Origin of the sequence: Pseudomonas sp. LJDD11 (assembly GCF_024584215.1) — a bacterium.
Lineage (GTDB): Bacteria > Pseudomonadota > Gammaproteobacteria > Pseudomonadales > Pseudomonadaceae > Aquipseudomonas.
The window spans coordinates 57,205-113,469 of record NZ_JANJFL010000022.1; the positions used below are offsets into that span (position 1 = coordinate 57,205).

The 56,265-nt window shown below is 61.9% G+C and carries 48 protein-coding genes and 1 pseudogene (1 of these 49 only partly in view); 17 read left to right on the top strand and 32 right to left on the bottom strand.

All coding sequences use genetic code 11. The features are described from left to right. From NRB16_RS21675 to NRB16_RS21690, 4 genes and pseudogenes are all read right to left on the bottom strand, one after another. Positions 1–145, bottom strand: a pseudogene (locus NRB16_RS21675) (DHA2 family efflux MFS transporter permease subunit); its annotated part reaches 1,406 nt to the left of the window's first position; the annotation flags it as partial. 51 nt (positions 146–196) lie between these two features. Continuing rightward, positions 197–1,402, bottom strand: a complete 1,206-nt coding sequence (locus NRB16_RS21680; RefSeq protein ID WP_045493395.1) for an efflux RND transporter periplasmic adaptor subunit — start codon at positions 1,400–1,402, stop codon at positions 197–199. A gap of 72 nt (positions 1,403–1,474) precedes the next feature. Beyond that, on the bottom strand, positions 1,475–1,963 hold the full coding sequence (locus NRB16_RS21685) for a MarR family winged helix-turn-helix transcriptional regulator (protein ID WP_253141472.1): 489 nt from the start codon (positions 1,961–1,963) through the stop codon (positions 1,475–1,477). Between the two features lie 156 nt (positions 1,964–2,119). Further along, a complete protein-coding gene (locus NRB16_RS21690) occupies positions 2,120–2,731 on the bottom strand; it encodes a tRNA-(ms[2]io[6]A)-hydroxylase (RefSeq protein WP_045493401.1) in 612 nt (203 codons plus the stop codon). A 140-nt stretch (positions 2,732–2,871) separates the two neighbouring features. Between NRB16_RS21690 and NRB16_RS21695 the strand changes: the two genes are divergently transcribed. Then, positions 2,872–3,735, top strand: coding sequence for a universal stress protein (locus tag NRB16_RS21695; protein ID WP_253141475.1), 864 nt, complete (start codon positions 2,872–2,874; stop codon positions 3,733–3,735). A gap of 14 nt (positions 3,736–3,749) precedes the next feature. Here NRB16_RS21695 and NRB16_RS21700 read toward each other — a convergent pair whose 3' ends face one another. Beyond that, positions 3,750–4,220 (bottom strand): DUF1289 domain-containing protein, encoded by a 471-nt coding sequence (locus tag NRB16_RS21700; protein ID WP_045493407.1) that lies wholly within the window; start codon positions 4,218–4,220, stop codon positions 3,750–3,752. A 401-nt stretch (positions 4,221–4,621) separates the two neighbouring features. Here NRB16_RS21700 and acnB point away from each other — a divergent pair, with 401 nt between their 5' ends. After that, positions 4,622–7,231, top strand: coding sequence for a bifunctional aconitate hydratase 2/2-methylisocitrate dehydratase (acnB, locus tag NRB16_RS21705; protein ID WP_257106894.1), 2,610 nt, complete (start codon positions 4,622–4,624; stop codon positions 7,229–7,231). A gap of 341 nt (positions 7,232–7,572) precedes the next feature. Here the strand turns inward: acnB and NRB16_RS21710 are convergent, their stop codons facing one another. Next, entirely contained in the window at positions 7,573–12,429 is a 4,857-nt protein-coding gene (locus tag NRB16_RS21710) for an NAD-glutamate dehydrogenase (protein WP_045493413.1), read from the bottom strand. Between the two features lie 360 nt (positions 12,430–12,789). On the opposite strand from NRB16_RS21710, the gene NRB16_RS21715 reads away from it, so the two are divergent. The 10 genes from NRB16_RS21715 (at position 12,790) to NRB16_RS21760 (ending at position 25,914) form a co-directional block, all read left to right on the top strand. Continuing rightward, positions 12,790–13,152: a hypothetical protein gene (locus tag NRB16_RS21715; protein ID WP_045493416.1), complete on the top strand. Its 363-nt coding sequence runs from the start codon at positions 12,790–12,792 to the stop codon at positions 13,150–13,152. 42 nt (positions 13,153–13,194) lie between these two features. Continuing rightward, entirely contained in the window at positions 13,195–13,953 is a 759-nt protein-coding gene (locus tag NRB16_RS21720) for an amidohydrolase (protein ID WP_045493419.1), read from the top strand. Positions 13,954–14,150: 197 nt separating this feature from the next. Then, on the top strand, positions 14,151–15,110 hold the full coding sequence (locus NRB16_RS21725) for a MoxR family ATPase (RefSeq protein WP_045493422.1): 960 nt from the start codon (positions 14,151–14,153) through the stop codon (positions 15,108–15,110). 4 nt (positions 15,111–15,114) lie between these two features. After that, positions 15,115–16,059, top strand: coding sequence for a DUF58 domain-containing protein (locus tag NRB16_RS21730; RefSeq protein WP_045493425.1), 945 nt, complete (start codon positions 15,115–15,117; stop codon positions 16,057–16,059). Continuing rightward, positions 16,056–16,550: a DUF4381 domain-containing protein gene (locus NRB16_RS21735; protein ID WP_257106895.1), complete on the top strand. Its 495-nt coding sequence runs from the start codon at positions 16,056–16,058 to the stop codon at positions 16,548–16,550. The genes NRB16_RS21730 and NRB16_RS21735 overlap by 4 nt, the downstream gene beginning before the upstream one ends. Then, entirely contained in the window at positions 16,543–17,607 is a 1,065-nt protein-coding gene (locus NRB16_RS21740; RefSeq protein ID WP_253117269.1) for a VWA domain-containing protein, read from the top strand. Before NRB16_RS21735 ends, NRB16_RS21740 begins: the two co-directional genes overlap by 8 nt. Then, a complete protein-coding gene (locus tag NRB16_RS21745; protein WP_257106896.1) occupies positions 17,604–19,319 on the top strand; it encodes a VWA domain-containing protein in 1,716 nt (571 codons plus the stop codon). The genes NRB16_RS21740 and NRB16_RS21745 overlap by 4 nt, the downstream gene beginning before the upstream one ends. Further along, positions 19,316–20,968 carry a BatD family protein gene (locus NRB16_RS21750; protein WP_257106897.1) on the top strand — a complete coding sequence of 551 codons (1,653 nt, stop codon included), beginning with the start codon at positions 19,316–19,318 and terminating at the stop codon, positions 20,966–20,968. The genes NRB16_RS21745 and NRB16_RS21750 overlap by 4 nt, the downstream gene beginning before the upstream one ends. Before the next feature lie 63 nt (positions 20,969–21,031). Then, positions 21,032–22,273 carry an exonuclease SbcCD subunit D C-terminal domain-containing protein gene (locus NRB16_RS21755; protein WP_257106898.1) on the top strand — a complete coding sequence of 414 codons (1,242 nt, stop codon included), beginning with the start codon at positions 21,032–21,034 and terminating at the stop codon, positions 22,271–22,273. After that, the gene (locus tag NRB16_RS21760) at positions 22,270–25,914 is read left to right on the top strand and encodes an AAA family ATPase (protein WP_257106899.1); all 3,645 of its coding nucleotides are present in this window, start codon (positions 22,270–22,272) and stop codon (positions 25,912–25,914) included. Before NRB16_RS21755 ends, NRB16_RS21760 begins: the two co-directional genes overlap by 4 nt. Positions 25,915–25,920: 6 nt before the next feature. Here the strand turns inward: NRB16_RS21760 and NRB16_RS21765 are convergent, their stop codons facing one another. From NRB16_RS21765 to NRB16_RS21780, 4 genes are all read right to left on the bottom strand, one after another. Further along, positions 25,921–26,115, bottom strand: coding sequence for a hypothetical protein (locus tag NRB16_RS21765; protein ID WP_045493442.1), 195 nt, complete (start codon positions 26,113–26,115; stop codon positions 25,921–25,923). A gap of 300 nt (positions 26,116–26,415) precedes the next feature. After that, entirely contained in the window at positions 26,416–26,604 is a 189-nt protein-coding gene (locus NRB16_RS21770; RefSeq protein WP_045493444.1) for a hypothetical protein, read from the bottom strand. Positions 26,605–26,725: 121 nt separating this feature from the next. Beyond that, positions 26,726–27,901 (bottom strand): lactonase family protein, encoded by a 1,176-nt coding sequence (locus tag NRB16_RS21775; RefSeq protein ID WP_257106900.1) that lies wholly within the window; start codon positions 27,899–27,901, stop codon positions 26,726–26,728. Positions 27,902–27,974: 73 nt separating this feature from the next. Beyond that, the gene (locus NRB16_RS21780; RefSeq protein WP_257106901.1) at positions 27,975–28,520 is read right to left on the bottom strand and encodes a hypothetical protein; all 546 of its coding nucleotides are present in this window, start codon (positions 28,518–28,520) and stop codon (positions 27,975–27,977) included. Between NRB16_RS21780 and NRB16_RS21785 the strand changes: the two genes are divergently transcribed. Then, positions 28,519–28,641, top strand: a complete 123-nt coding sequence (locus tag NRB16_RS21785; RefSeq protein WP_257106902.1) for a hypothetical protein — start codon at positions 28,519–28,521, stop codon at positions 28,639–28,641. The genes NRB16_RS21780 and NRB16_RS21785 overlap by 2 nt on opposite strands. Before the next feature lie 114 nt (positions 28,642–28,755). On the opposite strand, the gene NRB16_RS21790 is transcribed toward NRB16_RS21785, so the two are convergent. From NRB16_RS21790 to NRB16_RS21870, 17 genes are all read right to left on the bottom strand, one after another. After that, complete coding sequence (locus NRB16_RS21790) at positions 28,756–29,034, bottom strand: DUF5629 family protein (RefSeq protein ID WP_045493451.1); 279 nt, start codon at positions 29,032–29,034, stop codon at positions 28,756–28,758. A gap of 67 nt (positions 29,035–29,101) precedes the next feature. Then, the gene (locus NRB16_RS21795) at positions 29,102–31,495 is read right to left on the bottom strand and encodes an RND family transporter (RefSeq protein WP_257106903.1); all 2,394 of its coding nucleotides are present in this window, start codon (positions 31,493–31,495) and stop codon (positions 29,102–29,104) included. Positions 31,496–31,512: 17 nt separating this feature from the next. After that, positions 31,513–32,505 carry a YCF48-related protein gene (locus tag NRB16_RS21800; protein ID WP_257106904.1) on the bottom strand — a complete coding sequence of 331 codons (993 nt, stop codon included), beginning with the start codon at positions 32,503–32,505 and terminating at the stop codon, positions 31,513–31,515. A gap of 366 nt (positions 32,506–32,871) precedes the next feature. Further along, positions 32,872–34,029 (bottom strand): glutathionylspermidine synthase family protein, encoded by a 1,158-nt coding sequence (locus tag NRB16_RS21805; RefSeq protein ID WP_253141500.1) that lies wholly within the window; start codon positions 34,027–34,029, stop codon positions 32,872–32,874. A 12-nt stretch (positions 34,030–34,041) separates the two neighbouring features. Continuing rightward, positions 34,042–34,767: a DUF1190 domain-containing protein gene (locus NRB16_RS21810; RefSeq protein ID WP_045493458.1), complete on the bottom strand. Its 726-nt coding sequence runs from the start codon at positions 34,765–34,767 to the stop codon at positions 34,042–34,044. A gap of 15 nt (positions 34,768–34,782) precedes the next feature. Then, positions 34,783–35,208, bottom strand: a complete 426-nt coding sequence (locus NRB16_RS21815) for a DUF350 domain-containing protein (RefSeq protein ID WP_045493460.1) — start codon at positions 35,206–35,208, stop codon at positions 34,783–34,785. 17 nt (positions 35,209–35,225) lie between these two features. Then, positions 35,226–35,879 (bottom strand): YjfK family protein, encoded by a 654-nt coding sequence (locus tag NRB16_RS21820; RefSeq protein WP_257106905.1) that lies wholly within the window; start codon positions 35,877–35,879, stop codon positions 35,226–35,228. After that, entirely contained in the window at positions 35,876–36,901 is a 1,026-nt protein-coding gene (locus NRB16_RS21825; protein WP_253117277.1) for an ion channel, read from the bottom strand. Before NRB16_RS21825 ends, NRB16_RS21820 begins: the two co-directional genes overlap by 4 nt. Before the next feature lie 64 nt (positions 36,902–36,965). Beyond that, entirely contained in the window at positions 36,966–37,514 is a 549-nt protein-coding gene (locus tag NRB16_RS21830) for a rhomboid family intramembrane serine protease (RefSeq protein ID WP_045493464.1), read from the bottom strand. A gap of 140 nt (positions 37,515–37,654) precedes the next feature. Beyond that, positions 37,655–38,356, bottom strand: a complete 702-nt coding sequence (locus tag NRB16_RS21835; protein WP_045493467.1) for a PspA/IM30 family protein — start codon at positions 38,354–38,356, stop codon at positions 37,655–37,657. Positions 38,357–38,382: 26 nt separating this feature from the next. Next, positions 38,383–39,036, bottom strand: a complete 654-nt coding sequence (locus NRB16_RS21840) for a YjfI family protein (protein WP_045493470.1) — start codon at positions 39,034–39,036, stop codon at positions 38,383–38,385. A 220-nt stretch (positions 39,037–39,256) separates the two neighbouring features. Further along, positions 39,257–41,911: an aminopeptidase N gene (gene pepN, locus NRB16_RS21845; RefSeq protein ID WP_257106906.1), complete on the bottom strand. Its 2,655-nt coding sequence runs from the start codon at positions 41,909–41,911 to the stop codon at positions 39,257–39,259. Between the two features lie 13 nt (positions 41,912–41,924). Beyond that, complete coding sequence (locus NRB16_RS21850) at positions 41,925–42,758, bottom strand: DUF2797 domain-containing protein (protein ID WP_045493479.1); 834 nt, start codon at positions 42,756–42,758, stop codon at positions 41,925–41,927. Continuing rightward, positions 42,755–43,015, bottom strand: coding sequence for a YeaC family protein (locus tag NRB16_RS21855; protein WP_045493480.1), 261 nt, complete (start codon positions 43,013–43,015; stop codon positions 42,755–42,757). Before NRB16_RS21855 ends, NRB16_RS21850 begins: the two co-directional genes overlap by 4 nt. Before the next feature lie 28 nt (positions 43,016–43,043). Further along, the gene (locus NRB16_RS21860; protein ID WP_045493481.1) at positions 43,044–43,916 is read right to left on the bottom strand and encodes a rhomboid family intramembrane serine protease; all 873 of its coding nucleotides are present in this window, start codon (positions 43,914–43,916) and stop codon (positions 43,044–43,046) included. After that, positions 43,913–44,884 (bottom strand): metallophosphoesterase, encoded by a 972-nt coding sequence (locus tag NRB16_RS21865; RefSeq protein WP_257106907.1) that lies wholly within the window; start codon positions 44,882–44,884, stop codon positions 43,913–43,915. Before NRB16_RS21865 ends, NRB16_RS21860 begins: the two co-directional genes overlap by 4 nt. Beyond that, positions 44,884–45,777 (bottom strand): NAD(+) kinase, encoded by an 894-nt coding sequence (locus tag NRB16_RS21870; protein WP_045493483.1) that lies wholly within the window; start codon positions 45,775–45,777, stop codon positions 44,884–44,886. The genes NRB16_RS21865 and NRB16_RS21870 overlap by 1 nt, the downstream gene beginning before the upstream one ends. A 257-nt stretch (positions 45,778–46,034) precedes the next feature. On the opposite strand from NRB16_RS21870, the gene NRB16_RS21875 reads away from it, so the two are divergent. Continuing rightward, on the top strand, positions 46,035–46,982 hold the full coding sequence (locus tag NRB16_RS21875) for a DUF1853 family protein (RefSeq protein WP_257106908.1): 948 nt from the start codon (positions 46,035–46,037) through the stop codon (positions 46,980–46,982). 10 nt (positions 46,983–46,992) lie between these two features. Here NRB16_RS21875 and NRB16_RS21880 read toward each other — a convergent pair whose 3' ends face one another. The 5 genes from NRB16_RS21880 to NRB16_RS21900 form a co-directional block, all read right to left on the bottom strand. Beyond that, positions 46,993–48,198 (bottom strand): MFS transporter, encoded by a 1,206-nt coding sequence (locus NRB16_RS21880; RefSeq protein WP_173426705.1) that lies wholly within the window; start codon positions 48,196–48,198, stop codon positions 46,993–46,995. Positions 48,199–48,337: 139 nt separating this feature from the next. Continuing rightward, positions 48,338–49,678, bottom strand: a complete 1,341-nt coding sequence (locus NRB16_RS21885) for an MFS transporter (protein WP_257106909.1) — start codon at positions 49,676–49,678, stop codon at positions 48,338–48,340. 77 nt (positions 49,679–49,755) lie between these two features. After that, positions 49,756–50,679 carry a 1-aminocyclopropane-1-carboxylate deaminase/D-cysteine desulfhydrase gene (locus NRB16_RS21890; RefSeq protein WP_257106910.1) on the bottom strand — a complete coding sequence of 308 codons (924 nt, stop codon included), beginning with the start codon at positions 50,677–50,679 and terminating at the stop codon, positions 49,756–49,758. A gap of 237 nt (positions 50,680–50,916) precedes the next feature. After that, the gene (locus tag NRB16_RS21895) at positions 50,917–51,180 is read right to left on the bottom strand and encodes a bacteriocin immunity protein (RefSeq protein WP_257106911.1); all 264 of its coding nucleotides are present in this window, start codon (positions 51,178–51,180) and stop codon (positions 50,917–50,919) included. A 19-nt stretch (positions 51,181–51,199) separates the two neighbouring features. Next, positions 51,200–53,236, bottom strand: coding sequence for an NADPH-dependent 2,4-dienoyl-CoA reductase (locus NRB16_RS21900; RefSeq protein WP_257106912.1), 2,037 nt, complete (start codon positions 53,234–53,236; stop codon positions 51,200–51,202). A 213-nt stretch (positions 53,237–53,449) separates the two neighbouring features. Here NRB16_RS21900 and NRB16_RS21905 point away from each other — a divergent pair, with 213 nt between their 5' ends. The 3 genes from NRB16_RS21905 to NRB16_RS21915 all read left to right on the top strand — a co-directional run. Further along, positions 53,450–54,565: a carbon-nitrogen hydrolase family protein gene (locus tag NRB16_RS21905; RefSeq protein ID WP_253117285.1), complete on the top strand. Its 1,116-nt coding sequence runs from the start codon at positions 53,450–53,452 to the stop codon at positions 54,563–54,565. Positions 54,566–54,567: 2 nt separating this feature from the next. Next, a complete protein-coding gene (locus tag NRB16_RS21910; RefSeq protein ID WP_253117286.1) occupies positions 54,568–55,611 on the top strand; it encodes an AraC family transcriptional regulator in 1,044 nt (347 codons plus the stop codon). Between the two features lie 562 nt (positions 55,612–56,173). After that, on the top strand, positions 56,174–56,265 hold a 92-nt coding region (locus NRB16_RS21915; protein ID WP_257106915.1), incomplete at its 3' end, for a hypothetical protein.

Genomic DNA, 56,265 nt, shown 5'->3' on the forward strand with positions numbered 1-56,265 from the left:
TGCCGGAAATGGTCGGCAGCGCGACGTTGGCGATGGTGGTGTCGAGCACCTGCATGAAGGTCGCCAGCGACAGACCGATGGTACTGAGCAACAGACTCGGCGGGGTGAATGAAGCGGGAGCGTTCTGACTCATCGCGAATCCCTTGACACATGAACGGTGCCCCGGCCGGCTGGCCGGGGCATGGGGATCTTTCGATCAGCGCTGCGCGGTGGCTTTGCTGGCCGCAGCGCTGTTGTCGTGGATCAGTTGGGCGATTCGCGCATCGGCATCGGCCAGTTGCCGGTCATACACCTGGGTGCTGAAGCTCGGCTGCTTGGGCGGCTGCTGGGCCAGGACCGGGCCGTTCTGGTCATGCAGGTTGACCTCAACGGTGGTCGACAGCCCAATGCGCAGCGGGTGTTCGGCCAGTTCCTGAGGATTGATATGAATGCGCACCGGCACCCGCTGGACGATCTTGATCCAGTTGCCGGTGGCGTTCTGCGCCGGCAGCAAGGCGAAGGCACTGCCGGTACCGGCGCCCAGGCTGTCGATGGTGCCGCTATAGGTCACGTCGCTGCCGTACAGGTCGGCGCGAATCTCCACCGGCTGGCCGATACGCATCTTGCCCAGTTGGGTTTCCTTGAAATTGGCATCAATCCATAGCTGGTCGAGGGGAATCACCGCCATCGTTGCGGTGCCGGGCTGAATACGCTGGCCCAATTGCACATTGCGCTTGGCCACATAACCGGTGACCGGCGCCACCAGCGTGGTACGTGCATTGGCCAGCCAGGCCTGGCGCAACTGCGCGGCGGCGGCCTTGACGTCAGGGTGCGAAGAAACGTGCGTATCGTCGACCAGCGCCACGCTGCTGGCCAGTTGTTGCTGCACGTTGTTCAGAGCACTTTGCGCGCTGATCAGATCATCCTTGGCATGCGACAGCTCTTCTTGAGAAATCGCCCCGCTGCTCGCCAAGCTGCGCCGCCGGTTGTAATTGTCCTGGGCCTTCTGCACCGCTGCACGCTGGGCTGCCAGTTGCGCCTTCATGCCATCGACATTGCTGTACAGTCCCCGCACCTGACGTACCACGCGGGCCAGATTGGCCTCGGCGCTCTGCAGGCCGACCTCGGCATCGCTGGGGTCGAAGCTGAGCAGAACCTGCCCTTCACGCACCAGGTCACCGTCATCGGCGCCGATGCTGATCACCGTGCCGGTGGTCTGCGGAGTAATGGACACCACATTGCCGTTGACGTAGGCATCGTCGGTGCTTTCCTGCCAACGACCATAGAGTTCATGCCAGGCCCAGACACCCAGGCCGCCGGCGACCACCAGGGCCGCCAGCCCCAGCAGCAACACTTTACGCTTGCCGGAAGCCTGATCCTTGGTGGTGGCAGTGGATGAAGATTCAGCAGCGGGAGTCGCCATGATGGTTACCTTGTCAGCAAAACAGTTAAAGGCCGGGGGCTCTGGCGCAAACCATGAGCGTTGCGCGGCAGGTCACGGTCCGGGGGCGGACTTGAAACTCAGGCGCGTCAGGGTGATGTGGTCATCGGCGGCCACCAGCAGCTTGGTGAGGATGCGCTGCAGGGTGTCGACTTCGTCCTTGTCCAGTGCCGCAAAGGTGTCATTCATCGCGTCGGCGGCGATGCTCGGCAGCAGGTCGGCCAATTGCTGGCCCTTGTCACTGAGCACCAGCCGTACCTGACGCCGGTCGCTGGCGCAGCGACTGCGCACCACCAGCCCCTTATGCTCCAGACGGTCGAGCATGCGGGTCATTGAGCCGCTGTCCAGCGACAGGTGCCGACATAACTCGACCGGTGTGTCAGAGCTGAACTGGGCAATGATGATCAACACCTTGTATTGCGCGAATGTCACGTCATGAGGCAGCAGGTACTTGTCGAGCATCCGGTCTTTGAGAGCGTTAGTACGCCCGACCAGCAAGCCGATAAGACTGGAATCGAAGTTGTCCGCCGAGAAATGTTTCAAAGGATCACCCTAAAAGCTGCCTAGGCAGTTATTTCAAAATATTACTGCCTGAGCAGCTAATGTCAAACTATTCGTTAGCTTGCTTATCAACGCCCGAAAAAAAACGACCGGTTGTCAGCCGGTCGTTCTGTGGGGGGGGGGGGGGCGCCTGACGAGTCAGGCCGCGACGGGCACGCCGCTGTGAAAACGGAAATCTTCGTCCGGGCTTTCAATCAGGTCTTTTTCGGCCAGGCGGACCTCTTCGATCTTGGCATCGACATCGTCCTTGTCGCCGTACAGGTAGGCCAACTTCAGATAGTCCTGAAAATGCCGCGCCTCGGATTTGAGCAGGCTGGCGTAGAACTTGCCGAGCTCCTCATCCAAATGCGGCACCAGCGCCGCAAAACGCTCGCAGGAGCGCGCCTCGACGATGCCGCCGACAATCAGCGCATCGGTCAGGCGATAGGGGTTGTGGTTACGCACCAGCTTGCGCAACGCGCCGGCATAGCGCGCCGAACTGACGTTAGCCATGGGGATGCCGCGTTTGCGGATCAGGCTGATGACCTGTTCGAAGTGACGCAGCTCTTCTCGGGCCAGGCGCGACATCTTGGCCTGCAGGTCAAACTTGTCGTTGTACTGGAACATGAACTGAAACGCAGCGCCCGCTGCCTTTTTCTCGTTGTTGGCGTGATCGATCAGCAGGATATCCAGATTGCGCGTGGCCGCCTGCACCCAGGCATCAGGGGTACGACACAACAGGAACGCTTCGATTTCAGGGATCGGGTACATAGGCTCACGAGGACGACGGGACAAAGCCGGGCATTATACGAGCGCCTGTTTCATGCACGCCAGCCCGCAGCCAGGTACAGGCGGACTATAGTCATGGCAGTGGTTGTGTTTGAACCGTCGTGATTGAGGAGCAAAACCTCATGCAATCGATCCGTAGCATTCTGGTGGTGATCGACCCCGAGCGTCCCGATAACCTGGCACTCAACCGTGCCCGCCAGATTTCCGGGGTCACCCAGGCTCATCTGCACGTGCTGATCTGCGACAGCAAGCACCCGCATACCCAGCAGCTCAACGAGCTGATGCGCGACCTGCACGCCGAAGGGTTCACCGCCAGCGCCCAGCAGGACTGGCAAGGGTCGACCTACAAGACCATCATCAAGGCGCAACAGGCTGAAGGCTGCGGACTGGTGATCAAACGCCACTGGCCCGACAACCCGCTGAAAAAGGCCCTGCTCACCCCCGATGACTGGAAACTGCTGCGTTATTGCCCAAGCCCGGTGCTGATGGTCAAGAGTGAGCGCCCCTGGAGCGGCGCGGTGGTGCTGGCCGCCGTGGATGTCGGCAACGCAGACGAGCCACACAAAGCCCTGCACGAGTCGATTGTCGACCACGGTTACGCCATCGCCAGCCTGGCCAAAGGCGAGCTGCACGTCATCAGCTCATACCCGGCGCCATCCTTGTCAGCAGCCGACCCGGCCAATCAGGGCGACGGCAGCCTGCAAGCGCGCTACCGCGAACAATGCGTCGACTTTGAGCAGCGCTTCGACATTGCCGACGAACGGCTGCACATTACCGAAGGCCCTGCCGATGTGCAGATTCCGCATCTGGCGCATCGGCTCGGCGCCGCCGTGACGGTGATCGGCACCGTAGCCCGCACCGGCATTGCCGGCGCGTTGATCGGCAACACCGCCGAGGTGGTGCTCGATGCGCTGGAAAGTGACGTGCTGGTGCTCAAGACCGAAGCCATCGTCGAGCACCTGGAGGCGTTGCTGGCCCAGACCTGAGAGCATCAGAATAATCAGGCGCCGAGCGCGTCGCGCAGAAAAGACGGGGCGATGTAGCGCTCGTAATGAGCATCGGACAACAGAAAGAACTCGCGGTCGATGGCATCGCGCAGGTCCGGCAGGGTCCAGCAGCGGAACTCCGGCAACAGCACGAAACCGTAGGCTTCAACGTTGGTGATGACCCGTGCACCGCGGGCAATCAGTTGATAGGCCCAGCAATATTCGGACTGATTGGCGACAAAGCGGATCTTGCGCTGGGTCAGTTGCCAGCGCAGCTTGTCAGCATCGAAGACTTCGAGCTTGGCGGTCATGACCTGGACCAGCAACTGCTCAAGACGCAGCCATACGGCGCGCTTCTCGGCTTCGCCGTAGCTGTTCCAATTGACGATCTCGTGATGAAAGCGCTTGCAGCCCCGGCATACCCGGTCACCGAACACGGTGGAGCAAAGGCCGACGCAGGGCGTCTTGATGATCTGATCGGGCATGACGGGCAACGACTGGTGGAACGAGCGGCCATGTTAGCCCTTTGTCTAACAGGGGTCACCCCTCAAGATGTAGGGCCTAACTTACACTGGGCGAAGTTTTGCCGTAGAATCACCGTGCCTTTTAAAGGCGCAATGTCCGTCGGAAGCTGTTTTCAAAGCGTCACGAGCACAGTCAAGTTTTCCCGCAGCCCGGTGTCGTCTGGCCATTCCCTCATCACGAATGGCCGCCCGACCGCCCCACCCAGCCGGTCTGCAGGCGTAAAACTTTGAAAACAGCTTCGTAAGGAATTGCCGTTACCCTTGGCCAAAGTGCTCAAAAAGCATCGGCGCGCAGGGTGCGGATGATTTCTGGATGAGCGTCCCGGACACCCCAAGATGGGACCACTGATGAGGGTAATACTGTGCTTGAAGCCTACCGTAAACACATCGAAGAGCGTGCCGCCCAAGGCATCGTGCCTCAGCCGCTTAACGCCGAACAAACCGCAGGCCTGGTCGAGCTGCTGAAGAATCCCCCGGCTGGCGAAGAAGAAGTCCTCGTTGACCTGCTCACCAACCGCGTTCCACCAGGCGTTGACGAAGCGGCCTACGTCAAAGCCGGTTTCCTGTCTGCCATCGTCAAGGGCGAAACCAGTTCCCCGCTGATCGACCGCAAGCGTGCCACCGAACTGCTGGGCACCATGCAGGGCGGCTACAACATTGCCACCCTGGTCGACCTGCTGGATGATGCCGAACTGGGCGCAGTGGCTGCCGAGCAGCTCAAGTTCACCCTGCTGATGTTCGACGCCTTCCACGACGTATCCGAGAAAGCCAAGGCTGGCAACGTCCACGCCAAGGCCGTTCTTGAGTCCTGGGCGGCCGGTGAGTGGTTCACCAACAAGCCTGCCATCGCCGAGAAGTACAGCCTGGCGGTGTTCAAGGTCCCGGGCGAAACCAACACCGACGACCTGTCCCCTGCCCCGGACGCCTGGTCACGCCCTGACATCCCGCTGCACGCCCTGGCCATGCTGAAAATGGCCCGTGACGGCATCGTGCCTGAGCAACAAGGCGCCATCGGCCCACTCAAGCAGATCGAAGAAGTCAAAGCCAAAGGCTTCCCTGTCGCCTACGTCGGTGACGTGGTCGGTACCGGTTCGTCGCGTAAGTCGGCAACCAACTCGGTGCTGTGGTTCTTCGGTGACGACATCCCTTACGTGCCGAACAAGCGCGCTGGCGGTTTCTGCTTCGGCACCAAGATCGCTCCGATCTTCTACAACACCATGGAAGACGCCGGCGCTCTGCCAATCGAATTCGATTGCACCGACCTGGCCATGGGCGACATCATCGACGTTTACCCATACAAAGGTGAAGTGCGCCGTCACGGCAGCGACGAGCTGGTGACCACCTTCGAACTGAAAACCCCTGTGCTGCTGGACGAAGTCCGCGCCGGTGGTCGTATTCCGCTGATCGTTGGCCGTGGCCTGACCGAAAAAGCCCGCGCCGAACTGGGTCTGGGTCCAACCGACCTGTTCAAGCTGCCGGAAGCGCCGGTCGACACTGGCAAGGGCTTCACCCTGGCGCAGAAAATGGTCGGCAAGGCCTGCGGTCTGCCAGAAGGCAAAGGCGTACGTCCTGGCACCTACTGCGAACCGAAGATGACCACCGTCGGTTCCCAGGACACCACTGGCCCGATGACCCGCGACGAGCTCAAAGACCTGGCGTGCCTGGGCTTCTCCGCCGACCTGGTCATGCAGTCGTTCTGCCACACCGCGGCTTATCCGAAGCCGATCGACGTCACCACCCACCACACCCTGCCGGATTTCATCCGCACCCGTGGCGGCGTGTCCCTGCGTCCTGGCGACGGCATCATCCACAGCTGGCTGAACCGCATGCTGCTGCCTGACACCGTCGGCACCGGCGGTGACTCGCACACCCGCTTCCCGATCGGCATCTCGTTCCCGGCCGGTTCCGGCCTGGTCGCCTTCGCCGCTGCCACCGGCGTCATGCCGCTGGACATGCCTGAGTCGGTTCTGGTGCGCTTCAAGGGCAAACTGCAACCGGGCATCACCCTGCGTGACCTGGTACACGCCATCCCTTACTACGCGATCCAGAAGGGCCTGCTGACCGTCGAGAAGAAAGGCAAGAAGAACATCTTCTCCGGCCGCATCCTCGAAATCGAAGGCCTGGACGAGCTGACTGTCGAGCAGGCATTCGAACTGTCCGACGCCTCGGCCGAACGTTCGGCTGCCGGTTGCTCGATCAAGCTGCCTGAGAAGCCGATCGCCGAATACCTGCAATCCAACGTCACCCTGCTGCGCTGGATGATCAGCGAAGGCTACGGTGACCCACGTACCCTGGAGCGCCGTGCCCAGGCGATGGAAGCGTGGATTGCCAATCCTGTGCTGCTGGCGGCTGACCCGGACGCCGAGTACGCCGAGATCATCGAAATCGACCTGGCCGACGTCAAAGAGCCTGTCCTCTGCGCGCCGAACGACCCGGACGATGCCCGCCTGCTGTCTTCGGTACAGGGCGAGAAGATCGACGAAGTGTTCATCGGTTCGTGCATGACCAACATCGGCCACTTCCGCGCTGCCGGCAAGCTGCTCGAGAAGGTCAAGGGTGGCATTCCTACCCGTCTGTGGCTGTCGCCGCCGACCAAGATGGACGCTCACCAACTGACCGAAGAAGGCTACTACGGCATCTACGGCAAGGCCGGTGCACGCATGGAAATGCCAGGCTGCTCGCTGTGCATGGGTAACCAGGCACGGGTACAGACCGGCTCGACCGTGGTTTCCACCTCGACCCGTAACTTCCCGAACCGTCTGGGCGATGCGACCAACGTGTATCTGTCCTCGGCCGAACTGGCTGCGGTCGCTTCGATTCTCGGCAAGCTGCCGACCGTCGAGGAGTACATGACCTACGCGAAAGACATCGACAGCATGTCTGCCGACGTTTACCGCTACCTGAGCTTCGACCAGATCGCCGAGTTCCGTGAAGCGGCGGCAAGCGCCAACATTCCGGTTGTTCAGGCTTGATGGTGTAAACCTGCGTTAAAAAGAAACCCCGCCTTGTGCGGGGTTTTTTTATGCTCTTTTATTGCGGACGACCGCGTAACTCTGTAGGAGCGGCTTTAGCCGCGAATTGGTTTTTAGACCCCTGGAAAATCCTTCATCGCGGTGACTGAGCTGCAGGTTTCGCCCTGCGGGCGAACTTCCCTCCGTCCGGCACCCAAGTCGCGATTGGCGTCGTCTGTGCCATCTCGGTTCGAAGAGCAAAAGTAACGGGCATAGCAAATCTCGCTTTCCGCTTGCAGCTGGCAGCTGGCAGCCAAAAAAAAACGCCTCTCACGAGGCGTTTTTTTCATCACATCAACTCATCAAACCGTACTGCCCTGCCCGCTCAGGGCCAGGTCCAGCAGCTCGCGGTTGGCAACCGCGTACATGGCGTAGTCGGTGCCGCTGGCGGCACGCAGTTCGACCAGCATGGCGCGCCAGCGCTCGACCATTGCCGCGTGCTGTTCCAGCCACAACGCCAGGCGTTCTTCGATATCCTCCGGCGCCTCCTGCATCTGCAGAACCGAGATAGTGATCGCCCGTTGCTGCCAGTCGATATCATCACGGAACGCTTCGCGAGCCAGTGCCTGCCAGTTGTTTTCCACTGGCAGGTTGCTGATTTGCTGCAAGTACCAGGTGATTTCCAGGGCGCTGCCCACGGCGAAGAAGGTCTTGGCGACGTCAGCGGCGTTGTGGCCGGTCACGTCAGAGGCTTCGATGATCGGCAGCAGGGTATACAGGTGGGTAGTACCTGCCACCATCCTCGCCAGCAGCTCAGGTACGCCTGACTCGACGTAAGCCTCGTAGCGTTCCTGCCAGACCGAACGGGTGCGACCTTCGAGCAGCTCGTCGAGCTTCAGGCCCAGGGCCGCGATGTGCGGACCGAAGTGCGCAACGTCACGACCGGCATCCAGTTCATTGCGACGGCTGCGCAGGAACCAGCGCGTGGCACGACGCCCCAGACGCATCAGTTCATCCATCAGGGTCAGCTGGATCTCGGCCGGAACCTTGTAGTCCAGCGCCTCGATCTGCCGGAACCAGTGCGGCAGGTGGAAGATGTCACGCACGATGACATAGGCACCGGCGACCGCCGCCGCGCTCATGCCGGTGGACTCCTTCAGACGCTGTACGAAGGTGATGCCCATGTGGTTGACCAGATCGTTGGCAATCTGGGTGCTGACGATCTCGCGCTTGAGCCGGTGGCCGCGCATCGCTGCCGAGTAATCAGCACCCAGCGACGACGGGAACGCAGTTTCCATATCCCGGGCCAGGTAGTCATCATCGGGCACACGGGACTCAAGCAGCGCTTCCTTGAGGTCGATCTTGCTGTAGGAGATCAGCACCGACAGCTCGGCACGGGTCAGGCCATGACCACTGGCAACCCGTTCGGCGATCTGCTCTTCGGATGGCAGGAACTCAATGACCCGGTCCAGCTTGCCGCGCGCTTCGAGATCGTTCATCAGGCGCTTGTATTCGGCAATCCGGTCGTAAGCCCGACGCGCCGCCAGCGACAGTGCCTGGGTCTGCTTGTAGTTGTTGCCCAACACCAGATGACCCACTTCGTCGGTCATGCTTTCGAGCAGCTGGTTGCGCTGCTTCTGGGTCATGTCGCCGGCCTGGACCACTTCGTTGATCAGGATCTTGATGTTCACTTCGTGGTCGGAACAGTCCACACCACCGGCGTTATCGATGAAGTCGGTGTTGGTGGCGCCGCCATGCAGGCCGAACTCGACCCGGCCGAGCTGGGTCATGCCCAGGTTGCCACCCTCGCCCACCACCTTGCAGCGCAGCTCATCACCATTGACCCGCAGCGCATCGTTGGCCTTGTCGCCAACATCGGCGTGGCTTTCTTCACTGGATTTGACGTAGGTGCCGATGCCGCCGTTCCACAGCAGGTCGACCGGCGCCTTGAGCAAAGCGTGCATCAGCTCGGTCGGCGTCAGCTTGTCAGCCTTGATATCGAAGCGTTCTTTCATCTGCTCGGAGATCGCAATGCTCTTGGCGCTGCGCGGGAAGATGCCGCCACCGGCAGAGATCAGGCTGGCATCGTAATCGGTCCACGCCGAACGCGGCAGGTCGAACAACCGCTGACGCTCGGCGAAGCTGCTGGCCGGCTCCGGATTGGGGTCGATGAAGATATGAAGGTGGTTGAAGGCCGCGACCAGCTTGAGTTTGTCAGACATCAGCAAGCCGTTGCCGAACACGTCGCCAGCCATGTCACCGATGCCGATCACGGTGATGCTGTCTTGCTGGACGTTGATGTCACGCTCACGGAAGTGGCGCTGGACACCCACCCAGGCACCCTTGGCGGTGATGCCCATTTTCTTGTGGTCGTAACCTGCCGAACCACCCGACGCGAAAGCGTCACCGAGCCAGAAGCCGTAGTCGATGGCGATGCCGTTGGCGATGTCGGAGAACGTCGCGGTGCCCTTGTCGGCCGCCACCACCAGGTACGGATCGTCATCATCGTGACGCACCACATTGGTCGGCGGCACCAGCACACCTTCCTTGAGGTTGTCGGTGATGTCCAGCAGGCCGGAAATGAAAATCCGGTAGCAGGCAATCGCCTCGGCCTGGACTTCATCACGACCACCGGAAGTCGGCAGCCGACGCGGTACGAAGCCGCCCTTGGCCCCGACCGGCACGATCACCGAGTTCTTCACCTGCTGGGCTTTTACCAGGCCCAGCACTTCAGTGCGGAAGTCTTCTTCGCGGTCCGACCAGCGCAGGCCGCCACGCGCCACGTTGCCGAAGCGCAGATGCACGCCTTCGACACGCGGCGAGTAAACGAAGATCTCAAACTTCGGCACCGGCTTGGGCAGCTCGGGGATCAGGCGCGGGTTGAACTTGAAGCTGAAGTAGCCCTTGTTCTGACCATTGGCGTCGGTCTGGTAGAAGTTGGTACGCAGCGTGGCCTTGATCAGGTCCAGGTAACGACGCAGGATCCGGTCTTCGTTGAGAACCTGAACATCATCGAGCGCGGTGAGAATCGCCTGCTCCAGGCGCAGTTGCTTGTCGTCCAGATCGTCCGAGCCCAGCTTGCGCGCCAGGTAGAAGCGGGTCTTGAACAACCGGGTCAGTTCACGGGCGATATCGGTGTGGTTGTTCAGGGTGCTGGCGATATAACCCAGGTCGAAGCCCAGGCGGATCTGTTTCAGGTAGCGGGCATAGGCCCGCAGCAGCGCCACATCGCGCCATGGCAGGCCGGCCGTCAGCACCAGGCGGTTGAACGCATCGTTCTCGGCGTCGCCGCGCACGATATGCACGAAGGCATCCTGCAACACGTCGTTAAGCTGCTGGATATCCAGGTCCAGACCTTCAGCGTAAGTGAACGCGAAGTCATGAATCCAGAATTCACGGCCATCGACATGCTGCAAACGATAAGGGAACTCGCCCAGCACCCGCAGGCCGAGGTTCTCCAGGATCGGCAGGACATCGGACAGCGCCAGCGGGGTATCGGCGTGGTACAGCTTGCAATGCAATTGCTGACGACGCCCGGCCAGTGGCTGATAGAAACTCATCACCAGCGGATTGTCTTGCGACAGGCTCAGCACATGCTGCATGTCGACCACTGCCGAATGCGCGGCAAAGCGCTCGCGATAGCCGGCAGGGAAGCCTTTCGGGAAGTCTTCCAGAACGTTGGTGCCGTGGGCCTCGCCGAAGCTCTCGATGACCAGGCTGGCATAATCGTCTTTCCACGAGCGACAGGCCTGGATGACTTCGTTTTCCAGTTGGACCGGGTCGATATCCAGCGTGACTTTCGGGTCAACCCGCAGGATCAGTTGCACGCGGGCCAGGACCGACTCGGAGAAGAACGTCCAGAACTCGCAATCGCTGGCCTTCAAGCGCTCCATGAGCACCTGCTGGATCTTCTGCCGCACCTCGGTGGAATACACGTCACGCGGCACGTAGGCCAGGCAGTAGCAGAAACGCCCGTACGGGTCCTTGCGCAGGAACACCCGAATCTTGTTGCGCTCCTGGATCTGGACGATCGACATCACGGTGCCGAACAGTTCGTCCACCGGGGTCTGGAACAGGTCGTCACGCGGCAACACTTCGATGACCTGGGCCAGCTCCTTGCCCAGGTGCGCCTTGGCGTCGAAGCCGGAGCGACGCTCGACTTCCGCGACCTTGCGGCGAATGTAAGGAATGCGATGCACGTTCTCGCCATACACCGACGAGGTGTACAGGCCCATGAAACGGCATTCCTTGACCACGCTGCCCGAGGCATCGATCAGGCGGATCGACACGTAGTCCGGGTAAGCCGGACGGTGCACCCGGCTGGGCAGCGCGGCCTTGGCGAACGACAGCAGGGTCGGCTCCTGCAGGTATTTCACCGCATAGTCTTCGATATGCAGGTCCTCGTCACTGAGCCCGGCACGCAGCAAACGGGTCAGGCCCAGCAGGGACGAGGGGTCGTATTCGATGTGACCGCCATCGGCTTCACTGCGCACCGTGAACTCTTCATAGCCCAGGAAAGTGAAGTGGTTGTCCACCAGCCACTGCAGGAACACCTTGACCTCGGCTTTCTCCTCGGGGTCGATGGCATATTGGCTGGCATCAATGGCCGCCAGTACATCGTTGACCCGGGCCTTCATCGGCTCGAAGTCTTCAACCGCCACCCGCACCTCTCCCAGCACCTGTTCCAGCTCACGGGCCAGGGCACTCAACTCGCTGGCATTGGAGCAGCGGTCGATTTCCAGGTACATCAGCGACTCTTGCAGCACGCCCTCGCCGCTGGTGCCCTTGGGCAGCAGTTCGAGCAGTTCGCCCTGGGGACCACGGCGTACGCTCAGAACAGTGGTCTGCAAGGTATGGATGCTGTAGCTGCGGCGATTGAGCTCGGTGCGTACCGAGTCGACCAGGAACGGCAGGTCGTGATGCAGCACTTCGACCACGGTATGGGTCGACTGCCAGCCATGGCGCTCGTAGTCAGGGTTGTAGACGCGTACTTGCGGAGTATCGTGTTCGAAGCGTTCCAGCAGTCGCCAGGCCGACAGCGTACAACCGGCCAGATCGGACAGGCGGCGCTGAGTCAGTTCATCCAGAGAAATGATGCCGAAAAATTGCTCGGCGAACAGGGCCACTTGTGGCAAGGCCTGATCGCTGATGTGCTGCGCCAGGGCCGCTTGCAGTTGATGCTGGAAGTCGGCCTTGCTGGCTGCGGTGAAGAACGCCATCGATGATACTCCGCTTTGGCTTTTTTAGAGGGCTGAGCAGCTTGTCGTGATCCGGTCGTCGACAGGATCGAGTGTAGAGCGAAATAGACACAACCTCGGGCAACGACACAATCGGTTGCCCATTTCCGGAAGTACGTCAGAAAAAGCCACGAACCGGCAACACGCCAGCACACAACCGTTCATCGCCTTTTTCCAGCTTAACGACAGCAGCGCGGCAACGGCTTACAGGGCTGCGACATATTCGGTCATCGACCAACAGGTACGATAACCACCCGACCGGCGCCAACCCGCCGCACCAGCAAAGTTCATCAGGTGCTGGCACAATTGCGCCCCGCCAGTAGCCCGGACCAGGAATCTCACATGCTGATCAACACCCTCTGCCTCATTGCCAATCCCTGCGACGACGAATACGACGACATGGCCATGCTCTGCTGCCACGGCGATAATGGCGATCTGTTTTCGCTGGGCCGCTTCCCGGATGAGGATCAGGTCGAGATCCGCATAGGCGACGATAAAAGCCTGGAAGTCAGCAGCCTGAAGATCACCCTTGAAACCGCTCGACTGCTGATCGAGCTTGAGCCAGCCGATGCGGCGCGCCTTGAAGGCCATGGGCACTATGAAATCCACTACGACAGTCAGGTCAGTGACCTGGCCGAAATCGACCAGACCCTGCGCATTATTCTGAGCAACAATGTCGGTACATATGTCAGCCAGATCAGCTGAGCTGAGCGGGTAAAGTCATGCGCCATCGCCCAGGAGGCCGCCATGACCACGCCACGTTTCGACGCTCATTGCCATATTTTCAACCCGCGCTATTCGCTCAAGGTCTGTAACCGGCCGGTGCCCGGCCCCTTCACCGTCGCCGACTACCAGGCCAGTGTCGCGCCACTGGGGTTTACCGGTGGTGCGGTAATTTCCAGCACCGCCCAAGGCTTTCACCAGGGCCACCTGCTTGACGCGCTGCGCTGGCTGGGTCCTGGCTACGTCGGGGTCACCCGCCTGCCAGCCACGGTCGCCGACGCCGAACTCGACACCTTGAACGGCTTCGGGGTACGCGGCCTGCGCCTGGCGCTTAAAACCGGCGAGCCGCTATTGCAGGAGCAGATCCTCGCGATGGGGCGGCGGGTACACCGCCATGTGGGCTGGCATGTCGAGCTGGCGGTGGACGCCCGCGAACTGGCCGACCTTGAAGACTGCCTGTCGCAGCTGCCAGCGCTGTGCCTGGACCACCGGGTACTGAGCCGCAACGGTCTGCCGACCCTGCTGCGCCTTGCCGAACAGGGCGCGCACGTCAAGATCTGCGGCATGAGCGGCTTCAATGCCACCTCCGTCGGGATGCTCAAGGACATCCATGCAGCCAACCCCAGCGCGCTGATGCTCGGCACCGGCCTGCCGTTGATCAACGCAACACCGGACGCCCTGCTGCGCGACCTTGAAATGCTCTTCGAGACCCTCGGCGACTCGGCAGCCCAGCGCGTGCTATGGAACAACGCGGCCAGTTTCTATCGACTGCAAACCAGTTGAGGCGGTAGCCGCCGAAAAATACCCGCCGCCATTAGTCGTCAGGGGTCCGGATAGATTAAAGTAGCGCCCCCAGCCCAGGGTTCTGTTTTGCAGGCCGACTCCCGGTATCCGGTTCACCGGACTACTTGCAGGGCCTGACTCGCGACACTCGGGGCCGCCATTGCACAGCGGTACCACCTTGCCAGGAACCATCATCGATGGAACATCGTGAAGCGCTGATTGCGCTGCGCAGCTTTCTTTCAACCCAGATCCTCGGTCAGGAAAAGCTGGTCGACCGGCTGCTGATCGCTCTGCTCGCCGATGGCCACATGCTGGTCGAGGGTGCGCCGGGGCTGGCCAAGACCAAGGCCATCAAAGAACTGGCCGAAGGGGTCGAAGCCCAGTTTCATCGTATCCAGTTCACCCCTGACCTGCTGCCGGCGGACATCACCGGCACCGAAATCTACCGCCCTGAAACCGGCAGCTTCGTGTTCCAGCAGGGGCCGATCTTCCATAACCTGGTGTTGGCCGACGAAATCAACCGCGCCCCGGCCAAGGTCCAGTCAGCCCTGCTCGAAGCCATGGCTGAGCGTCAAGTCAGTGTCGGGCGCAGCACCTACGACCTGTCGCCGCTGTTTCTGGTCATGGCCACCCAGAACCCTATCGAGCAGGAAGGCACTTACCCGCTGCCTGAGGCCCAGCTCGACCGTTTTCTGATGCACGTCAAGATCGGCTTCCCGGACGCCGCCGTAGAACGCAAGATTCTCCAGCAGGCACGCGGCGAGGCCTTGAACGGTGAAACCAAGCCGGAGCGGCGGGTCAGCCAGCAAGCGATCTTTGCCGCACGCAAGGAAATCCTCGGCTTGTACATGGCCGATGCCGTGGAGGAGTACCTGGTGCAATTGGTAATGGCCACCCGCACGCCCGCCAAGTTCGACCCGGAACTGGCCGAGTGGATCGGCTACGGCGCCAGCCCGCGCGGCTCGATTGCCCTGGACCGCTGCGCACGGGCGCACGCGTGGCTGGCCGGGCGCGACTTTGTCAGCCCCGAAGACATCCAGGCGGTGCTGTTTGACGTGTTGCGTCACCGCATCATCCTGTCGTTCGAAGCCGAAGCGGCCGGTATCGATCAGGACCGGGTGACCCAGCGCATCCTCGACGTCGTCGCCGTCGCCTGACGCCATGCCAGCAGACCTGATTTCTCAACCGGGCATCCGGGTCAGCCTGCGCGAACTGATCGAGATGCGCCATCGCGTTCGTGAGGTGCAGCTGTTCTCCACGCCGAACCGGCGCAGCCCGCTGATCGGCCTGCACCATTCGAAGTTGCGCGGGCGTGGCGTGGACTTCGATCAGGTGCGGGTCTACCAGGCCGGCGACGATGTGCGCAACATCGACTGGCGAGTCACCGCCCGCACCCAGGAACCACATACCAAGCTGTTTCACGAAGAGCGCGAACGGCCGATTTTCATCATGGTCGAGCAAAGCCGCCGGCTGTTCTTCGGCTCAGGGCTGACCTTCAAATCGGTGCTGGCGGCGCAAGCGGCCGCCTTGATCGGCTGGGCCGCCCTGGAACACAACGACCGGGTCGGCGGCCTGGTGTTCGGTGACCGGGAACACTACGAAATCAAACCGCGACGCAGCAAGCAGAGCCTGCTGCAACTGCTCAATCGTCTGGTGCGGGTCAACCAGTCGCTGCACACCGAAATCGCCGCCGATCGCGACGCGTTCGGCACCGCATTGCGCCGCGCCCGCGAAGTGCTACGCCCCGGCAGCCTGGTGATCGTACTGTGTGACGAGCGCGCGCTCAGCGATGCGGCCGAGCAGCAGCTGAGCCTGTTGTCGCGACACTGCGACCTGCTCCTGCTGCCGCTCTCCGATCCGCTGGACCGCGCCCTGCCTGCCGCCGGCCTGCTGCGCTTTGCCGAACGAGGCGCCGAGCTCGAGCTCGACACCTTGAATGTCGAACTGCGCAAAAACTACCGGGCGCTGGGCGAAGCCCGCTGCGCACGCTGGGAACGTCTGGCGCAAAAGCTGCGGGTGTTGCTGATGCCCTTGAGTACCCAGATCGAACTGGTCGAGCAGTTGCGTGAGTTCCTCAAGGCCCAGCGCCCGGTGAAGCAGCCATGAGCCTACTGGACCAGCTACAGCCATTGATCGCACCTGCGCCGCCGGGGCTGTGGCCGCCCGCGCCGGGCTGGTGGCTGCTGATCGCCCTGTTGCCCTTGGCCGGCTGGGGATTATGGCGAGCCTACCGGCTGCTGCGGGCGCGTAACCCGTTGCCACGCGCCGAGCAACCGCTGGACCCGGTACGGGTGGCGGCACTCGCAGAACTGGCCAGCCTGGCCAAGCCCTATGACGGTGCGCCGGCCGGTGCCTGGCTGCAGCAAATCAACGGTTTGCTCAAACGCCTGTGTCGCAACCACTATCCGTACAGCCAGAGCCACACCCTCAATGGCCGTAAATGGCTGGCGTTTCTCGACAACCGTTGCCCGGCCGCTGGCCTGACGCGCTGGATGGTGTTGGTCGAAGGCGCCTACAAACCCGAATGCAAACTGGACGATAAAGCGATCAACGGCCTGACCCAGTCGGTCGAAACCTGGATCCGCAAACATGTTTGAGTTCGCCTGGCCGTGGATCTTCGCCCTGCTGCCGCTGCCTTGGCTGATGCGCTGGCTGCTGCCGGTGGCCGACAACGGCGAGGCGGCGCTCAAGGTCAGCTTCATCAGTGAACTTGAAGGCCTCAAAGGCCGCCGCGCCAGAGCCAACCTGCCCGCCTGGCGGCAACGCGGCCCGTTGCTGGTGATCTGGCTGTTGCTGTTGCTGGCCAGTGCCCGCCCGCAATGGCTCGGCGAGCCCTTGCCGATTGCCGCCAGCGGCCGGGACCTGCTGGTCGCGGTGGATGTCTCTGGCTCCATGGACTACCCCGACATGCAATGGCAGGGTGAAGAGCTCAGCCGTCTGGCCTTGGTGCAGCAGATGCTCGGCGACTTTCTTGAACACCGTGAAGGCGACCGGGTCGGCCTGATCCTGTTTGGCAGCCAGGCTTATGTGCAGGCACCCCTGACCTTCGACCGGCGAACCGTGCGGGTCTGGCTGGACGAAGCGCGGATCGGCATTGCCGGCAAGAACACCGCCATCGGTGATGCCATTGGCCTGGCCTTGAAACGCCTGCGCCAACGGCCGGCCGAAAGCCGGGTACTGATTCTGGTCACTGATGGCGCCAACAATGGCGGGCAGATCGACCCGGTGACCGCTGCCCGACTGGCGGCCGATGAGGGGGTGAAGATCTACCCGATCGGCATCGGTGCGGACCCGGACAGCACCGGCATCCAGAGCCTTTTGGGCCTCAACCCGAGCCTGGACCTCGACGAGCCGACACTCAAGCGTATCGCCGAGCTCAGCGGCGGCGAGTATTTCCGTGCCCGCGACGGCGACCAACTGGAGAACATCCGCAGCATCCTCGATGCTCTGGAGCCGGTCGCCCAGCAACCGACCCAGGCCCGCCCGGCCCTGCCGCTCTATGCCTGGCCACTGGCGCTGGCGCTGCTGCTCAGTGTGCTATGGGTGATTGTCGAGCTCTGGCCTGACAACGCACTGGAGCGCCTGCGCCAGGCCGCAGTCGAGCGACTGAACGCCCTGCGCCAGCGCCTTAAAAAGACCGGAGCCCGCAAATGAGCGCATTCTGGCCTTACTGGCTGCGCCCGCTGTGGCTGCTGGTCATCCCCTTGCTGGTCTGGTTGCTGTACAAGCTCTGGCACCGCCAGAAACGCGCCGGGCGCTGGCAACTGCTGATACCGCCCGCGTTTCACGCAGCACTGCTCAACGGCGGTAACGGCCGGGGCAGCAAACAACCCTGGGTGGTGCTGGGTCTGGCCTGGCTGCTTGCCGTACTGGCCCTGATCGGTCCCAGTTGGCAACGCATCGAACAACATGGTCAGAAGCCGGTTGATCCATTGGTGGTGGTGCTTGAGCTCACCCCGCAGATGCTCGCCACCGACACCCCGCCCAGCCGTCTGGAGCAGGCCCGGCGCAAACTGCGCGACCTGTTGCAGGCGCGCAGCGATACCCAGACCGCGGTCGTCGTGTACGCCGGCAGCGCCCACACGCTGGTGCCACTGTCTGACGACCTGGCCACCAGCTACAACCTGATCGACGCCATCAAGCCGTCGATCATGCCGGCCGCCGGGCAGCGCGCCGACCTGGCGCTGGGCAAGGCTCTGGAGCTGCTGCGCCAAGCCGACCTGGGCCAGGGCCGGGTGCTGCTGATGACCTCTGCACTCAATGAACAGGAACGTCAGGGCATCCGCCAGCGGCTGGGCAACCAGAGCCCGTCGCTGAGCATCCTTGGCCTGGGTAGCAATGATGGCGTACCGGTGACCCAAGAGAATGGCGGTCTGTTACGCGATGAACACGGCGCGATCATGGTCGCCCGGCTCGACAGTCAGGGGCTCGCTGATTTCGCAGCACAGGTCGGGGGCAACTACCGTCAGGCGCGTCCTGGCCTTGACGATCTGCGCAGCCTGGGTCTGCTCGACAGCCCGCAGCAAATCAATCGCGATGGCCGCGTTCTGCGCCTGGACAGCCGCGCTGACCAAGGCTATTGGCTGCTCCTGCCACTGCTACTGCTGGCCGCCTGTGCGGCACGCCGGGGCTGGCTGTTCGTGCTGGCCCTGCTGTGTGTGCTGCCGCACAACGCCATGGCGTTTGAATTCCAGGACTTGTGGTTGCGCGCCGATCAACAGGGTCAGCGGCTGATGCAAAAAAAGCGCCCTGACGAAGCAGCGCAACGCTTCACTGACCCGCGCTGGAAAGGCACGGCGCTCTACGCCGCCGGCGACTACGCCGCTGCGGCGCAACAATTTGCTGGCGGTGATACGCCCGCCGACCACTACAATCGTGGTAATGCCCTGGCCATGAGCGGTGAGCTGGAAGCGGCGCTGGATGCCTATGAGCAGGCGCTGGAGCGCCAGCCTGACTTTCCTGCCGCACAGTTCAACCTGAGCCTTGTCCAACAGGCTCTGGATCAACTGCAACCCGCTGCAACCGACGAGCCGCAGCAGCCGCCAAGCGAAGAACAGGCGTCACCGGACGAAGCGACTGACAGCGCTCAGCAGGCTGACACCAGCCAGCAACAAAGCCAGGCCCAGCACAGCGAACAAGACGAGCCACCGAGCCAGACCCGCGACGCGAGTAACATGAACTCAAGCGATGCCATCGACGAAGCCGACAACACCACTCGCCCGCCCGTGGCCCTGCCCGACGAGCCGTTCGATGGCGAGCGGCGCCAGTCGCTGGAGCACTGGCTCCGGCAGATCCCCGATGATCCGGGCGAACTGCTGCGACGCAAATTCCGTTATGAGCAGCAACATCAGGAAACCAGCCGATGAGCCGCGCCCCCCTTTTGTTGTCCGGCCTTCTGCTGTGGATGACCGCACTGTGTAGCCAGGCCGCCGAACTCACCGCGCAGGTCGACCGCACCCGGCTGGTCGCCGGTGAGACGGTCGAGCTGACCCTGGAAACCAACGACGTCACCCAGTTCGGCAAACCTGACCTGAGCGTGCTGGACGAAGCCTTCGAAGTGCGTGACACCCGCCAGGTCAACAGCCTGACCACCCTGGACGGCAACAGCCAGGCCAATACCCGCTGGCTGATCACCCTGTTGCCACGCCACACCGGCAGCGTCGAGATACCACCGGTGCAACTGGGCCAATCACGCACCCAACCGGTCTTGCTGCAGGTATTGCCCGGCGATGCCCAGGAACCGGGCAGCGAGCTGGCACCGGTGTTCATCGAGGCCAGCCTCGACCAGGACAGCGTCTATGTACAGGCCCAGGCGGTGCTGACCCTGCGTATCTATCACTCGGTGTCACTGTTCGACGACAGCAGCCTGAGCCCGCTGCAACTGCCCGAAGCCCGTATCGAGAAACTCGGTGACTCACGAACCTACGAGAAACTCATCAACGGTATCCGCCACGGGGTGATCGAGACCCGCTACGCCATCTATCCGCAACAAAGCGGGCTGCTGAAGATTCCGGCGCTGGTGTTCAGCGCCACCCAGGCCCAGAGCCCCTCGGCGGCCAGCCCCGGCCAGCAACAGGCGCCTAACCCCTATGGGCCACAACCGGGCAAGGCGCTGCAGGTCAGCTCGGCGGAAATCAGCCTCAAGGTCAAGGCGCGCCCGGAGTTGTGGCCGGCCGATAAGCCATGGCTGCCGGCCAGCAGCGTGAATCTCGAAGAAAGCTGGAACCCGGACACCACCACCGTCCAGGCCGGGGATTCACTGACCCGAACCTTGACCCTCAAGGTCGAGGGCCTGTCGGCTTCGCAATTGCCGCCCCTGCAGATCCCCGACTTGCCGGGCGTACGCCGCTATCCGGACCAGCCACAACTGACCAATCAGCCAGGTGAGCGTGGCCTGACTGGCAGCCGCAAAGAAAGCGAAGCGCTGGTACCGGGCCGGGCCGCCAGCCTGGAACTGCCGGCGGTGGAAGTGACCTGGTGGAACACCCGCGAAGACCATATCGAACACACCAGCCTGCCGGCGCGTACCTTGCAGGTCAGCGTCAACCCTGGGCTGGCAGTCGACACCCCGGTATCCGGTGAGCACGGGCTGTCGCCATGGCTATGGATCTGGCAACTGAGCACGCTGTTTTTCGCCTGCACAACCCTGCTGGGCCTGTGGCTCTGGTGGCGGGCCCGCGGCCTGCCGGCGGTGGCGCGCGCCGCGCAGACCGGTCCCAGCCCGCGCACGGTGCTCGATGACCTCAGGCGTGCCTGCCTGGCCAACGACCCGCAAAGTACCCGCCAGGCGCTCGACGCCTGGGCCCGTCAACAGCCCGAAACCCTGGCCGACATGGCCGCGCGCTTTGTGCCGCTGTCCGATGCGCTGGACGGTCTGAACGGGGCGCTGTACAGCGAAGCCGGGCCGTTCTGGCTCGGTGAAGAGTTGTGGCGGGCGATCCGCAGCCTGCCGACGGTAGAGCACATACAAGACAGCTCGGCAGACGCCGGGCTGCCGCCGCTGTATCCGAAATGAATTCACGGCCTTGCAGGAGCGCTGCCCGGCGGGTCCTGCGCGGTTCAATCACAAGGTAATGCAATGCGTCTGTTTCACACCTCCGACTGGCATTTGGGTCAGCACCTGCATGGTCAGGAACGCGATTTCGAGCATCAGGCTTTTCTGGGCTGGCTGTTGGCCCGACTGGCCGAGCGGCGACCCGATGTGCTGCTGATCGCTGGCGATATCTTCGATACAGTCAACCCGCCGGTCAGTGCCCAGGAGCGCCTGTACGAATTCATCGTCGACGCCCATGAGCAGCAGCCACACCTGACCATCGTGATGATTGCCGGCAACCACGACTCCGGCTCGCGTATCGAACTGCCCGCGCCGTTGATGCGCCGCCTGCGTACCCACGCGCTGGGGCGGGTGCTGTGGCTCGATGACGGCAGCCTGGATGCCGAGCGCCTGTTGCTGCCATTGCCCGATGCCAGTGGCTCGGTGCGGGGCTGGTGCCTGGCGTTGCCGTTCCTGCGCCCGGCGGAAGTCACTGGCGCGCAGGCGGGCGATAACTACCTGCACGGCATTGCCCAGGTGCATCGCCTGCTGATCGACGCCGCGCAACGCAAACGCGAGCCCGGCCAGGCACTGATCGCCATCAGCCATGCGCACATGGCCGGCGGCAGTGTGTCCGAAGACTCCGAACGCAGCCTGATCATCGGCAACGCCGAAGCCCTGCCAGCAGCCCTGTTCGGCCCGGAAATCACCTACGTGGCGCTTGGGCACCTGCATAAGCCACAGCAGGTCAACGGCGAGACACGCATCCGCTACAGCGGCTCGCCGATTCCGCTGTCATTCTCAGAGATTGGCTACAAGCACCAGATACTGGAAATCACCTGCGAGGCTGAACAACTGGTGAGCGTCGAACCGCTGCTGATTCCACGTGCCGTGCCCCTGCAACGCCTCGGTCCGGCGCTGCTCGACGACCTGTTGGTACAGCTCGGCGCACTGCCACAGGTCGACTTGCTTGATGAACCCCATCGCCAGCCATGGCTGGAGGTCCGGGTGCGTCTCGACCAGCCGCAGCCAGACCTGCGCAACCGTATCGAGGCGGCACTGCAAGGCAAGGCTGTACGCCTGGTACGCATCGCCGCCGAATATGCCGGGCGCAACGGCGACGCTGAAGACGCTGCCGCCAGCGAGCTGATCGACCTCGAACAGCTCACCCCCCATGAACTGTTCCGGCGGGCCTGGCAGGACAACTACGGTAATGAGGTCGACGACCAGACCCTCGATGATTTCGCCACGCTGCTGCGTGAAGTGCAGCAGGAGGCCGAACAATGAAGATTCTTGCCATCCGCCTGAAGAACCTGGCATCGCTGGCCGGCCCGTTCGAGGTCGACTTCAGCGCAGAACCGCTGGCCAGCGCCGGATTGTTCGCCATCACCGGCCCGACCGGAGCCGGCAAGAGCACCCTGCTCGACGCCTTGTGCCTGGCACTGTTCGGCGCCGTGCCACGCCTGAGCCGGGTCGGCCAGTCCAAGGTGCCGGACATCGACGGTGAGATCACCACCAGCGACCCGCGCACCCTGCTGCGCCGTGGGACCGGCAGCGGTTATGCCGAAGTGGACTTCATCGGCATTGATCAGCGCCGCTACCGTGCCCGTTGGGAGACCAATCGCGCCCGCGACAATGCCAGCAAAAAACTGCAGGCCAGCCGGCAGATCCTGACTGATCTGGACAGCGAGCAGGTGCTCAGCAATCAGAGCAAACGCGAGTTCGAGCAACTGGTCGAACAACGCCTGGGCCTGAATTTCGAGCAGTTCACCCGTGCCGTGATGCTCGCCCAGAGCGAATTCAGCGCCTTTCTCAAAGCCGACGACAAAGAACGCAGCGAACTGCTGGAAAAACTCACCAATACGGCCATTTACAGCCAACTGGGCAAGCGCGCCTGGCTCAAGGCCAGCGACGCAAAAAAAGCGCTGGAAGACCTCAACCTGCTGGCCAGCGGCGTGGCCCCCATGCCTGCCCAGGCCCGTGCCGAGCTGGATGAGCAGTTGAGCCTGGCCCAGCAGCAGCTCAAGCTCGACCAGCAGCGCCTGCGCGAGCTGGAACAGCAACAGCAGTGGTTCGGCCAGTTACAACGGCTGGGCGCAGAGACCCAGGCCACTCGTCACAGCCTGGCCTGCGCCGAGCAAGACTGGCAGGATCAAGCCGGCGAGCGAGACAAGCTCGGCCAACTGGAGCGCCTCGCACCGCAACGCCATCGCTTTGTCCGACGCGCCAGCCTGGATGCGCAACGGGCACCGTTGGCGCAGCACATCGCCCGGCAACAGGCCCGCCACGGCGAACTGAGCGCCGCCCACCAGCAGTTGCAAGCCAGCCGCGACATGGCCCACACCACACTGCTTGCAGCCCAGCAACAGGCCAGCGAGTCACGAAGCCGGCTGCAACACGCCTTCGACACCCAAAACACCCTGAGTCATCAGGCCGACGCGCTGAGCAAAACCCGCGCCAGCCAGCAACAACATGAACACGACTGCCAACAGGCTCAGCAGCAACTGGACAGTTTGCTCGCCCAACAGCAACACGTCGCACACCGCCTGGCCGACATCACCGCGCAGCTCGACAACAGCAGTGCCCTGGCGCCCCTGACCCAGGCCTGGAGTGCCTGGCAAGGCCGGCTCAAGTCACTGACCCTGACCGCCAATCGCTGGCGCCACGGGCAACAGGAACTGCCGGCCCTGACCCGGCGTGCCAGCGACGCCGAACAGCAACTGGCCGAACAGCGCAACGCCCTGGAACTGCTGTACCGCGAAGCCGACTGCGAAGTCTCGGCGGTAACCGAACAGCTGCAATTGCTCGGCGGCCTGCTGCAAGACAACCGCAAGCAACAGCGTGCCAGCGAAGAACTTGAGCGGCTGTGGACCAGCCACCAGCAATTGGAGCAACAACGCCAAGGCATCACTGACCAGTTGCATAAAGCCGGCCAAGAGCGCGAACAACTGGCCGCCGATGGCAGTGCGGTCAACGAGCAGCTCAAAGTCGCCGAACAAACCCTCAGCGTCACCCGCGAACTGCTGGAGCGCCAGCGCCTGGCGCGCAGCGCCGGGGTCGATGCGCTGCGCAACCAGTTGCAGGACGAGCAGCCTTGCCCGGTGTGCGGCAGCATCGAGCACCCTTGGCACCAACCCGAAGCGCTGTTGCAGGGGCTGGCCGAACACGATGAAAGCGAACAGGCCGGCGCCGAAAAGGCCGTCGAAGAGCTCAAGGAACGCCGCAGCCTGCTGCGCGAGCAATACGCGGTGCTTACCTCACGCATGAAAGACCTGCTGGGTCAGCAGGATCAGTTGCAAAGCCAGCAGCAAGCATTGGCAAAGCCGTTGCAGGAGCATCCTCAGGCAGCCGCCCTGCATGCAATTAACGAGGCAGAACGCGCGGCCTGGCTGCAACGCCAACAGCAGCAGCTCACCCAGGTCATTGAGCAGGACGAGCAGCGCCAGCAGGCGCTGCTCAAGCTGCAACAGGACGCCGGCCGGCTGCAGCAACAACTGCAAGAAGCCCAGCAAGCCAGCCAGAACGCCAACGCCCAGATTGAAGAGCAGCAACGTCAACTCAATAGCGACCATGCGCGTCTTGAAGAAGAACTTGGCGCATTGCAGCCGATACTGCCAAGCGACTGGCTTGAGGCACTGCGCAACGAGACCTCGGCCAGTGTCATGCGGCTGGAGCAGCAAGTCGTTGAACGCCTGGCGCTGCTTGAGCAGCAACAGGAGCAACAGCAGGAGCAGGCTGAGCGACACAAGCGCGTTGAACAGCAACAACTTGAACTCACCGCTCGCCAGCAACGTCAGGCTGAACTGCAACAACAGGTGCAAAGCCTCAGCGAACAACAGCAGGCCAGCCAGACGCTATTGGGCGAACTGCTTGGTGGCCATGCCAGCGCCGAACAATGGCAGCAAACGCTGGAACAGTCGATTGAACAGGCCCGCGCAGCCGAGCAACTGGCCGCCCAGGGGCTACAGGACAACCAGGCGCAGAGCATCCAGCTGGCCGCCGAACTCAAGGCCAGCGAACAACAGCAGCAGGCGTTGCAGGATGAGGCCGCCGGACTCGATGAGCAGATCAGCGCCTGGCGCAACAGCCATGCGCAACTGGACGATGCGACCCTCAATGCCTTACTGGAAGTCGACGACGCGCAGCTTGAAGAACTGCGTCAGCGCTTGCAGGCCGCCGAGAAAGCGCTGGAGCAGAACCGGGTCCTGCTGCACGAACGCGAACAGCGCCTGAGCGAACATCAGGCCCACTTTCCAGAGCTTACCGACGGCGCCGGGCTGGAACAGGCCGCACAGCAAAGCCGCGAGCAGTGCGCAGTGACCGAACAACAATGCGCTGATCTGCGTGCGCAGGTCAGCGAGGACCAGCGCCGCCAGCAAGCCAATGGTGAGCTGCAGGCGCGTATCGAGCAGGCTACGGCCGAACGCCTGCGCTGGGGCCGCCTGGCAGAATTGATTGGTTCAGCCGAAGGCGACCGTTTCCGCAAGATCGCTCAGGCTTACAACCTCGACCTGCTGGTCCATCACGCCAATGCCCAATTGCGCCAACTGGTGCGCCGCTACCGGCTCAAGCGTGGCGGCAGCCTGTTGGGCCTGCTGGTGATGGACACTGAAATGGGCGATGAACTGCGTTCGGTGCATTCACTGTCAGGCGGCGAAACCTTCCTGGTGTCGCTGGCCCTGGCGCTGGGCCTGGCCTCGATGGCCTCCAGCACCTTGCGCATTGAATCGCTGTTCATCGACGAAGGCTTCGGCAGTCTCGACCCTGAGTCACTGCAACTGGCCATGGACGCCCTCGACGGCCTGCAAGCTCAGGGGCGCAAGGTCGGGGTGATTTCCCACGTCCAGGAAATGCACGAGCGCATTGCCGTGCAGATTCGTGTCCGCCGCCAGGGTAACGGCCAAAGTACCCTGGAAGTGGGCGGCTGAGCAGGGTCAGGACGCGTGCTGAGGCAGCGGTTGTCCGGTGGCGGCGCTGTGCACGGCCACCGGCGCCTGAGCACTGCTGACCTGAGCGGCATTGATTTGCGGATTCATGCTGGTCACGGTCACCACGGCAATGAACACCACATACAGGGCAATGGCGATATACGCGCCCTGCTTGATCGAATGAAGTATGGCTGTGGCCATCGGTTTTGCTCCATCACGGGTTTCAGAACACTAGCATTACTGAAAACCGGGTCCATGAAAAAACATACCTCTATATATCAGGCATCAATGGTATTGATGCTTGCAGCCGCTGAAAGTTGAAGTTTTTTTACTGGCCAAAAACACCAATCCCCGTGAGCGCAATACTCACGGGGATCGTGCAGATACAAGGGCTTTCGCGAGCAGGCTTGCCGCCGGGTCTGCGTTGCCTAGCGCACAATGGCTAGCGGTCGTCAGCTCGGGGTTGGCAAACAGGCTCGCGAAAGCCTCATGAAACTCGCGTCACTGGCCGGTCTTGTGATCCAGCGCAGCATAGAAGTTGGCGCTCTGTTGCAGGTACTGCGGGGTATAGCTCTGGCTTTGGGCAACATGCAGTTTGTTTTCGGTCACCTCTGTGTTGGCGCTGGCAGGCAGAGCGGCAGTGGCAGAAATGGCGGATGCGGCAATGATCGAGAAGAGATTGAAGTTCATGATGCAAATCCTCGGAAGTGGTTTGGGTTCCGGGCCGTGAGGCCATGGATCAAACTTACTCCTGAGGATCGCGGGGAAAAAATCCTTTCTGGCACTAGCCTTTATCACTGCGATTAATAGTTCATTGTGCCGACGGCAAAAACAGCAGTGCCGACGGCGCCGGCATGTCCAGCGCCTGCACCACATCACCCAGCCGCCCGCTCTGTGGGTCCCGCTTGAGGGTCACGATCTGGTTGCTCTTCTGGTTGGCGATCAGCAAGAACCTGCCGCTGGGGTCAATGCTGAACTCCCGCGGTTCACGGCCCTGTACGGAACGGCGCTGGAGCTCCTTGAGTGCCCCGCTGGCCGGATCGATGCTGAACACCAGCAGCTCGTTGGCATCGCCACGGTTGGCCACGTAGAGGAAACGGCCATCAGCAGAGGCATGCAAGCCACTGGCACCGACCGCCTGGTGCTTGCCGGGCTGTTTGAGATCAACCAGTTGGGTCTGCCTGAACCGACCATTGTGATAGTCGAACACCGCGACCTGAGCGGTCATTTCCAGGGTCAGCCAGGCGTGCTTGCCATTGTCACTGAACAACAGATGCCGTGGGCCACTGCCCTTGGGCAGGCTTACCGTGGCCGCCTTGAACGGCTGCAATGGCTGCCCGAGTTGCGCGTCGTACTGGTAGACAAACAGCTTGTCAGCCCCCAGATCCGCTGCCACTACGTACTTGCCATCCGGAGTCGGCAGCACCCCATGCACATGTGAAGAACTCTGGCGTTCGGCATTGACCTTGCTGGGCGGGTTGGGCCCAAGCACCTGCACCGCATCGCCCAGGCGGCCAGCGCTGTCGACTGGCAAGACAGCCAGCGCCCCGCCCGGCTTGGCCTGCACCGCATAGTTGGCCACCAGCAGATAACGCTGATCAGGTGTGAGGCTTGAATGAGTCGGTTCATCGCTCTGACTGGCGACCTGATTGATCAAGCGTAGCTCGTGAGTCTGCGGGTCGATCATGTAACTACTGACCTTGCCCAGCCTGTCCGCCTGCCCTGGACCGTTTTCATTGACCACGAACAGATAACCGGCTTCGCGCGACAGGGTCAGCCAGGACGGATTTTCACTCACCACCACTTGCCGTGGCTGGGTGTCGATCAAGCCGGTCTGACTGTTAAAGCCCATCCGGTAAAGCCCCTGGCTGTCACCTTGGGTATAGGTGCCCACCAACAGATCGAGGTCGGCGTTGTCCTGAGCATGAGCGGGCAAAACACTGAAGATGCTGGCAAGCACCAGCCAGGGCAGCAATGGGCGGGACATGACGGCCTCCGTTGAGCACTCTTGGGAATTGTTATTCGCGCTTGATTCAGGACACCGCCTTTACTGCAAAGGTTCAGCTTTCTGGCTGGCGCAGATCCTTGGCACCGCCGTCCTCTAACGCCAACGGCATGACTGCCAGGCTTGGAATCAGCGACTCTGCCCATTGCCGGTAGTCAGGTCCGAACTGGCGAATCTGGGCCAGCGGATCCAGTGAAATGCCGGCCAGCAGCAGGGCCGAGATCAAATGGCCGAGTGAGAAGGGTCGGCCGGTGGGTTTAAGGCTGCGTCTGATCACTGGCAGCAACAGCAGCAGACCAATCAGAAACCAGATCAACAGACGCGGCAGCAGTTGCTGACGATCCAGGCCGACTTCCCATAGTGCCCCGACGGTCCCCAGCGACAGGCATAACGTGAACAGCCACACCGCCATGTGCACAACCAGCATCAGCGACAGGCCGCACAGGGCAAAGCCGAGCCCGGAAAGGACGTAATAGTAGGAACCGCCCAGACTGACCAGCTTCAAGCCGGCACTGAATTTGACCAGGCCGAGCACCAGCAGCCCGGCGCCGAAAAAAGTTGGCAACAGCCGCGCACGACTCAACGCGCCTTGAGTAGACATGGAAATCTCCCTGATGAATGCTTCGCTCGCTTCCGTGGAGCGGATGACTGGCAATGGCCAGCAATTTGAAGGTCGTTACCCCGCAAGCGGAGCAAGAAAAGGCAAGCACATCCTTGTGTAGTGACCGATGCGCAAGCACCGGCACCCTACCATCCCGATGCCGGCCTCTGATTCAGAGGGCCGACACGCGCCTGCGAAGTTTAACGGCTGGCGCGCTCTAAAAGACTGATCTGGATCAATCCAGATCGGCCTCGTCATCATCGTTTGCACTGACGGCATCCATGCAGACGATCCGGTGATCCGCCTCACCGTCGTTGATCACCCAGCTCTGCAGGGATTCATCGAACGCGGCGGCCTGTACCTGCGCTGCGCTGAACGACCAGACCTTGCGCGCCCGGCCGTCCATGCATTCGACTTGCAGGCCATCATCCAGGCTGAATTCCCAGGCATGCAGGCCGTCGATTTCGAGCATGGTGGTGGTTTGCAGGGCTTGCAGGAAGGAAGTAGTAGTCATGTTCAGTCAGGTACCTGGGAAAAACGCCAATGATAGGGCAAAGCTCTGCGCCTTGCCCTGCCGCGTTTCAATGAGAAAACAACGAATGCCCCACCTGCCCGGCCATTTTCTCGGGTTTGATCAGAAAGCGTGCCAGTGCCGGCAACAGCCACAAGGCGCCGAACATGTTCCACAGCAGCATGAAGGTCAGCATCAGGCCCATGTCGGCCTGGAACTTGATGGCCGAGAAGATCCAGGTGCAGACACCAATCGCCAGGCACAGACCGGTGAACAGCACCGCCTTGCCGGTGGACTTGAGCGTCTGGTAATACGCCTCCTGCAACGGCAGGCCGGCGCGCAGGAAGCTTTCCAGACGGCTGTAGATGTAAATGCCGTAATCGACACCGATGCCCACCCCGAGCGCGATCACCGGCAGCGTCGCCACCTTCACGCCGATGCCCAGCAAGGCCATCAGCGCGTTACCCAGTACCGAGGTCAGCACCAGCGGCAAGACAATGCACAGGGTCGCAGCCCAGGAGCGGAAGGTGATCATGCACATGCCTGCCACACACAGGTAGACCAGCACCAGGATCAACAGCTCGGACTCTTTGATCACCTGGTTGGTCGCGGCCTCAATCCCGGCGTTACCGGCCGCCAGCAGAAATTGCAGATCGGGGCTGTTGTGTTGCGCAGCAAACTCCTCGACCGCCTTGACCGCCCGATCCAGGGTTTCGGCCTTGTGGTCGTTGAGGAAGATCATCAGTGGCGCCAGCGAGCAGTCAGTGTTGTACAGCCCTTCGGCACGGGCGATGGAGCTGTTGAGCACATCCTTGTTACGCGACAGGGTTTCCCACTTCAGGCTGCCTTCGTTCATGCCTTTGATCACCTGGCGTGAAACGTTGACCAGGGAAACCGTCGATTGCACGCCAGGGGTGTTGTCCATTTTCCAGGCCAGCTCACTGATCGCCGACATGGTCGAATACGCCGAGCAGCCTTCAGCCTGAGTCTTGACCATCACCACCAATACATCAGAACTGGTGGAGTAATGCTCGATGATAAAGGCGTTGTCCTGGTTGTAGCGTGAGTCAGGACGCAACTCTGGAGCGCCCTGGTCAAGGTCACCGATCTTCAGGTTCTGGCTGTACCAGAGCCCGCCGCCGAAGGCCAGCAACGCCAGCACCACCGACACCGGCGCCACTTTGGGGTTGGCAAACCCCGACAGCAGGCGCCAGAACGAATGCTCGCTGACCGCGTCCTGCTTGCTGCGGGTGACCGCCCGCTTGCTGATGCCGACATAGGAAATCATCACCGGCAACAGAATCAGGTTGGTGAACACGATCACTGCCACACCAATGGACGCGCCGATGGCCAGCTCACGGATCACGCCGATATCGATAATCAGCAGGGTAATGAAGCCCACGGCATCGGCCAGAATGGCGATCATCCCCGGCAGGAACAACTGACGGAAGGTCCGCCGTGCCGCGGTCAGGGCGTTATCGGCCTCGCTGGACTGCAAGGCAATGCCGTTGATCTTCTGTACGCCATGGGAAATGCCGATGGCAAAGATCAGGAACGGCACCAGCATCGAGTACGGATCGATGCCGAAGCCGACCACATGCATCAGGCCCAGTTGCCAGATCACCGCGATCAGCGTGGTGCAGAGCACGGCGATGGTGCTGCGCAGGCAGCGGGTGAACCAGATCAGCAGCACCAGCGTGATGACAAAGGCGATGCCGAAGAACGCCACCACCATGAACAAGCCGTCGATCAGGTCGCCGACCTTCTTGGCGAAGCCGACGATGTGCACCTTGATCTGCGGATTCTGCGCCTGGAACTTGTCGCGGATCTTTTCTTCGAGCTGATGGGAAAACTGCTGGTAATCAAGGGTCAGCAGCACGCTCTGGTCATTGGGGTCCGGATAAGCCTCCAGCAGCGGTATCTCGACGATGCTCGACCTGAAGTCGTTGGCCACCAGCCGACCGACCTGGCCAGACTTGAGCACGTTGTTGCGCAGGGTATCGAGGCTGTCCTGACCGCCATCGTAGCTCTTGGGAATCACCTCGCCGCCGGCAAAGCCTTCTTCGGTCACCTCGGTCCAGCGCACGCTGGGGCTCCACAGTGACTTCATGGCCGAGCGATCGACGCCTGGGATATAGAAGGCTTCGTCGTGAATCTGGCGCAGGGTCTCCATGTAGTCGCGCGAGAAAATGTCGCCGTCCAGCGACTCGACCGAGATGCGCACGCTATTGCCCAGATTGCCCAGGTCATTGCGGTGCGTAAGCATGTTCTGGATGAAGGGGTGCTGCAGCGGAATCATCTTCTCGAAGCTGGTCGAAGGTCGCACCTGCAAAGCCTGCCAGACCAGCACCAGGGTGGTCAGCAGACAGAGAATGATCACTGTGGGGCGATTGTTGAAGATCAACCGTTCAAGAAAGGTCGCTTGCTCGTCGGCGGGCGTGGCGCGCTGCTGAAGATCGTTCATGCATGGAGTCCTTGTGCTTATCGCTGACTGAGCGCTGCGCCATTGGCCGAGCCAAGACGTACACCGCCCTGCCCGACCAGAATCAGTTCGCCGCGGGCATTGCCGGTCACCCCGGACAGGGCGATATGGTCGGCGCGGTTGAAAACCTTGAAGCTCTGCCCGTCATCACTGCTGCGCAATACGCTGCCGGCATTGCCGACCAGCACCAGCGTGCCGTCACTGAGCAGGCTGGCGCCAGCCAGGGTGGCCTGCAGCGGCCCCCGCTCGCCGGGCAGTTCGATGTGGGTCCAGGTGTCGCCAAAGTCAGTGGAGCGCAGCAAATTGCCGCGCAATCCGTAGGCCAGCAGCGTCTGCGCCTGGGAGGTGCCGATGACCCCGAACAGCGAGCCGTGATAGGGACTTTCGAGTTTTTCCCAGCTCAGGCCAAAATCGCGGGAACGGAACATGCCGCCGGCTTCACCGACGATGAACAGCCCGCCTTGCGCCACATGGGCGATGGCATTGAGGTGATACTGGTCCTGGTTGTCCAGCCGCTCGCTGACGTCCTGCCAGTGCTGACCGCCATCGGTGGTGGTCAACAGGGCACCGTAGGCGCCGATGGCAAAGCCGGTGCTCTGGTCCTGGAACCAGACATCCAGCAGCGGCGCTTCGCGGGTCAGGTCTTCGAACTGTTTGGTCCAGCTCTGGCCGCCGTCGCTGCTGGCCAGAATCTGGGCATCGTGGCCAACGGCCCAGCCATGCTGCGCGTCGACAAAATAGACGGCGGTAAGCAACTGGCGGGTCGGCACTTTGGCCTGTTGCCAGCTCTGGCCTTGGTCGTCGGAGTACAGGATATGGCCGTGGTCACCCACCGCGACCAGACGCTGGCCGGCATGCACGACGTCCAGTAACAGGCTGGTCGCGGCCTTGGGCGATTCGATGGCGTAGCTGTCTGCTGCGGTTGCTGCGACGGCGGAGCTGACTGCTGTGAGGCCCAATAAGGCGGCCAGGCAGACAATGGACAGATGCATGCGTCTCTCCCGGTTTTATTGTTGTGCGAGGTGGCTGGATAAACCGGCCCTGCGCTTTTTTGGAGGCGGGGCCATGCTAGGCAGTAAAGCCTGTGCCTGACAATTGTCGTGACGTTATGTTTTGTTAAGCGCTACTGGCATTGAGGCAGTCTAGGCGATGATCTGGAGAGCATGGGTCGCGGCTTTAGCCGCGAAAAGGGCGTGATCTGCGGACCGATGGAAAATCCTTTTGCGCGGTGTCTGGACTGCAGGTTTCGCCCTGCCGGGCGAACGTCCCTCCGAACGGCGCCCAAGCCGCGATTTGCGTTGTCTGTGCCATCTCGGCTCGAAGATCAAGATCAAGATCAACAGCGGCTGCGCACCTTCTTAATCAATCACCACATGCGGCAAAAACCGGCTGCTGTCTTTGGTGATCAAGCTGTCGTCTTCGCGGATGCCGATCCCGGAGGCCAGGTCGCCGATGACCCAGGAACCGATCAGGGTGTAGCTGTCGCCGAAACGCGGCAGCGGTGAGTATTGCTGGAGGATGTACGGCGCGTCGGTGTAGGGGCCGTCTTCGGCAATGGTTTCGTCGCCTGGGGTGCGGATTTCAATGTTGGCGCCTTCGCGGGAAAAGAAAGGCTTGCGCACCCAGCCTTTGGGTACCGGGCTAGCGGGGTATTGGTCGACGAACGATGGCAGCAGGTTGGGATGGCCTTCGTTGAACTGCCAGAGCAGCGGCAGGATGCCTTTGTTGCTGAGGATGGCTTTCCAGGCAGGCTCGACGAAACGGGTGCCGCTGGCGGCGATGTGCGCACCGAACGGCTCGTGGAAGATGTGCTCCCAGGCATGCAGTTTGAACAACCGCTCGATACGCTGGCCGTGCAAATCGACGAAGCGTCCCTGTTGATCAAGGCCGATGTCCTCAATGTCGATATGCCGGGTCTCGATGCCTGCATGAGCGGCCATGCGCCGCATGAATTCAGTGGTGCCACGGTCTTCGGCCGAGCCGGACATGGCCGAAAAATAGAACGGCGCCGGTCCCCGGAACGGCTCGAAGGCCTTGATCAGGTCTTCGGCAATCGCGTTGAACTGGGTTGCCCTGGCCGGCAGCACGCCGCGTTCAATCTGCTCTTCCAGCCACAGCAATTGAAACGCCGCCGCTTCCATCAGGCTGGTGGGGGTGTCGGCGTTGATTTCATACATCTTCGCCGGCCCGTCGCCGTGGTAAGCGAAGTCGAAGCGTGCATACAGGTGCGCATGCCGCTGCTGCCAGGAGTCGCGGATCAGGTCGAAGTACGCTTGCGGGATTGCCAGTTGGCTGAGCAATGCCTCGTCATCGACCACCCGCGCCACCACATCCAGGCACATCTGGTGCAGCTCCTGGGTCGGTGCTTCAAGATCGCGGGTGATCTGCCGCTCGTTGAACTGGTAGTAGTGCCGCTCGTCCCAATAGCGCTCACCGTCGATGGTGTGAAAGTCGAAACCTTCACGTTCGGCAGTGGCGCGCCAGGCTGGGCGCTCTTCGATGCTGATCCGTTTCATCCAACAGATTCCTTAACCGCCGAAGCTGGAGCGGCTGCTGCTCTTGCCACTCCAGCCGCTGCGGGCACTGGCCTGGCTGCCGAAACCGCCACGCGACACGGTGGACGACACCGATGAGCCACTGCCAAGGCTGCGGCCCAGCGTGCTCTTGCTGTAGGTCTTGTCGGTGCTGTAACGGGCCTGGGTCGAGCGGCTGAAGGTCTTGCCGCGGTCGATATGGGTATAGAGCGAAGAGTTGTAGTAACCGCCGCGATCATCGCGACCCATGTAAACCGGCTGCGCGTAATAGCGGCCACTGTTGCCGAAGCCGTTGCTGAGCAGGTTGCCAATCAGCAACCCGGTAAGGAAGTTGCTGGTCGCGCCGGGGTTGGACTGGATGATCTGCTGGTTGGTCTGGTCCAGCACCTCTTTGGGCACGTTACCCGCGAACGACAGCTCGAAACCGCCGAGTTTTGGCGAGTATTTGCCGTCGCTGCCAACCTGGCAGTAGTCCGGCACGAAATCTGCTTCGCAGGAGGCCTGGTCGTCGTAGGTCGGGGCAATGCGCCGGTGATCGGTCAACGCCTCCATGAACGAGTTGGAACAGACCTCGATCGGCACCTTGGCGTCGGTGCATTCCTGCACGGTCTTGAAGGTGGTCTTGGTGGTGAAGTTCGGCTCATCATCCGATGACCCGCAGGCACTCAGGGCCAGCGGCAAGGTACTGACCAGCACGAGCTTGACTGAACTGCGTCTCATGATCGCTCCCCCGGCTCAGTTCGACGGTGTCATGCAGGCCGCGTTGAGCATGCCGACACTGACCGCGACACTGGCGGCGTAGATGGCCGCGGCCATCTCGCCCTTGGCAATGCGTGCCGACAGGCCCTTGAGCACCAGGCTGGTGGCACCGAACGCCAGCAACTGGACCACTGCCGCAATCAACGCCCAGACCACCACGTCCAGAATATTGATGCTGTAGGCGATGACGTTACTGGCGGGCAAGGCGAAACCGATCAACGAACCGCCCAGGGCCAGGGCCGCTGCGCTGTTGTTGTCGCGGATCAGGACAAACTCTTTGTGCGGGGTCACCCGGCTGTAGATGAACTGGAACACCGCGAACAGTAGAGCGGCGACCAGAATATAGAGAATGAAGCCGAACACCGCCTGGGCATCGAGCGACATACGCAACGCGTCGAGCATGAAGATTTCCTTTTCTTTTATAGAACGTTGATGTCTGTAGAAAGCAGCGTCACACCGACCGCCGTTGTAAGGGTAATGTTCCCTTGCTCGTCTTCTTCCACCGAGAACAGCAAAAACTCACGGCGGTCGATCAGGCCGGTTTCCCGCGCATAGAGCATGCTCAGGTGTTTGACGCGGTAGGCAGTGTCAGGACTGACGACGTTCTCGTCCATAGGCGTGAGTTCGGTCTGACCGGTCTCGGTGCCCCATTGGCGCTCGAACACTTCGCCTTCATGCTCATAGGTCGGCAGGCCGATTTTCGAATCCGGCCCGGTCAGGCGCAGCAATTCGTCACGGCTGTTGATCGGCGTCGCGCTGTAATAGCCGAACAGCACGATATCCTGAATGTCCTCAGGCAACGGCCCGTTGCTGAGGATCTGCAGAAAGTAGTCTTCATCGTCGAGATAGAAGCGGCGCAGCACCATGGCCTGGCCCAGATCGATCTCCCCCACCGCCCAGACCTTTTCATCGCCCGGCAGCACAACATAGCTGTGGCCATCGAGCAGCAGTTTCAGGGAAGAGTCCAGACACAACATGCCACCGCTGCGCAGCCCCAGCGGACTGGAGACACTGGCAGCCGTGCTTTTCGGCAGGGGCGCTTCCAGGCCCATGACTCGCTTGAACCAGCTCATAATGCGTTTCCTTGAAGCCGAGTGGATGCAATGTAGAAAATTTCACCGCCCTCGATACGCAGATCGTTGGCGGGGTTGAGTTCGAAATGGCTGCCCTGCGGCGCCCGATAACCGATCAGGGTGGCGTTGAATTCCTGGCGCAGGCGGATATAAAGCTCGCCGCAGGTGATGCTGAAACCGGGCGACAACACATGACGGAACTGGGTTGCGCCCTCACCGATGCACAGCAGTTCGTTGATTACGGTGCTCGAACCCGGATCCTGGGCCGAACGCACCAGCATCTCGATGGCCATGTTGGAGGTGCATTCCAGTTCCGGGGCATAGCTTCTGGCCAGGGCGGCGCGTTCAGAGTTGTCAAAATGGGCAACCACATGACCGGCAGGCTCGAGTTTTTTCAGGGTCAGGACAATCGCCAGGGTCAGGCTGTCGGAGCGGGTGTGCACCAGAATCCGTTCAGCGCCACGAACCCCGGCGCGTAACAGCACCGCCGGCGAATCAAGCGAATCGCCCTTGATGAATGAGGCATGGCCTGGCATCGGATTTTCAGTGATCAGCGAATCGCAGATCACCAGCCCGCCGCTGCGGGTGCGGCAGTCCTGGCTGAGCAGTTCGACAATCCGCTCGCTGGCATCACCGTCCCAGCCGACCAGCACGGTATGGCCGCTTAGTGCTGAACAATCGCCCTGCCCTTTCATGTTGCGTCTCCAGATATCGCCAACCGACGTCGACGCCTTGCCAATCACTGTGGTCAGTAACGCAATCCCGCCGAGCATGATCCAGGTACTGGTAATCAGCTTGCCGGCAGCAGACTTGGGTGACAGGTCGCCGTAGCCCACGGTGGTGGCCGTGGTCAGGTAAAAATAGGTGAAATCCAGCCCGCTCAGCAGATGCTCTTCAGCGGCCAGGGCCAGCAACAGGTAAGACAGCAAGTAGTGACCGAGCAAAAACATGCCGATTCCGGCCCAGCCGAAACGCTCGAAAAAAGCAGACACATGACGCCTGAGCAACAGCAACACCATCATTGGCGCAATCCATTTATCAGAACCCGGTATGTTTCAGCGGCTCGGTCGCCACCATCGCCCTTACTCAGACCTTGCCTTGCCCGGCATGCAGTAGCCTGGCTGCGAAGATTCCTGCCAGCGCACCGCCGATATGTGACTCAAACGATACCCCCGGTGACGGCAGAAAACCCAGCACCAGACCGCTATAACCGGCCAGAGCGATCAGCGCCACCAGCAGGCTGGCGAAGCTGCGTTGATACCAGACCCTGGCCAGCAGATAGGTCCACAGGCCGAAAATCAGGCCACTGGCGCCAACGTGCAGGCTGGTACGGCCAAACACCCAGACCAGACCGCCGCCAAACAGGCAGACCAGTATCACCACCCAGGCATAGCGCTTGACACCCTCGGTCGCCACCAGCCAACTGAGCACCAGAAACGGCAGCAGATTGCTGAGCAGGTGGGCGAAGGATCCATGCAGCAGTGGCGCCAGGGCAATGCCCTGCAAGCCTGAAAGATGACGCGGCAGGATACCGTGGCCCACCAGGCTATAGCCACTGGCCGCGTTGTAGATCTGTACGGCGAGCATCAGTGCCGCCAGACCGAGAATAACGCGAAGTCGGGTCGAGAATGCCAAGCGGTCTTCCTTGTCTATGGCGTTGCGGCTTGATAAGCGTTCGCCCGCCGCGCTGTCGCGCAGCAGACACAGAACCCGGTAGGAGCAGCTTCAGCTGCGAAGCCTGCGCAACTGAAGCCGGTACTGTTAGCTGCCGCCTGTTACTGAGGTGTCTGGCGAGCCTTCAAACGCGCCAGTACATCGTCGGCACCGCTGCTGCTGGCGCCGATGCCGGCTTCCTGCAGACGGCGCTCCAGATCACCGCCATTGGACTGGCTGGCCAGTTCTTCGGCGGCTTCAAGCTTGGCGTCCTGCTCGTCCTGGCGTTGCTTGAGACGGGCCAGCGAACCGACGGCGGTCTCGACCGCGCCATTGGCACCACCGGTGGCATTGGCGGTGGCGACACGGGCACGCTGCACGGTTTCCCGGGCCTTGGCCATCTCGACCTGCTGCTTGAGGCCGCGAATCCGCGCCTCAGACTTGACCACCTGCTCTTGCAGCAGCGCAGCCTGCTTGCCGAACTGGTCGGCCAGGGCTTTTTCCTGATCACGCTGGGCCTCGATCTCGGCGATCTTCGCCGCGCACTCGACGGCCAGGCTTTCTTCGCCCTTGTTGAGGGCTTGCAGGGCACGGTTTTCCCAATTGGCGATATTGGTGCCATGTTCTTCAAGGCGCTGCGCAGAAAGCTTGTGCTTGGCCTTGATACCGATCAGACCTTCACGGGCCTTGGCCAGTGCGTTGTCAGCGTCGCGGATTTCCTGGTCGAGAATCCGCAGGGCGTTGGCGTCGATGATTGCCTCACCGGCTTCTGATGCGCCACCGCGCACGGCAGTGACCAGTTTTTTCCAGATGCTTGTCGTCATGAGTGTTCTCCTGCCAAAACCGCTATTCAGTCGATGAAGTGATCTTCGAAAGCTTCTGCCGCACGAATCACGTTGTCGGCCAGCGTCAGCACTTCCTGGACGATCACGGTCAGACTGGAAGCGGCACTCAATGCACCGAACAGGCAGTAGACTTCCTGGCCGTCGGCCAGACGCTCGATACCCACCGCCGACAGCGGGAACAGGTCACGGCTGCGCAGCACGATGTCGTTGAAGGCTGCGGTGTCCTTGACCCGGCTGACTTCGATCAGGGTGGTATCGGCGAGGATCTGCTCGCCAACCACGGCCAGATAGACCGGCAGGTCGCCGAACTCCTTGAGGATCAGACGGATACCGGTTTCGGCACCGTCGGTGAGGGACAGGTCGATCTGCCCCAGGCTGACGAGCTCAAGCTCGGCCAGCGATTGATGCAACGAGCTGATGGTCCAGTGGGTGTTCCCGGTCATGAAATCCTCCAGATTGATTCGTTTACCGAGGTAGGGCTGTCGCAAAGCTTTTTCGATACCGCGCAGGGCATCGACGTTTTCAGGACGGATCCAGAACTCACGTTTGACCAGACCCGCGTCCTTGAGGCGTTGGCGCATTTCGCGCATGTAGTCGGTCGAGCTTTTCAGGCTCTTGCCCTGTTCAGCAGTGGTTGCGCCCCCGGTCTTGCGAGGCATAGGCACGGCTCCCTGGATTGGTTGTGGCAATGGAGGTGAACGCTAACAGATACCCAGGCCGAACAAAAGCCTCACATGTGAGGATTTTTGTAGAATGTTTCATCGTGCTTATTCGGCCACTGACAAACGCAGCCACGTCAGTTAGAAGCACCATGCCTGCGATAAAAAAAGGCGCTATCGACCATGGCCGATAGCGCCCCTTCTCCAGCGAGAACCCTGCTTAAGCCAGGCTCTTGCTCACCACCTCAAAGACATCAGCCGACAACTCACCGCTGCTGCGGATACGCTCAAGCTCGGCCTTCATCAGCGCCTGACGGGCGCTGTCGTACTTGCGCCAGCGGGTCAGCGGCGCCAGCTGCCGCGAGGCGATCTGCGGGTTGAAGCCGTTGAGTTCGATGACGATGTCGGCCAGAAAGCGGTAGCCCGAACCATCGGCGGCATGGAAGTTGATCAGGTTCTGGCCGGCGAAAGCACCGATCAGGGCACGGACCTTGTTCGGGTTCTTGATGTTGAATGCCTTGTGCTGCATCAACTCGCGGACCCGTGCCAGGCCACCCGGCAAGGTGCTGCCTGCCTGAACACTGAACCACTGGTCCATGACCAGCGGGTTGTCCTTGAAGTGTTCGGCGAATACCGCCAGTGCCTGGGCGCGCTCCTGTTCGAACGGCGAGTTGACCAGCACCGCCAGCGCGGTCAGGCGCTCGGTCATGTTGTCACTGCTGTCGAACTGGTCGATGGCCGCCGCCAGCACTTCAGGCTTGCCGCTGAGCATCAGGTACGACAGGGCAATGTTCTGCAGCGCACGGCGAGCGAAGTGCTCAGCCTCGGCGATGTAGGCGGTGTTGCGCGACACTTCGCGGTTGGCCTGGTAACGCGCCCAGAGGCTGTCGGACAGGTTGTCGGCGATAGCTTTACGGGCAAACTCGCGAGCGGCATGAATGGCATCGACGTCGGCGACCTGGCTGATTTCGGTGAGGTACGCCTCACCCGGCAGCGACAGCATCTCGGCAACCATCGCCTGATCCAGGGTCTCGTCAGCCAGTACCGTGTCCAGTGCAGTCAGCAGCCGCTGATCGAGTACCAGTGGCTGGCCGGCCTGATGCTGACCGATCAACTCTTGCAACACCTGCACCGCCAGTTGCTGGCCCGCTTCCCAACGGTTGAAGCCGTCGCTGTCGTGCTGCATCAGGAACATCAACTGGTCGCGGCTGTACGGGAAGCTCATCTTGACCGGGGCCGAGAAACCGCGCAGCAGCGATGGCAATGGCTTGGCAGGCACGTCAACGAAGCTGAACGTCTGCTCGGCCTCGGTCACCGAAATGACCCGGCTGGTGCCTTGCGCAGCGGCTTCGCCACTCAGGCGCAGGGCGATTTCGTTGCCCTGCTCATCGAGCAGGCCCAACGCCACGGGAATCACGAACGGCAGTTTTTCCTGCTTGTCCGGGGTAATCGGGCAGCTCTGCCGGAAGGTCAGGCTGTAGGTGCCGGCAGCGCTGTCATAGGCTTCGCTGACGTCCAGGCGCGGGGTACCGGCCTGGCTGTACCAGCGTTTGAACTGGGTCAGGTCGACGCCGTTGGCATCTTCCATGGCCTTGATGAAGTCGTCACAGGTCACCGCCTGGCCGTCATGGCGGTCGAAGTACAGGTCACTGCCTTTACGGAAGCCCTCGGCACCCAGCAGGGTGTGGAGCATGCCGACCACTTCCGAGCCCTTCTCGTACACGGTCAGGGTGTAGAAGTTGGAGATCTCGATAAAGCTGTCCGGGCGCACCGGGTGCGACATGGGGCCTGCATCTTCGGCAAACTGGTGAGTACGCAGGTAGGCGACGTCCTGGATGCGCTTGACCGTGGCGGAGTTCATGTCGGCCGAGAAACCGGCGTCGCGAAACACCGTGAAGCCTTCCTTGAGCGAGAGCTGGAACCAGTCGCGGCAGGTCACGCGGTTGCCCGACCAGTTATGGAAGTATTCGTGGGCCACGATCGCCTCGACCCGCTGGTGCGCGGCATCGGTGGCGGTTTCGGCGCGGGCCAGCACGGCGCTGGAGTTGAAGATATTGAGGCCCTTGTTCTCCATGGCGCCCATGTTGAAGTCGTTGACCGCAACGATCATGAAGATGTCCAGATCGTACTCGCGGCCATAGACCTCTTCGTCCCAGCGCATGGACTTCTTCAGGCTGTCCATGGCGTGCTGGCATTTGTCGACGTTTTCGGGTTCGACATAAATGCGCAGGGTGACTTCACGCTGGCTGCGGGTGGTGAAGGTGTCTTCAATGCACCACAGGTCACCGGCCACCAGGGCGAACAGGTAGGCCGGTTTCTTGAACGGGTCTTCCCAGGTTGCCCAATGGCGATCGCCGTCCTGGCCGCTGGCAATCGGGTTGCCGTTGGACAGCAGGACCGGATAGCGCTGCTTGTCGCCGCTGACCGTGGTGGTGAAGCTGCTCATCACATCCGGGCGGTCGAGGTAATAGGTGATCTTGCGAAACCCCTCGGCCTCGCACTGGGTACAGAACATGCCGCTGGACTTGTACAGGCCTTCCAGTGCGGTGTTGGTTTCCGGGTGGATGCGCACCGTGCTGTCGACCGTGAAGCTGGCGCTGGACGGCTGCAGGGTCAGGTGGCTGTCGGTGAGTTGGTAATCGGCCGGTTGCAGCTCGCGGTCATCGAGTTGCAGCGACACCAGCTCCAGTTGCTGGCCATCGAGCACCAATGCCGGCAAGCCAGCGCCGCGCTCGGGGTTGCGGCGCATCACCAGTTGCGCATGCACCAGGGTGTGGTCCTCGAACAGCTCGAAAGTCAGGTGCGTCTCGTCGATGAGATACTCGGGCGCCTGATAGTCCTTGAGGTAGATCACTTGCGGTTGTTCAGTGCGCATGCGCGAATCCTTTTTACTGGAGCACGGCCAGTTGATAGGCCGTGTACTTGCGGATATTGATGACGCCGGTGTCGAAAATCAGGTACTGGCCCTTGATACCCAGCAGCGTGCCTTCGGCGATCGGGTTCTTGTCCAGGTTGAAGCTGACGATCTTGGTCGGGTAGGCCTCGACCGGGTAGCGAAACTCCAGCGGTTCGACATCGTGCAGCATCTGGATGGCCTGCAGGCCGAAGCGTTCCTGCAACCCCGCCAGCCCCTCGGCGCACTTGTCGAACAGTTCGTCGCGGATCGCGACAAGGTCCACCGGCAGCGCCTCACCCTTGAGCAGTTCGCGCCAGTTGGTGCGGTCGGCAACGTGGCTGCGCAGCAGGTCTTCGACAAAGCCCGATTGCTGCCGGGTGGCGACGCGCAGGATCGGCAGCGCCTGGCTGGCGCCCTGGTCGAGCCAGCGGGTCGGCAGCTGAGTGGCGCGGGTAATGCCGACCTTGACCCCTGAGGAGTTGGCCAGATAGACAATGTGATCGGTCATACAGAACTGCTCGCCCCATGAAGGCTCGCGGCAGGTGCCCTCATGGTGATGGCACTTTTCCGGGCTCATGATGCATACGTCGCACTGCGCCAGCTTCTGCATGCACGGGTAGCAGTAACCCTGGCTGTAGCTGGTTTTGGTCTTGCGCCCGCAATGGCTGCAGTGAATCGCGCCCAGGTATTCCAGACGCAGGCTCTGGCCAATCAGCGGATTGACGGCAATCTCGCTGTCGCCCAGCCGAAAGGCATATTGCACAAACGGCGCGTCAGCCTGACGCACCGCCATCTTGTTGACGGAACCGCGACCCAATTCAATCAATGGATGGCATCCGACTTGAACAGGATGTTGGGCACAGGTGCCGACTTCGACGCGCATTCTTGCGGGCCCATGTAACCGGTGCGCTGCTCTTCGGGCAGGTTTTGCGCTTCCCAGGCGATCAGCGCCTGCAGCGACAGTTCGCGCTGTTCCTGGGTCAGTTTGCGGCCATCGGACCATTTGCCGATTTCGACAGCCAGCTTGAGGCTCTCGTAGATATCGGGGGTGATGTTTTCAATCATTTCCATAAAAGAGGACATGGCGTACTCCAGAAGACAGCCGGGAAGTTTAGGCTTTTCGGCGCGCGATCGCACCCCCTGCGAGTCCCGTGACACAACCGATGATCAAGCCGCCGACATGTGCACCGTTGGCGATCTCGCCAAAGCCAAGCACACTCACCAGCCCCGACAGGCATAGCAGCAGCCAGACCAGCATCATCACCAGCACGCCCCGCGGCAGACGGTAGATCGGGTTGGGCGCCAGCCACTGGAACAGCCAGCAGTGCCCCAGCAGACCATAGAGCACGCCCGACAGGCCGCCGAATAAAGTCGGGCCACCGAAATAATACTGCACCGCGTTGGAGAACGCGGCGAACACCAGGGTCAGCAACAGCAATTGCCAGCCGCCCTGGCGCAGTTCGATGCGCCGCCCCAGTTCCCAGTACCACAGGCTGTTCATGGCCAGGTGCAGGACACCGAAGTGGATCAGCATCGGTGAGACGATCCGCCACCACTGCCCGGCGGCCAGGCTGTCGGCCAGCGGCACGAACATGGCGTACTCGCCCTGCACCCGGAAGTCGAGAAAGGTCAGCCAGCGCACCGCGTCCAGGTTTTCACCGAGCATGGTCAGGCCCGCCACCACCAGGGTCGCGAGCAACACCAACACGGTGAACGGCACCTGCCTTGCCTGTTGGGCAAGACCGGGACGAGCCAGCGCTGCACCCTGACTGTCCGGCGGCGGCTGATAGGCGTCATTGCCCTCGGGGAAACGCTCGTACAGCTCGCGAACCTCGTCGACCAATTGCGGGTTACCCGGCACCCACAGCACCTGCTCGCCAGCCTCCTCGGCCACCCGGTGCGGCACATTCAGGCGCCGCAGCAGGCTGACAAAACCACTCAGGTCGGTGGACAGCGGCAGGCGCAAAACAGCGACAGGGCTCATGACTTCAACTCCGGGCGGTGCACATCAACCCAGACGAATTTTTCCGGGTCGATTGAAGTTTCCTGGTCCAGCCGATAGGCCACCAGCTTGCCGTACAGCACGGCGCTGTAATCCAGACAGGCCAGATTGGGCCGGATCGGCGCCGGCACACCGCTGCGCCAGTAGTGACCGACAAACAGCAGCGGCTCGTCGCTGCCATAGCGCAGCAAAGCATTTTTGTCAGTGGTTGACAGTGGCGTCTTGGCCACCCCTTCGGGCAGCGCATCGGGCTGGAAGACCACATCACCATAGGTCTGCGGGTCATCCTCCCAGAACTTGGTACGGAAGAACTCGCGGGTCAGGCCATCGCCGCCGGTGAGGGTCAGGCCGTGCGGCAGACGCATGTCGGTGCCGCGCAGCAAACGATTGAAAACGTTGCTGGCAAAGCTGCCAGGCGTGGCGCTGGCCTGGATGAACTGTTGGTTGATCAACCCGTTGCCATGCAGGCCACGCAGCGGCTCAATCAGGTTAGGGTCCCAGCAGGCATGCACGGCGCGAAAGCGTCCGGCATCAATGAACAACGGCAACTCATAAAGCCAGTCGATGAACTCGCGCCACTCCTGCGGGTACTGCTCAAACTGGTCCAGGGTTTCAGCGATGAGCCGCTCGTGACGCGGGGTGTGCTCACGGACGAACTTCTGGCCGGTGTGGGCCGGCGCTGGCGTCACCCAGCCCAGCACGTTGAATTCGTGGTTACCCATGATGCACAGCGCCTGCCCGGCCTGGACCATGTCGCGCACGATATGCAGCGCTTCGCGAATCCGTGGGCCGCGGTCGACGATATCGCCCAGAAACAATGCCATACGCCGTGGATGACGCCATACGCCGGCCTCGCGGCGATAGCCCATCTGCTCCAGCAGCGCCTCAAGGGTCTGGGCGCACCCGTGCACGTCACCGATCAGATCAAAGCCACGCGCCGGATCGATCATCAGTCGTCTCCTCGCCCACCGAGGCGGCTGCCCCAGCCGAGCTTGGTCCGGCAGACTTCGTAGTAGTTGTGATCCAGCGGGTGAATCAGGCGCAGCTTCTTGGGCTTTTTGCGCACCGTGATGGTGTCGCCCGGCGCGCAAGTGAAATGGTTTTGCCCGTCACAGGACACCTGCGGGTAGATGGTCATGTCTTTGGCCACAACGATCTTCAGCTCGCTGTTGCCATCGACCACGATGGGCCGCCCGGACAGGGTGTGCGGGTACATCGGCACAATGACAATGGCGTCGAGTTTGGGGTGCATGATCGGGCCGCCGGCCGACAGCGCGTAGGCGGTAGAGCCGGTCGGGGTCGCGACGATCAGGCCGTCGGCCTTCTGGCTGCAGACGAACTGGCCATCGATGTAGATTTCAAACTCGATCATCCGGGTTGATTTGCCGGGGTGCAGCACGACATCGTTAAGCGCATCGCCCTGACCGATGCTTTCGCCGTGACGACGCGCTTCGGCTTCGAGCAGAAAACGGTTTTCGACCAGATAGTGACCGTCGAGGACTTCTGCGACTTTCAATTCCAGTTCGTCGGGGCGGATATCGGTGAGAAAGCCCAGGTTGCCGCGGTTGATGCCCAATACCGGGACATTGTGGCGGGCCAAGGCGCGGGCGGCGCCGAGCAGGCTGCCGTCGCCACCGACGACAATGACCAGGTCGCAGACTTCGCCGAGCATTTTGCGTGAGGACGTTTGCAGGCCATGACCGGGCAGCACCTCGGCGATGGTGTCTTCGAGAATGACGTGCAGGTGGCGGTCCAACAGGAACCTCTTGAGCCGGCGCACCGTTTCCAGCACCTGGGCGCTGCCCAGACGGCCGATGATGCCGATATTACGAAAGTGCTCCATGAGGCTCCTGCTAAGTCTGCGAAACGGCGTTATGAGCGCGATTATGGCGAAACGCCCGGCGGGCGGCAAACCGGGGGTGGGTCGGGTGCTGTTCCGGGCATTGCCTGGCGCCCGAAAGCCCGCCTTCGATCTACCTTGCAAGACCTGCCGGGTGGCGATCCGCTTTAGCCGTGAAGGCCATCCAACATTAACCTGATTAATCAGTGGCCTTTTTCTGATGCCTTACCTTGTCACTGCGCCAGCGCTATTCTTGCTGCATGACACCTTTCCCTTCTCTCTCCGGTCTGCCCCGCCAGCTACGCCATCCCGAGGTGCGTGATCTGGCCTGGGTGCTGCTTGCTCCGCCGATGCTGGCCGAGGCGCCTTGGGTGCAGCGTCATCCGCTCAGCGGCAGCGATTGGGTGGCGGCCCCCGAACAGTTGCGTGACTGGCTGCTGGCCCTCGATCACCACCCGGCTTCGCTGGTCCAGTGGCTGGAGCAGGCGTCGACGCGCCGGCTGGGGCGTTACTACGAGCGACTCTGGCAATACGCAGTGCTGCAGGCTCCGGGTGTCGAGTTACTGGCGGCCAATCTGCCGGTGCGCCAGCAGGGCCAGACCTTGGGCGAGCTGGACATGCTGCTGCGTGACCGCGACGGGGTGCATCATGTCGAGTTGGCGATCAAGTTGTATCTGGGCCCGCAAGACGGTAACGGCCGTGACCCGGCGCAGTGGCTGGGGCCCAGTGCCCATGACCGGCTGGACCGCAAGCTGCGCCATGTAAGCCTGCATCAATTGCCGATGTCGTCACGCCCGGAGGGCCGCGCAACCCTGGCCGGGCTGGGAGTCGAGGCGTTCAGTGCCGAGCTGTGGCTGGGTGGCTATCTGCTGTACCCCTGGCCCGGCCATGCGCAGCCGCCCGACGGCGCCCATGACCAGCATCTCAAAGGGCTTTGGCTCCATCAGCGCGACTGGCCAGCGTTTGTCGCCGCCAGCCGCCCCGGCCGCTGGCAACCGCTGCCTCGCCACGCCTGGCTGGCGCCGGCACGTTATCAGGACGCCTGGAGCGAGGCGCAATTGCAAGACTGGCTGGCAAAGCTTGAGCCACTGGCCCCGGCGCAATTGCTGGTGCGCCTGGAGCCAGACGCCGAGGGCGGCTGGCAGGAAGCCGAGCGGCTGTTTCTGGTGGCCGATGCCTGGCCTGATCTGCCCGACACCGGCCGCTGACCCGCCGCCTTTATTTGGTACGTGGCAGGAGGATGGTCAGAAAGCCCAGCAACGGCAGGAATGAACACAGGTGGTAGACATAGGCGATGCCGTGGCTGTCGGCCAGGTAACCCAAGGTCCCGGCGCCGATGCCGCTCAAGCCGAACATCAGACCGAAGAACACCCCGGCGATCATGCCTACGTTGCCTGGCACCAGTTCCTGGGCGTAAACCACAATGGCCGAGAACGCCGAGGCCAGGATAAAGCCGATGATCACGCTCAGCACCGTGGTCCAGAACAGATCCGCATACGGCAGCGCCAGGGTGAACGGTGCCGCGCCCAGAATCGAAAACCAGATCACCGCCTTGCGGCCGATGCGGTCACCAATCGGTCCGCCGAAGAAGGTGCCCGCCGCCACCGCGCCGAGGAACAGGAACAGGTGCAGTTGCGAACTGGCCACCGACAGGTCGAACTTTTCGATCAAATAAAAGGTGTAGTAGCTGGTCAGGCTGGTCATGTACCAGAACTTGGAAAAGATCAGCAGCGCCAGAATCGCCAGCGAGAAGATCACTTTCTGCTTCGAAAGACCGTGGGTGGCTTTGTGCCCGGCCTTGAGCTTGAACAGGTTCAGGTGCGCCTTGTACCAGCGGCTGATGGCCCACAGCAGACCCAGCGCGAGCAAGGCGATGATGCCGACGAACACCACGTTACCCTGCCCGAACGGAATGATGATCGCTGCCGCCAGCAACGGGCCGATCGCCGTCCCGGCGTTACCGCCGACCTGAAAGGTCGACTGCGCCAGGCCAAACCGCCCGCCTGAGGCCAGCCGCGCAATACGCGAAGCTTCGGGGTGGAAGGTCGACGAGCCGATCCCGATCAAGGCTGCCGCCAGCAGAATCATTTCGAAACTGCCGGCCATCGACATCATCACGATACCGATGAGGGTACAGACCGAGCCCATCGGCAGCACCAGCGGGTTGGGGTGCCGGTCGGTGTAGTAACCGACCCAGGGTTGCAGCAAGGACGCGGTGAGCTGGAACGTCAGGGTGATCATGCCGATCTGTGCAAAGCTCAGGTCATAGTTGGCTTTGAGCATCGGGTAGATGGACGGCAGGATCGCCTGGATCAGGTCATTGATCAGGTGCGCCAGCGCCACTGCGCCGATGATGCGCATCACCAGCGGGCTGGACTGTGGCGTGGCCGGAGCGGCCGCCGAAGCGGGTTGGACACTGGACATGAGGGTCATCCGTAAAGGCAGGTTGCAGAGCCCTCAAACCGATATTACAAAATATGTCATCAGCCCGAAGGGGGCGACAATGTGCCATTTTTCCGGGCCGCAGCGCCACGCTTTATTGTCGTTTTTGTGGCTCTGGTCCTTACTCGGCCAATGGCTGAACGGTGCGCGCCTTATCCATCGACGGCACCTCATGCAGGGAAATCCGCGAGGTTTCCGGCAATGCCAGGCCCCCCATCAATGCCAGCAACGACACCGCCACCAGATAGAACGCCGGTGACAGGTTGCTGCCGGTGGTGGAGATCAGCCAGGTGGCGACCAGCGGTGCGGTGCCGCCAAACAGGGTGTAGGCCATGTTGTAGGTGATTGCCGAGGCGGTGTAGCGGGTCCGGGTCGGGAATACTTCCGAAAGCAGCGCGGCGGTGACCACGCCACTGAGCACCGCGCCTACGGCCAGCAACATCACACCGAGCACCGAGGCGGCGAACGATCCGGAGCTGGCCATCAGAAACGCTGGCAGTACCACAACGATCAACAGCGCGCAGGTGGTGGCAATGGTCTTGCGTCGCCCGACCTTGTCGGAAAATGCCCCGGCCAGCGGGCAGATCAGCGCAGCAAACAGCAGCGCGATCAGCGCCACCAGCAGCGAAGTGGCACGCGTCAGACCACCCGCCACTTGCAGGTAGGTGGCGAAGTAAGTGGTGAACATATAAAACGACAGCGCCGTCAGCGATACAAAGGCGCCCAGGCACAGAATCGGACGGGCGTGGTGGCGAAGGGTTTCCTTGAGCGGCGAATGGGCCACTGCATGCTCATCACTGACCGCCTGGAAGGCAGGGGTCTCGGCCAGCCGCGAGCGCAGATAGATGCCGATCAGGCCCATGGGGGCGGCGATCAGAAACGGCAGACGCCAGCCCCAGCTCTGCATGGTTTGACTCGACAGCGTGGCTTCCAGTGCATACGCCACCACGGCTGCGGTGGCAAACGCGGAGAACGTCGAAACCGGCAGGAAGCTGCCGTACCAGGCGCGCTTGTCAGTCGGCGCATGCTCCATCACATAAGCGCAGGCCCCGGCATACTCGCCGCCAGCGGAAAAGCCCTGGGCGCAGCGAATCAGGGTCAGCAGGATCGGCGCCATGACTCCGATGCTGGCGTAGGTGGGCAGTATGCCGATCAACGTGGTGGCGGCGGCCATCAGCAAAATGGTCATGGCCAGGGTGCGTTTGCGCCCGATCCGGTCGCCGAGCATGCCGAAAAAGATCCCGCCCAGCGGCCGGAAGGCAAACGCCACGGCAAACACGGCGAAGGTCTTGAGCAAGGCGACACTGGGGTCACCACTGGGGAAAAACAGCAAGGCAATGGTGGTGGCCAGAAAACCATAGACGGCAAAGTCGAACCACTCGACAAAGTTGCCAATGGCCGCAGCGACGATGACTTTTCTCAGGGTGGCAGGATCAACCTGCGGGGCGGCGGGGTTTGTCATGCGGACCTCGGCATGCTGATCGGGATTGCCCCGATTATCCGAAGCGCCGCCTGTCCGACTCGCTCTGAAAGGGGCCTCTACGTACCCGAGACCGACACACTGGCCCGCTTGCCCTGCAAACCACCGGTGTGGACGAACAATAACCGGGTGCCGGAGGCGAAACGGCCCGCCATGACGGCCTGGTGCAAGGCCAACAACGCTTTGCCGGTGTACAGCGCTTCCAGCGGCATGCCGCTCTGTTGCTCACTGTCACGGATGAACGCCAGCAGCCGAGCGTCGGCTTTCGCAAATCCACCGCGACTGGCGTCGAGCAGTTCATAACCGCTGCCTGATGCTTGCAGCAAACCCGCAACATTGCCCGCCACACCGTGATCGTCCGGCACCGCCAGCGCGCCGAACACCCGATGCGCCCCGGCCTCGGCACGCACCAGCCCGGCCAGGGTCGTGCCGGTGCCGGCGGCCAGCCACCAGCCGTGGTAATCCTCCCAGCCCAGCCCCGCCAGTTGCCCTGTGACCATTGGCAGCAACTGCGCACAACCGATAAGCCCTGCCGCCCCGCCGCCGCCTTCGGCAACCGGCTGAAACTGCGGATACTGCGCCTGCCACGGGCCCCAGAAATCGGCCTGATGGCGCTGGCGATAACCACCGTAACCCAGCCAGTGCAACTGCATGCCGAAGTCTTGCAGGTCTTGCACGGTTGGCGTGAGCTGTTCATGACCACGCAGCAGACCAACCGTGGCAAAGCCAAAGCGTTTGCCCGCGGCGGCCAAGGCATGCAGATGATTGGAGTGGGCGCCACCGAGGCTGATCACGCCCGCCGCATCCTGAGCAGCGGCCGCTTGCAGATGGCCAATGAGCTTGAACCACTTATTGCCGCTGATCAGCGGGTCGATCAGGTCCAGACGCAGCACGGCCACCTGCACCCCGGCCTGGCGCAGCCAGGGCAGGTCCAGAGGATGCAGGGGGGCTGTGGGTTGCCAGGTCAGGGCGTCATCAAGCATAAGAACTATCGGCCGGGAAAAACGCGCAGTGTATCGCTTGCGACTGAAAACCGGCCCCATAAGGGCACCTCTAAAAACGTAGGCGAGGCAGCCAGCGCAAGGCGAAAACCGGCGAGAAACGGTCGGAGTCGCGCTCGACTTTACGGGGTGTAAATGAGCATTTTGAGCCGATTTTCAACGCAGCGATGACAACGCAGGTAGTTTTTAGAGGCTCCCATAAGCGGCCTGCAACCTGAATCACTCGGTTTTCAAGCCTGGCTTGCCGTTCTCGGCTCGCCATTTTTTTACAGTGTTCACGATACCTTCAGGGGAACAATCTTCATCAGGTGACGGATAGTAGAACAGATCGCTTCCTCTGGGGTGCTCTGTGATTTTTCTGAAGTGCATGATCCACGAATTGTGTTCGCGCTCACTGGCTGATCTGACGAACCAGATGTCATTGATAAAGTCAGAAAACTCCAATTCGGTATAGTCATTAAAGCTTTTCTTTAGCTCAGCCACGTTTCACCCCCGCAGAAACCTACAGCACCGCCGCCAGCCGTGACCCCTGATCGATGGCCCGCTTGGCATCCAGCTCGGCGGCCACGTCCGCGCCGCCGATCAGGTGCACGCTCTGCCCGCCCACCAGCAGCGCTTCATGCAATTCACGCAAAGGCTCCTGGCCGGCGCAGATGATGACGTTGTCCACCTCCAGCACAGTCGGCTCGCCCTCGCCCACGCGGATATGCAGGCCAGCGTCGTCGATCTTCAGGTACTGCACGCTGCTGAGCATCTGCACCTGACGGTTTTTCAGGCCGGTACGGTGGATCCAGCCGGTGGTTTTGCCCAGCCCGTCACCGACTTTCGATGCCTTGCGTTGCAACAGGTACACCTGGCGCGCCGGAGCGTGCACTTCGGGTTTGATGCCGGTGACGCCGCCACGGGCCTGCAAGGCGGTATCAATGCCCCACTCCCTCCAGAACGCTTCGCGGTCCAGGCTGGTGGACACGCCCTGATGGACCAGAAACTCCGATACATCGAAGCCGATACCGCCAGCCCCGATCACCGCCACGCGCTGGCCCACCGGCTGGTGCTCGCCAATCACCTGCAAGTAGTTCAATACCTTCGGATGGTCGATACCCGCAATCTGCGGTGTGCGCGGCACGATGCCGGTGGCCAGCAAGACTTCATCAAAACCGGCGTTCAGAAGGTCCTGGGCAGCGACCCGGGTATTGAGGCGCAGCTCGACACCGGTGCTTTTGAGCTTGCGGTCGAAATAGCGCAGGGTCTCGAAGAACTCTTCCTTGCCCGGCACCTGCTTGGCGATATTGAACTGCCCGCCGATTTCACTGGCCGCATCGAACAGCGTGACCTGATGCCCGCGCCCGGCCGCCACCGTGGCCGCCGCCAGCCCCGCCGGTCCGGCACCGACCACGGCAATACGTTTGGGCTGCGTGGTAGGCAGGTAGTTGAGTTCGGTTTCATGGCAGGCCCGCGGGTTGACCAGGCAACTGGTCAGCTTGCCGGCGAAGATATGGTCCAGGCAGGCCTGGTTGCAGCCGATGCAGGTGTTGATTTCATCGGCGCGACCGGCAGCGGCCTTGTTGACGAACTCAGGATCGGCCAGAAATGGCCGGGCCATGGACACCATGTCGGCGTCGCCTTCGCGTAAAACCTGCTCGGCCACCTCCGGGGTGTTGATGCGGTTGGTGGTGATCAACGGAATCTGCACCGCACCGCGCAGGTGCGCGGTGACTTTGGTGAAGGCAGCACGCGGCACCTTGGTGGCGATGGTCGGAATGCGCGCCTCGTGCCAGCCAATACCGGTGTTGATCAACGTAGCACCAGCCGCCTCGACGGCCTTGGCCAGTTGCACGATCTCGCTCCAGTCGCTACCGCCCTCCACCAGGTCGAGCATCGACAGGCGATAGATGATGATGAACTGCGCGCCCACTGCCTCACGCACCTGGCGGACGATTTCCACCGCCAGACGCATGCGGTTCTCGAAGCTGCCGCCCCAGCGGTCGTCGCGCTGGTTGGTGCGCGCGGCGAGGAACTGGTTGATGAAATAGCCTTCCGAGCCCATGATCTCGACCCCGTCGTAGCCGGCCTCGCGGGCCAGGCTGGCGCAATTGACGAAATCACCGATCTGCTTCTCGATGCCCTGTTCGTCCAGCTCACGGGGCTTGAACGGGTTGATCGGCGCCTGAATGGCGCTGGGCGCAACCAGACCCGGGCTGTAGGCATAGCGGCCCGTGTGCAGGATCTGCAGGCAGATCTTGCCGCCGGCCTGATGCACCGCCTCGGTGACGATGCGATGATGAGCGGCCTCCTCGGCAGTGGTCAGCTTCGCCGCGCCCTTATAGGTCACCCCCTCGTCGTTCGGCGCAATACCGCCGGTGACGATCAGCCCCACGCCGCCTCTGGCACGCTCGGCAAAATAGGCCGCCATGCGCTCGAAACCGCCCGGCTTTTCTTCCAGGCCGGTGTGCATCGAGCCCATCAGGGTGCGGTTGCGCAAGGTGGTGAACCCCAGGTCCAGCGGGGCGAGCAGGTGCGGGTAGGCGGTGGCGCTCATTGTCAGGCTCCAGCGAAATCATCACGGTCAAAGGCGAGGGAATCTCAGCGGATGCCCTTTCGGTATGTTGCCCACAGTAAATAGCCCGGCCAACGCACTCAATGACCACAACTGACAAGTTAATGATCAAAATGCACAGCAGCGGGCTTGGCAAGCCTGTCGCGACGCCCTACCCTGACTGGCATTCTGCTTACCGCATCCATTCTGGACCTTATGCGCAAACTACTCGGCCTGTGCCTGTCCGCTGCTCTTGTCGCCCTGCTGCTCAGCTATGGCGTGTGGACCTCGCAACGCCCGCTGGGTCATTACCTGTCAGATCTGCGCAGCCATCTGGCAATCAATCAAGGCACGCCTGCCGGGCGCGGCAACCTGCTGGGCATCGAAACCGAGCTGTACCCCACCGATTATCAGGACCTTGAGCGCTTGCACCGCAAGCTGGCGGCCTGGCTGCAACAGGCTCGCGAGCAAGGACTGCTTAATGATAAAACTCTGGTGGTATTGCCCGAACACATCGGCACCTGGCTGTTTGCCGCTGGCGAAAAGAATCAGTTCTACAAGGCCGAAACGGTCGATGAGGCCATGACCTGGCTGGCCTGGAGCAACCCGATCAAGTTTGTCAGCGCGTTGCTCAATGCCCGCGGCGAGCAACGCCTGGGTGATGCGCACTTGCGCATGAAAGCGCAATCGATGGCCAGCGACTACCAGCAGTTGTTCGGCGGCCTGGCCAGCGAGTTCAGCGTCACCCTGGTGGCCGGCTCGATCATCCTGCCTGAACCACACATCGAAGCCGGCCAACTGACCGTCAGGCCAGGCCCGCTGTACAACGTCAGCCTGGTGTTCGGCGCCGACGGCAAACCACTGGGTCAACCCCAGCGCCAGGTGTATCCGAGCGTTCATCAAGGCGGCTATGTACAGGCAGACCGCCAGGCGCCCTTGCAGGTGTTCGACACACCCGCCGGCCGCCTGGCGGTGCTGATCGGCAGCGACAGCTGGTATCCGGACAACTATGCACGGCTCAATGCCAGCGGCGCCGAGCTGATTGCCGTGCCGGCTTTTATCCCTGGCCGACAGCGCTGGAGCGCGCCGTGGCCGGGCCACACCAACCAGGGACTGACGCTGCCGGCTGGTGCCCTCAGCGAAGGTGAAGCCTGGCAACGCCTGACCCTGACCGGGCAGCCCTCACAGAGCAACGCCCGCGCCGGCATCAGCGTATTCATGCACGGCCAGTTCTGGAATCAGGGGGCTTCAGGTGACAGCTTCGTGCACCAGCAAACCTCGCCGCCTGGCGCACCGCTCGGCGGCACCCGTTTGATCAACCTCTGGCTGTGAACATGAACCGCCCGCCCTTGCGCCTGGGGGATCTGTCGGTAGGTTTTATCCAATGCCTGGATGAAGCACTGCGCAGCCTCGGCCATGACCCCACGGCGCTGTTGCAGCAATATGGCCTGGACAGCCATAGCCTGAGCCAGGCCGGCGCGCGCCTGAGCATTGCCCGCTATATGCGCCTGGGCCACGCCGCCATCGAGCTCAGTGGCCAGCCGGCGTTGGGCTTACAGATGGGCAAACTCAGCCGCCTGGGCCAGGCCGGGCTGGCCGGGGTCACCGCAGCCCAGGCTCCGGATGTCCGTGAGGCGGCGCGCACCCTGCTGCGTTTCGAGCCGCTCTACGCGGCCAATTACCGGGGCCAGTCGCGTCTGCTTGAAGACAGTGAGGGTGCTTGGCTGCGGTTCTATTCAATCAGCCCCTACAACGCCTACAACCGTTTTGTGGTCGACTCGCTGCTCAGCGGCTGGTTGAGCCAGTTGTCTGGCGTGGCCGACCGCAGCTTGCAGGCCCAGCGCATCGAAATCGAGTTCAACGCGCCAGACTATGCCGCGGCATACGCCGCCCTCAGTGAACAACCTGTTGTGTTCGCGGCGGCAACCAATCAGCTGCGTCTGGATAACGCCAGCCTGGAGATCCGCAACCCAGCTCATTGCCCGAGTACCTGGCAACAGCTGGTGCAGTTATGCGAACTGGAGCTTGAGCGCCTGACCCGCACACGCAGCCTGCGCGAGCGCATCATCAGCCTGCTGGGGCCATTGCTCAATGGCGGTCGAGAACCGGATCTGGAAGAAGTGGCGGCCAGACTCAAGCTGCCCACCTGGACCCTGCGGCGCAAGCTGGCCGATGAGCAGACCAGTTTTCGGGCCGTGCTCAACGATACCCGCCGCGACCTGGCCATGACCTACATCCGCGACACGGAACTGGCCTTTGGCGAAATCGCCTACTTGCTGGGGTTTGCCTCTGCTGAGGCCTTTCAACGGGCTTTCAAGCGCTGGAATGGCCAGACGCCCGGGGAGTTTCGCCGCAGCCAGCGCCTGGGCGCTCGCTGAGTGTTATAGCTCGGTCGCGTCGTCAGCCGGTTCCGGCATGTCGAGTTCATAGGCGCGGTATTCGAGCAATTCTTCTTGATAGTCATCCATGGTGCAGGCCCTCTTGGCAGGTGTTCAATGCGGCGTCAGACGTTGAGCGCAGCGTGCAGGTAATGACCCTTGTCCTGACAGTAAGGTTCGCATGTGACAGGAAAATGTCCGTATCTGGATGATACGAAGCGCCAGGCGGCTAAATTAATCCGGCGCGCGAACCAACTGATATCGCCCTTGACTTTTCCCGTACTGGCGCAATACCCTCAGTGCCATGAATACCTCCAAGCAGTTCTTCGGCCAGATTATTATTACCGTCATTCCAGTCATGGCGGGTTAGCCGACGTTTGCTTGAAAAACCCGCCCTGGAGGCGGGTTTTTTCTGTCTCCCGGGTCTTGAAAGCTTGAACCAGGAGTCAGACATGATCGCTATCGCCCGCCCAATCGTCGCTTGCCCATCCGTTATCGGCCAGTTGTCTGTGCCTCGTGCCCTGTACAAGGAAACGACGCGATGAGCTATGCCGAGTCCGATTTGCTCAACCACTACGTACGCAAGATCCTCACCTCCCGCGTCTACGACGTGGCCATCGAAACCCCGCTGCAGGGGGCTCGCCAGCTGTCTGA

Coding starts and splice junctions, on each gene's coding strand:
- NRB16_RS21680 (WP_045493395.1), bottom strand. CDS start 1,402: ATGGCGACTCCCGCTGCTGAATCTTCATCCACTGCCACCACCAAGGAT.
- NRB16_RS21690 (WP_045493401.1), bottom strand. CDS start 2,731: ATGTACCCGATCCCTGAAATCGAAGCGTTCCTGTTGTGTCGTACCCCT.
- NRB16_RS21695 (WP_253141475.1), top strand. CDS start 2,872: ATGCAATCGATCCGTAGCATTCTGGTGGTGATCGACCCCGAGCGTCCC.
- NRB16_RS21700 (WP_045493407.1), bottom strand. CDS start 4,220: ATGCCCGATCAGATCATCAAGACGCCCTGCGTCGGCCTTTGCTCCACC.
- NRB16_RS21710 (WP_045493413.1), bottom strand. CDS start 12,429: ATGGCGTTCTTCACCGCAGCCAGCAAGGCCGACTTCCAGCATCAACTG.
- NRB16_RS21715 (WP_045493416.1), top strand. CDS start 12,790: ATGCTGATCAACACCCTCTGCCTCATTGCCAATCCCTGCGACGACGAA.
- NRB16_RS21720 (WP_045493419.1), top strand. CDS start 13,195: ATGACCACGCCACGTTTCGACGCTCATTGCCATATTTTCAACCCGCGC.
- NRB16_RS21725 (WP_045493422.1), top strand. CDS start 14,151: ATGGAACATCGTGAAGCGCTGATTGCGCTGCGCAGCTTTCTTTCAACC.
- NRB16_RS21730 (WP_045493425.1), top strand. CDS start 15,115: ATGCCAGCAGACCTGATTTCTCAACCGGGCATCCGGGTCAGCCTGCGC.
- NRB16_RS21735 (WP_257106895.1), top strand. CDS start 16,056: ATGAGCCTACTGGACCAGCTACAGCCATTGATCGCACCTGCGCCGCCG.
- NRB16_RS21740 (WP_253117269.1), top strand. CDS start 16,543: ATGTTTGAGTTCGCCTGGCCGTGGATCTTCGCCCTGCTGCCGCTGCCT.
- NRB16_RS21745 (WP_257106896.1), top strand. CDS start 17,604: ATGAGCGCATTCTGGCCTTACTGGCTGCGCCCGCTGTGGCTGCTGGTC.
- NRB16_RS21750 (WP_257106897.1), top strand. CDS start 19,316: ATGAGCCGCGCCCCCCTTTTGTTGTCCGGCCTTCTGCTGTGGATGACC.
- NRB16_RS21755 (WP_257106898.1), top strand. CDS start 21,032: ATGCGTCTGTTTCACACCTCCGACTGGCATTTGGGTCAGCACCTGCAT.
- NRB16_RS21760 (WP_257106899.1), top strand. CDS start 22,270: ATGAAGATTCTTGCCATCCGCCTGAAGAACCTGGCATCGCTGGCCGGC.
- NRB16_RS21765 (WP_045493442.1), bottom strand. CDS start 26,115: ATGGCCACAGCCATACTTCATTCGATCAAGCAGGGCGCGTATATCGCC.
- NRB16_RS21770 (WP_045493444.1), bottom strand. CDS start 26,604: ATGAACTTCAATCTCTTCTCGATCATTGCCGCATCCGCCATTTCTGCC.
- NRB16_RS21775 (WP_257106900.1), bottom strand. CDS start 27,901: ATGTCCCGCCCATTGCTGCCCTGGCTGGTGCTTGCCAGCATCTTCAGT.
- NRB16_RS21785 (WP_257106902.1), top strand. CDS start 28,519: ATGGAAATCTCCCTGATGAATGCTTCGCTCGCTTCCGTGGAGCGGATG.
- NRB16_RS21780 (WP_257106901.1), bottom strand. CDS start 28,520: ATGTCTACTCAAGGCGCGTTGAGTCGTGCGCGGCTGTTGCCAACTTTT.
- NRB16_RS21790 (WP_045493451.1), bottom strand. CDS start 29,034: ATGACTACTACTTCCTTCCTGCAAGCCCTGCAAACCACCACCATGCTC.
- NRB16_RS21795 (WP_257106903.1), bottom strand. CDS start 31,495: ATGAACGATCTTCAGCAGCGCGCCACGCCCGCCGACGAGCAAGCGACC.
- NRB16_RS21800 (WP_257106904.1), bottom strand. CDS start 32,505: ATGCATCTGTCCATTGTCTGCCTGGCCGCCTTATTGGGCCTCACAGCA.
- NRB16_RS21805 (WP_253141500.1), bottom strand. CDS start 34,029: ATGAAACGGATCAGCATCGAAGAGCGCCCAGCCTGGCGCGCCACTGCC.
- NRB16_RS21810 (WP_045493458.1), bottom strand. CDS start 34,767: ATGAGACGCAGTTCAGTCAAGCTCGTGCTGGTCAGTACCTTGCCGCTG.
- NRB16_RS21815 (WP_045493460.1), bottom strand. CDS start 35,208: ATGCTCGACGCGTTGCGTATGTCGCTCGATGCCCAGGCGGTGTTCGGC.
- NRB16_RS21820 (WP_257106905.1), bottom strand. CDS start 35,879: ATGAGCTGGTTCAAGCGAGTCATGGGCCTGGAAGCGCCCCTGCCGAAA.
- NRB16_RS21825 (WP_253117277.1), bottom strand. CDS start 36,901: ATGATGGTGTTGCTGTTGCTCAGGCGTCATGTGTCTGCTTTTTTCGAG.
- NRB16_RS21835 (WP_045493467.1), bottom strand. CDS start 38,356: ATGACGACAAGCATCTGGAAAAAACTGGTCACTGCCGTGCGCGGTGGC.
- NRB16_RS21840 (WP_045493470.1), bottom strand. CDS start 39,036: ATGCCTCGCAAGACCGGGGGCGCAACCACTGCTGAACAGGGCAAGAGC.
- pepN (WP_257106906.1), bottom strand. CDS start 41,911: ATGCGCACTGAACAACCGCAAGTGATCTACCTCAAGGACTATCAGGCG.
- NRB16_RS21855 (WP_045493480.1), bottom strand. CDS start 43,015: ATGTCCTCTTTTATGGAAATGATTGAAAACATCACCCCCGATATCTAC.
- NRB16_RS21860 (WP_045493481.1), bottom strand. CDS start 43,916: ATGAGCCCTGTCGCTGTTTTGCGCCTGCCGCTGTCCACCGACCTGAGT.
- NRB16_RS21865 (WP_257106907.1), bottom strand. CDS start 44,884: ATGATCGATCCGGCGCGTGGCTTTGATCTGATCGGTGACGTGCACGGG.
- NRB16_RS21870 (WP_045493483.1), bottom strand. CDS start 45,777: ATGGAGCACTTTCGTAATATCGGCATCATCGGCCGTCTGGGCAGCGCC.
- NRB16_RS21875 (WP_257106908.1), top strand. CDS start 46,035: ATGACACCTTTCCCTTCTCTCTCCGGTCTGCCCCGCCAGCTACGCCAT.
- NRB16_RS21880 (WP_173426705.1), bottom strand. CDS start 48,198: ATGTCCAGTGTCCAACCCGCTTCGGCGGCCGCTCCGGCCACGCCACAG.
- NRB16_RS21885 (WP_257106909.1), bottom strand. CDS start 49,678: ATGACAAACCCCGCCGCCCCGCAGGTTGATCCTGCCACCCTGAGAAAA.
- NRB16_RS21890 (WP_257106910.1), bottom strand. CDS start 50,679: ATGCTTGATGACGCCCTGACCTGGCAACCCACAGCCCCCCTGCATCCT.
- NRB16_RS21900 (WP_257106912.1), bottom strand. CDS start 53,236: ATGAGCGCCACCGCCTACCCGCACCTGCTCGCCCCGCTGGACCTGGGG.
- NRB16_RS21905 (WP_253117285.1), top strand. CDS start 53,450: ATGCGCAAACTACTCGGCCTGTGCCTGTCCGCTGCTCTTGTCGCCCTG.
- NRB16_RS21910 (WP_253117286.1), top strand. CDS start 54,568: ATGAACCGCCCGCCCTTGCGCCTGGGGGATCTGTCGGTAGGTTTTATC.